This window comes from Shewanella sp. SM74 (assembly GCF_025653725.1).
GTDB lineage: Bacteria > Pseudomonadota > Gammaproteobacteria > Enterobacterales > Shewanellaceae > Shewanella > Shewanella oncorhynchi.
In genome coordinates, this window is the sequence record NZ_JAKKRZ010000028.1 from 1 (window position 1) to 50093 (window position 50093).

Sequence of the window (50093 nt, forward strand, 5' to 3'; positions counted from 1 at the left end):
CCACCACCTAGGTTCATCCAATCGCGGAAGGCCCGAAGGTCCCCTCCTTTCCCCCGTAGGGCGTATGCGGTATTAGCAGTCGTTTCCAACTGTTATCCCCCTCGACTGGGCAGATCCCTAGGCATTACTCACCCGTCCGCCGCTCGCCACCTCAGRAGTAAACTCCCTTGTGCTGCCGCTCGACTTGCATGTGTTAGGCCTGCCGCCAGCGTTCAATCTGAGCCATGATCAAACTCTTCAATTAAAGTTTTGGTGCTTCCGTCTTGCGACTTCAGCGGCTCAATGAATTCTGATTTTTTGTTTCTAACTAAAGAAACAAACTGTACATATTGCTATGAACACTCATTGTTACATTGATTTAAATTTTTGACTGCCAACCCGAAGGTTAAGCAGTTTCGATTAACTCAACACCTGTGAGTGTCCACACAGATTTGCTTGATAAATTGTTAAAGAGCGTTGACCACACACTGAGTTTTCAGCGGGTCAGGGCTGCGTATTCTACGCATTCCCGTTAGTGCGTCAAGTAGTTTTTTCAACTTTCTCAACACTCATCGTTTAGCTTGCTAACCGATGAACTGCATGGCTTTCTTTGCTTAACTTGCGTTACGCTGTCTGCCGTGTCAGTGGATGCGCATTATAGGGAGATTGAGGAGATAAGTAAGGTTTTTTATCTAATAATTGATAATTCACGCTCAATATTTCAGCAATGGTCTAGTGTAAAAGTAAATAATTCATTACCATATACTTGCTGTTAACAGTTATTTATCAATTTCCCATTCATCAGAGAGCATTCTTATGCAAAAGTCATTTCTTATTGTCTTGATTGTCGCCATTATTGGCGCAGTAGCACTATCTCAGTTCGCAACGCCATTATCAGCTATTGCTTTTGTCGCTGGCGCTATCATTGCAAGTCTTGTTTTTAAATTTGTTCCAGAGACTTCATCATCTCATGCTTCAGAAGAACAATATGTTGGCCCTACTATGACCTTATATGTAGGTAACCTGCCTTATCGTGTTCATGAAGGTGAAGTAAAAGTATTATTTGGCGAATTTGGTCCAGTAAACTCTGTGCGTTTAGTCAGAGATCGTAAGACGGGTCGTCGTAAAGGTTTTGGTTTTGTGGAGATGTCAGAATCAGGCGCTCAGAAAGCCATGGTTAAACTGAATGACTATAGTTTCCAAGAAAGAACCTTAAAAGTAAGAGAAGCAAAAACACAAGATTCGGAAGCTGCCGACCGTACAGGGACAGACGAGTAGCATTACCGCTTAAACTGTTTTGCTTTATTTTGTAATTTAGTTGGTTGTGGTGATTCGTTCGATAGTTGAAAAGCCACAATCAATTAATGTTGTTGTTAACCCTTCGCTGATCCCCACCTTAGTATAGAAAGCTTGCATAACTGACTCCCTTACAGCTTCTCTCTCATCTGTTACTCTGTGCTCTTCCACAATAAGATTCTGTTGCGTTAAAAGAGTGACAACTCGCTTAGCAATAGCAGCGCCAGAATCCATTAGTTTTACGCCCGCACCGAGCACTTGTTGTAATTCAGCTTTGATCATAGGGAAATGAGTGCAACCTAGTACGAGAACATCCAATTGTGCGGCAACGACTGGTGCCAGTAACTGTGCCAATCTATGCATATCCAACATTCCAGTCGCCACTTTTTGTTCTGCCATCATCACTAATTCAGAACAACCAAAGAGTTCGACATGGCAATCATCAGCAAATTGGCTGATGAGTTCATGGGTATAATGACGCTTAACTGTGCCAGGTGTAGCCAAGAGTCCAATACGTTTGCTCTTAGACATTAGAGCGGCGGGTTTAATGGCAGGGACAACACCTACGACAGGGACAGTAAGATGTGCACGTAATGCCGGTAATACAACAGTACTTGCAGTATTGCAGGCAACGACCACTATCATTGCATTGGTACGAGCCACGAGATCGCATACTAATTCGACACAGCCAGAAATTAATACCTGCTCTTCCAACTCACCATAGGGCAACCTAGCGTTGTCGAAAAGATAGCAATAGTCGCTATGGGGCAAACTCTTACGGATTTCAGCCAATACAGATAGGCCACCAATCCCAGAATCAAACACTAATATAGGTCGCGACAAGCGAATCTCCAGTTTCGGATATATAAATAAACTATACAGATTGGACGCATTAACGATTCGATGGCTGCTTTACTGGCGGAATCCAGCCAAATACCATAGAACCATATTCAAGTGCGCGGATTTTCCCATAGCTTTGCGAAAACAGCAAAAGCAAGATACTGGACATTCGTGTCACCTAGTATAATATTTGCGCCCCAATTTACAGCAACGGTGAATCAAACAATGAACTTAGCAGCAATGGACCCTCAGACTTATGATGCGCAGTTAGAACACAAGCGTATCAAGCTAGAACAAGCCTTTGCCCAATTTGAAACACCGAGTGTTGAAGTTTTTGCCTCAGAGCCAGCTAACTACCGTATGCGCGCCGAATTCCGCATCTGGCATGATGGTGACGACTTATACTATTACATGTTCGATAAAGTATTGAATGAGAAAGTACGTTGCGATCAATACTTACCAGCTAGCGTGCTCATCAATCAAATGATGTCGGCCTTAATCGCCGAGCTGAAACCGAATCCGAGTCTAAGGCACAAACTGTTCCAAGTGGATTTTTTGTCGACTTTAAGCGGCGAGATCTTAGTGTCTTTGCTTTATCACAGGCAGCTTGATGACCAATGGCGCGCCGATGCGACTGCACTGAAAGCCAAGTTAAGTAGCCAGTTTAACGTCAATATCATCGGCCGTGCCCGTAAGCAAAAAATCGATTTAGATAAAGACTTTGTGGTTGAGTCATTACAAGTAAATGATAAAACCTTCTTATATAAGCAAATCGAAAACAGCTTTACTCAACCCAATGCCAAAGTTTCCGTAAAAATGCTGGAGTGGGCTATCGATGCGACTCAAAACAGTAAGGGAGACTTACTCGAGCTCTACTGTGGTAATGGCAACTTCTCTATCGCACTGGCGCAAAACTTTAATCGCGTATTGGCCACCGAACTCGCTAAGCCTTCAGTCGATGCGGCGCAATACAATATCGAAGTGAATGGTATTGATAATCTGCAGATTATTCGTATGTCAGCCGAAGACTTTAGCGATGCCATGGCGAAGAAACGCAGCTTTAGACGTTTAGAAGGTATCGATCTTGACAGCTACGTTTGCAACACCATTTTTGTCGACCCACCACGCGCGGGGATTGATCCTGATACGCTGGCGTTAGTCCAAGGTTATGAGCGGATTTTGTATATATCCTGCAACCCAGAAACCTTAAAAGATAACCTGCAACAACTGAACGAAACCCATAAGGTGACCCGCTTTGCCTTGTTTGATCAGTTCCCTTACACAGATCACATGGAAACGGGTGTACTGCTAGAGCGCATTAAGTAAGGATTTATTTCATTACAGACACCCGAGAAAATCTCTCTGGGTACGGGAAGAGTTTTTATGCCCCATAAGCTGACTTCTATTGATACGGCTACAGAGCAATGAAGTAGTTTTTAGCAGCTTAAAATAAGTAAAGGGCAGCCAAATGGCTACCCCTTACTTTTAGCTTCGACCTTTTAGCTTCGACAAAAGTATTCTACTGCCAAAGACCATGGAATGCCTTTTAAGGAATTTATTTGAAGTGCCTAGTGGGCCGATAAACAGTCACACTCAGGGTCCTTTGGCTGCCAGGCCTTTAACAGCGCTTTGGTCATTACATTTTTACTCGACATGCTTGTTCCCCTTGCATTATGAGGCGGTGTTACTGCCCAAAATAATCCCGTTTAGATTCAAAGCCTGCGGCTTGGAGCACAGCTATCACCGGCTTGGGTAAGATGTAGAGCATAAAAAAATCCTCGCCAAAGCAAAAAACTTGCTCTGGGAAATGCTGCTCGGCCAAGCGCACAATGTCACGGTAATAGTTGGCGGTATAGCGCTCAGCAGGGTCAATGAGTTGTACCCTGCCTACCCTGTTATCATCGGCATAAAACTCGGCAAAACCACGACGGGTTTTGTAACTGAACCTGAGCTTGGCTAACTCACACAGCTGCTCCAGCGGCGCGGCAAAGTACTCGTAGGGCTCTTCTAAATCATCGTCGGTGTATTCATCGTAGACAAAGGTGCCAAAGCCAACCTCAGCGCTGCTAGGCAGTGCTCGCAGTACTGAGCATAGGTCGCGGTCAGCGTCCTCTGGGCATGTATAACCGAGTGCTGCCAATTGCGAAAGCAGGGCCACAAGCTCCTCGGGCCAAGGCTCTTTCGGCTTAGGCTCGGGCTCCTCCTCGGGATTGGCGGCTTCTTGCTGTGCATCCCATTCATCCAGGGTCACTGGGTCGCGCTCTGCCTCCTGCCACAATGCCTGCCAACTGGGTGACGCCATGGCAAGTTGTTCGCGCCATAATTCGACCCGTTTAAGATCCTCGGGGGAGACTTGGAGCTCGCCCTGTAAAATCCGCTGGGCGTAAACCATAGGGGCACGGCGTGCAACTCGCATTCTGAGAGGATTATCTGCATTTTGTATCCTTTGTGAGAAGAATTCCTCGGTCAAAAAACCGCCCAAATAGGGCAGGTATTGATGGTAAACCCCATGGGTATAGCGGTTTTTGTTCGCTAAATGTGAGGGGAGCTCATATGCATCCCAAGAAAACCACACATAGGCCCCCTGGTAAAGCTTTAGGCCCCTATTGATATAGAATGCCTCCAACAGTGGTGGCAGCGGGGGACAATGGAAAAAGCGAAATAGCTCGGGCTCACGCCCCATAAACAAATTAATGTCGCAGGTGGCCGGGTCGTAACCCTTTTTGTTAAAATAGAACCTAGTGTCCATCTGAAACCAAGCCTCTCCCCAGGCGGCTTTAAGCGCTGACGGACATTCCTCTGGCGGTATCTGGGAAAATATCCCATTAAAATGCTGGCGCCAGAGCGCAAGGTCGTTACTGGGGTGCCAAGCTAACTGTAATGATAAGTCAACCGAAAACCCGTCGTCGTAGCTAAGCTTACCGTCAAAAAAATACGCTTCTAGACGTTTGTATTTGGCCTTATTAAGCCCTTGGAGGTTGAGGTAGTGTTGCAAGCGCTGCCACTGCTGCTTGCGCATGGCCAACCACACAGGGTCCTTCGGCTGCCAGGCCTTTAACAACGCTTTGGTCATTATGTTTTTACTCGACATGCTTCATTCCCTTGCAATATGAGGCGATGTTACTGCCCAAAATAATCCCGTTTGGATTCAAAGCCTGCGGCTTGGAGCACGGCTATCACTGGCTTGGGTAAGATGTAGAGCATAAAAAAATCCTCGCCAAAGCAAAAAACTTGCTCTGGGAAATGCTGCTCGGCCAAGCGCACAATGTCACGGTAATAGTTGGCGGTGTATCGCTCAGCAGGGTCAATGAGTTGTACCCTGCCTACCCTGTTATCATCGGCATAAAACTCAGCAAAACCACGACGGGTTTTGTAACTGAACCTGAGCTTGGCTAACTCACACAGCTGCTCCAGCGGCGCGGCAAAGTACTCGTAGGGCTCTTCTAAATCATCGTCGGTGTATTCATCGTAGACAAAGGTGCCAAAGCCAACCTCGGCGCTGCCGGGCAGTGCGCGCAGTACTGAGCACAGGTCTCGGTCAGTGTCCTCTGGGCAGGCATAACCGAGTGCTGCCAATTGCGAAAGCAGGGCCACAAGCTCCTCGGGCCAAGGCTCTTTCGGCTTAGGCTCGTGCTCCTCCTCGGGATTGGCGGCTTCTTGCTGTGCATCCCATTCACGGAGGGTCACAGGGTCGCGCTCTGCCTCCTGCCACAATGCCTGCCAGCTTGGCGAGCCTTGAGAAAACTGCTCACACCAAAGCAGAATCCTTTGGAAGTCATCAGGGGAGACTTGGCTTTCTCCTTTCAAGACTCGTTGCGCGAAGATTATCGGATCTCGTAATGATAATCGCGTTCTCGTAATATTCCAGCTTTGACTAAAAATCCAAGAATATTTATCCTCTGTCAGCATACCACTTAAATAAGGAAGACCCTGCTGCTTTACGCCATGAGTATAAAATAGACCTTCAACAATGTGCGCAGGCAAATTATAAACATCGCTTTGAAAGGTAAAGTATACGTCTTGGCATAGTGAGTATCGTCGCTTAACATATTCCGCTTCGAGTACATCAGGCATTGGCTTACGGTAGAAGAAATTGAATAACTCAGGTTCCCTTCCCATAAAAAAGCTGGGATCCGCAATCTCTGGATTAAAGCCAACAAAGGTTAATTCAAACTTGCTATCCATTCTACTTATAGCATTATAAATTTCTTCTTTGACTATCCAATCGGCTAGTTGTGAGACTACGTGGTCAAATTGTTTACGCCAGACTTCAGGGTCATTACTTGGGTGCCACCCCAACTGTAGCAATAAATCTACCGAAAGCTCATCATCGTCTACTAATGTTAATTTACCTGTGAAAAAGTATTCCTGTGCACGCTTAAATTCTGCCTTGGTGAACCAGCTCGTGCAATTGATGTAATTTTCAACCCGCTGCCATTTAAGTTGCCTGGCGGCCATCCAGTCAGGATTTTTAGGGTGCCACTCGCTTCGCATTTCTTTCGTCAGTAGATTTTTAGTTGACATTGGCAGCCCCTTCCATAAGTTCTCTAATATCGTCAAAAAGTGCATTATCTTTAAACTCTTTTAATATGGACCATTCGTTATGCAGGGCGGTCACTCCACCATATTCAGCTTCACAAAGTGCCCGAAGCTTGCTATTCGATAAATCACCGGTGTAATCCTGTATTACCCTTTCTGGAGTACCCGTTGGTGTGGCACAAAGCTCATCCTTAACCCCTTTAATAGCGGCAGCGTCCGGGCCTGATTGCGACTTGCCCGCCTCGCCTTTGGCATGCTTGGGCGGGTAGGTTTTAAAGTCCAAAAAGCGCCAGCTTGGGGTCATCGTATATTTATCAATTGCTACTATTCTTTTTTTGCTGTGAATAAAGTCATTAAAATACTCTCGATGCAGATGCTGGCCGGTTTTGGCGGCGGTCTCAAATGTTGAAAGGTTAAACAGGGTTTTATTTAGCCAAGATTATGGCATCTTTCTATATTTTACATAGCGTTAAATATGGATACGCCTTATAAGCCTAAACAGAATGGCATTAACTCAGGTGTAACACATCAGCTAAACAGGTGAATTCGATTAAGCGAGCAATAAGAATGTTTATGAGAGTTGTATAAAAAAATCCGATGACACGAGGTCATCGGATTTTGATCTTTTGAGCAAGAATTTTCGGCATTAGCCTAGGGCGATTTTTTAGTTAAACCATATCCAAACTACCGATGTTCAACTTTATGTTGTAATGCTTCAGCGCCCTTGGCGACCATGCGCAATTGCATGACTAATTGATCGGCAAGAATTTTGCGGTCAGCCCGTTTCATATCTAATGCTGAAGCGCCGGCATTAAACACCAGTGTCACTAACGCTTCAGCCTGTGCACGGGCTAGCAAGGGGGTTCGCCCCGCTTTGGCTTCGGTATAATGAGCCAATTCAGAAATAAAATGCTCAATTTCGCGGGCAACTGCCGCACGGAATGCTGCCGAGGTTCCAGAGCGTTCATGCAATAAAATACGGAATACGTTTGGATTAGAATCAAGTACTTCCATAAATGTATCAACGGAAATACGGATCACACTGCCACCCACTTCAGCTCGCTGACGGCCTTTACGCATCATCTGCCTTAGGGTTAACCCGCCCTCGTCCACCATAGTAAGACCGAGTTCGTTCATATCTTTAAAATGGCGATAAAAAGATGTCGGCGCGATATTAGCTTCCCGAGCAACCTCTCGCAAACTCAGACTTGAGAAACTGCGCTCAGCACTTAGCTGATTAAAGGCCGCATCGACTAAAGCTCTGCGAGTTTTCTCTTTTTGCTGTGCTCGAATACCCATTCTTAAATCCGCTAACTGAATGTAATAACGCGATAATACCGCTTTTAGGCATTAAACACAGCCCCATCGTCCTTGACCAAACAATATAGCTAAGCTAAATTAGCTTACAGATGTACGCTCAAAAGCGAATTTTGGAAACCTATAATGAAAAAACCCCCTATCATCTGGCTTAATGTCAGTCTGTTTGCCATCACTTTCCTCAGTGCGGTAATTTTAGTTCCATGGCGCGGTATTGTTCATGGCTATGGTGCCAGTGAATGGATCGCTTTTATTGTTTTAGCCTTTGCCAGTGGCCTGTCAATCACCGCAGGTTATCACAGACTCTGGTCACACAAGGCCTATAAAGCCCATCCGGCGGTGCGTTTTATATATGCCCTTGGTGGTGCTTTAGCATTACAAAACAGTGCATTGCACTGGGCATCTGATCACAGAGTCCACCACAAGCACGTAGATGATAACGACAAGGACCCTTACTCAGCCAAAATGGGATTCTGGTACAGCCATATCGGTTGGATGCTGCGTGAGTATCAGTCGCAACGCTATCACGATTATCAAAATGTGCGTGATCTGCAAAATGACCGTATTGTCATGTGGCAACACAAACATTACCTCGCACTCGTGTTGCTAATGAACATTGGGCTGCCTGCACTGCTTGGTTGGCTCAATGGTGACGTGCTATCTATGTTATTGATGGCGGGTTTACTGCGTTTAGTGGTGGTGCATCACTGCACTTTCTTTATCAACTCTTTAGCCCACGTGTGGGGCAGCCAGCCTTATACCGATAAGAATACCGCCCGCGATAATGGCTTCTTGGCCATGTTGACCTACGGTGAGGGCTATCATAATTTCCATCATATTTTCGAAAATGACTATCGTAATGGCATTAAATGGTGGCACTACGATCCAACCAAATGGTTGATTAAGTCATTATCTTGGTTGGGATTAGCTAAGGATTTGCGTACGAGTCCACAGGAACGTATCGAGAGCGCACGCTTACAGATGCAGTTATTACGTACCAAGCGGAAGGTTAATAACCTGCCTAATGCCGATGAAATTATTGAAAAAATCCAAGCAGAGTATGAGTTATTAAAGCTGCACTTAATGGATTACTATCAAGCACAGAAAACCTTGCTTGATGCCAAGCGTAAACAACTTGTCGATCAGCAACTATTGCAACAAGTTGAAGAGCTAAAGGCGCGTTTCTTAGTCCAGCAAAAACATTGGCGCAGCCTGACCGCAACTTATAGCTAAGCCACAATTCTGCCCGAAAGTCATACGGCCACCTTGCATGGTGGCCGTATCTGATTATGATGATGCCTTAATCACTTAAATAGGCTGTTGAGATCATGTCAGATTCCCCAGTTACACTCCCAGAATCAATCAAGCTAACAGAATATAGTCATGGCGCAGGTTGTGGCTGCAAAATATCCCCTAAAGTGCTCAGCACTATCTTAGCCTCGCAATTACCTGTATTTACCGATCCAAATCTGCTGGTTGGCAATCAGAGCCGCGACGATGCTGCAGTGTACAAACTCAATGATGACATAGGCATCATTAGCACTACCGATTTTTTTATGCCAATTGTTGACGATCCATTCACCTTCGGTCGTATCGCAGCAACCAATGCGATCAGCGATATTTATGCCATGGGCGGCACGCCTATTATGGCGATTGCAATTTTAGGTTGGCCAATCAATAAACTACCCGCAGAAATCGCACAGCAAGTGGTCGATGGCGGCAGACAAGCCTGCATGGAAGCGGGGATCATGCTAGCCGGTGGTCATAGCATAGACGCACCCGAACCTATTTTTGGCCTCGCGGTTACCGGACAAATTGCCTTAAGTGATTTAAAACAGAATGATACCGCTAAAGCCGGCGATCGTTTATATCTCACTAAACCTATCGGCATTGGTATTTTAACCACAGCGCAAAAACAGAAAAAACTCCGCGATGAAGATAGTCTCATTGCGGTCAATGCTATGTGTCAACTCAATACTATAGGCGCGACCATTGCAAAAATTAGCGGTGTAAATGCCCTGACCGATGTCACAAGTTTTGGACTGGCGGGACACTTACTCGAAATGTGCCAAGGCGCCAACCTCACTGCGAAGCTTAAATTTGATGCAGTGCCATTGTTACCACGCGCCTTAGATTATTTGGCTTTAGGTTGTGTTCCTGGTGGGACTCACCGTAATTACGATAGTTATGGCGAGCATCTCCCTGAACTCAGCGAGCATCAAAAAGCGATACTGTGCGATCCGCAAACCAGTGGTGGCCTGTTAGTTGCCGTCTCGGCCGCAGCTGAAGCGGAATTAATCGCCCTACTCGATGCGAACCACATAACCCCAATCTGCATTGGGTCACTGGAAACACCGACCACTGCAGCGAATGTGGTGTTGTGCTGATGCCAAGCGCTATTGTAGCCGCAGAGCAATATAGGGAGATCTTTCTCAATCAACATCCGATGATGGATGTGCGAGCGCCCATAGAGTTCACTCGGGGCGCGTTTCCCAACTCGACCAACTTACCCTTGATGCTGGATAGTGAAAGGGAAAAAGTCGGTACTTGTTATAAGCAATTTGGTCAGCAAGCCGCGATTGCACTAGGCCACTCACTGGTGAATGGTTCCATCAAGCAACAGAGAATCGAGGCTTGGGCTAGCTATGTTAAAGCCAATCCTAATGCTTACCTTTATTGCTTTCGCGGCGGCCTGCGCTCACAACTCACTCAGCAATGGCTTAAAGAAGCGGGTATCGAAGTCCCTTATATTCAGGGTGGCTATAAGGCCATGCGCCAATATCTGATTGGCGTGATTGAAGCGGCACCGACTCAACAGCCGTTATTGAGTTTGAGCGGGATGACGGGCTGCGGTAAAACCGATTTTCTACTACAGCGTAAAGAAGCGGTTGATCTTGAAGGAATCGCTAATCACAGAGGCTCTAGTTTTGGAAAGAATATCGACCCACAGCCAACGCAGATTAACTTTGAAAATCAACTCGCCATTGCCTTGCTACAGCACCAAACAAGTGGCACGGCGTGTTTACTGCTCGAAGATGAAAGCTTCCTGATTGGGCGTTCGGCGCTGCCGCAGACATTTTACAATGCCATGCAAGCCGCTAATGTTTTAGTGCTAGAAGAGTCGGATGATGCGAGGCTCGAACGCTTACGCTATGAATATGTGCATAAAATGTATAGCGGCTTCTGTGAGCGCCTAGGGCCGGAAGCAGGTTTTGCGGCTTTCAGTGAATATCTATTACAGAGTTTAGTGAGCATTCGCAAACGTCTAGGCGGAAAACAACATCAAGAACTGCAAGATTTGATGCAACAAGCCCTCGATCAACAAATCAACCAGAATGATACTTCGCTGCACTTAGTCTGGATAAACCTGTTATTGCACAAGTATTACGATCCTATGTATCAATACCAATTACAGAAAAAGTCTGAACGTGTACTCTTTAAAGGTTCGCACCAAGCGATGCATGAGTGGCTGGATAGCTATCAAACACGATAAATCGCCACCCTAAAATAAAATAACCGCGAACATTTGCTTCGCGGTTATCACTTCACTTTATTTCATACCTTAACGAATTTATGACTTGCCCAGCAGGCTCGCCACTTGGACTCTCAAAGATTCCTTATTCGCAAGCTTACCATCGACGGCATCCGTTAAATCCACCGACACCCTTGACCAAAAACGCTTGGGCATTTTAGCCAAGGCATGTCCGCCCTTGTGACTAAAGTAAGAACCCCATAATCCGTGCAATGCCATAGGAATGACTGGCACAGGATCTCTGGCCAAAATCTTATCAATTCCGGGACGAAAATCGCCAAGCTCACCGTCAGGTGTGAGTCGACCCTCAGGGAAAATACATACCAACTCGTCATTGGCGAGCGCTTCATGAATCGCCTCGAAGGCACGATTATAGGTCTCTTCACTTTGCTTAGGCGAACAGATAGGGATCACACCTGCATGGCGGAACAAATACTTCAACAGAGGAATTTCGCTGATGGATTTATCCATCACAAAGCGGATTGGCCGTGTCGACGCTCCCATAATAATCAATGCATCCACATAACTCACATGGTTACAGACTATGATGCCAGCCCCTTCCTTTGGAATTTTCTCTCGGCCTGTAACTGTCACTCGATACATAACATGACTGAGTAAGTAACTGATAAATCGTTGTGTAAATTCTGGTACTTGTGAATAAACATAGAGCGCGACTACAGCATTCATCACGGCGAGTAGCAGAAATAGCTGTGGAATAGTCCAACCTGCAACGCCCAGCAACAGCATAGATAACAGTGCCGAAACCACCATAAACAATGAGTTCATAATGTTATTGGCAGCAATCGCCTGAGCACATTCGCCCTTAGGCGAACGAGATTGAATAAACGCATACAGGGGGACGATAAACAAGCCACCGCTAACGCCAATCATAAAGAAATCCAGCATCACCCGATAATGTTGCGACTCGGCAATAAAGGCCTTTAATCCATAGACAAAACCAGCATCCACTGGCGCAGGTGGAATAGCCCAAAGCAAATCGACACCAAAGATAGTTAATCCCAATACCCCAAATGGCAGCAAACCGAGTTCCACATGGCCGTAGGAGAAACGTTCACAAACGAAGGAGCCAACAGCAATCCCGATGGAAAACATGCCTAATAATAATGACACCACAGTCGCACCAGAATGCAAATGCAGCTTAGCAAAGTTAGGAAACTGAGTCAGATAGGTCGCACCTAAAAACCAAAACCAACTGATCGCGAGGATAGCCATCCAGATTGAAGGCGTTTGACGGGCTTTTTTGATGCTACGCCAAGTGCCCGATAACGGCCTGAAACGTATTTTTTCAATGACGCCCTGCGGGGGTAATGCAGGAATCGCTCGGCTCGATAAATATCCTGCAAAGGCTAATACAGCAACAGTAATCGCCGACCAAAGCGTACCGTTTTCATCAGAAACCAAGATCCCCGCACTCAAAGTGCCCACCAGAATAGAGAGAAAAGTGCCCATTTCAACCCAAGCGTTGCCTGTGACTAACTCGTCCTCTTTCAACGCTTGGGGTAACAAGGAATATTTAACAGGACCGAAGTATGCAGACTGACTACCCGTTAAAAATAACAGTAATAACATCATCATGTAGCTCTCGCTCAGAATCGCAATCGCGGCGCTAAACATGATGATGACTTCGAGTAGTTTCAATCGACGAATGAGTTTAGCCTTATCCATATTATCGGCGACAACACCCGCATGGGCCGAAAAGAGGAAAAATGGCAAAATGAACACCCCAGCCGCCAAGTTCACAAACATATCGACACTTATGGGTAGGTCTTTCACTTGGCTAAAGGTCACTAATAACAGCAACACATTTTTATAGATGTTGTCATTCAATGCGCCTAAGCACTGAGTCGCAAAATAGGGTAAAAAACGTTTTGTTAGCAGCATGATAGTTCCTTCTGGTAACCCATTCCTTGTAAATACGCTTGTACGTGACTCTCGAGTAAATCCTGCAGTGATAATGACTCAGCGAAGAGCTTATTATCGAGTGACAGAGAGGTCAGCCCATGAATTCCCCCCCATAATACCCGGCTCATACTGAGATGCTGTGTCTGCGTAACTTCGGGAAATAGTTGCGCCAATTCACACTCAATCAGAGTAAATAACCCCGCTATCAATTGCCCTTGCGATTCAGGCAAGGGTTCAGAATCGAGTAATTGCAGCTCAAAAACCAGCTTGAAAGCTTGGCGCTGCTCATGGGCGAATTGACTATACTCCCACGCCATTGCAATAATTTTACCTAAACTGTCGGCCGCACGAACACACGTCAATCGGTCGTGCAAAGTCCTAAGCGTTGACTCAGAAACCGCCAGTAATAAATAGTTGTAGCTACCGAAAATATTGATCAAGGTACTAGGGACATAACCAATTTGGCTGGCCACTTTGCGTAAGCTGAGCCCTATGGCACCTTGATCTATCAGTAACTCAGTTGCCGCTTGTATTGCCATCGCGCGAATTTCATCATGGCTGTGTTCTTTTCGTCTGGCCATAGGTCTCATCCCCTGTTGAATAGCAAGAGACTAACAGCAGTTAAAATAAAAAACAACGTTCAAAATAAGTTTATTTTACGTACAGAAGAGGGTAAATAATGAAGGATATTATTGAAGATGATGGATAAAGATAGGCACTCGAATTAGACTCCCTCAGCAAGCCGAACTGGATCCGTGGGATGACATCACCTAAAAGAGCATAAAAAACGGCGCGCTCAGTCAGCACACCGTCCATTATTTTGATTTAAAAATCATTCTTAATTCAAAGGTGATTTTTATTTGAGGATAATCTTTGGTTCAAAGATAAGCCCGCGATTTAAGGCCTGCGATAAGTCATCACAACCCTATCTGCGCCATCGCCCAAATAATCGGCCTCAAAAGTTGAATCAATGAAACCTAAATGCTGATATAAGCCATGGGCAGGGTTACTCGGATCAACGGTTAAACACACCCGCTCAACTGACACGGGCAACTCGGCTAAACATTGTTGCATCAAACGCTTGCCGAATCCCTTCCCGCGAGCATTTTCACTCACTGCGACAGATAATATCCACATGCAGTTAGGATCACTACTCTGGGCACTGAGCAAATAGCCTTGTAGCTGATTATCAGCATCCACGGCCACTAAAAATTGCTCTGGCCAACAATCAAATCCCTGACGGAAGAAAAAATCGGGATAGCTGTGCTCGCCAAAAATGGCCTGTTCGAGCTGATAAACTGCTAATAACTCTGACTTTAATACCGGACGTATAGACTGCATTTGAAAATCATTCACCTATTAAAATCTTATCCCACTCTAAGTTGGGTGCGCCAACTACGATGAAGTTAGGGTTCTCTAAGCTCTCGCGCTCATTGTAGGTTAACGGTTGCAGCTCAGTATCCATCAACTGTCCACCCGCTTCCTCGACGATAATTTGCGCAGCTCCCGTGTCCCACTCACCCGTTGGTCCGACTCGTACATAACAATCAGCACGACCTTCCGCGACGAGGCAGCTCTTCAACGCTGCGCCCCCCATAACGACTAACTCGCAGTGTTTGGGATGGTTGAATAGGGTCAACACAGATTGAGGGTCCTGACGGCGACTTACGGCCAATCTTAGGGATACCTTTTCACGGTGCTCAATTTGGCGACTGCTAATACGCACTTCTTGTTTATCCGTGCGTTTGTACGCCCCTAAACCAGCAATAGCGTAATAACACACTTGCGTCATCGGCACATAAACTATACCCATCACGGGACGATTGTGTTCCACCAGCGCAATAATGACTGAAAAATCACCACTGCCGGCGATAAACTCCCCCGTACCATCGAGCGGATCCACCAACCAATAGCGCTTCCAAGATTCACGCACACTCAACGGAATGTCAGCGGCTTCTTCAGATAACACAGGAATATCAGGCGTTAAGGCGGTTAATCGGTCACAAATGATCTTGTTCGCCGCTAAATCTGCGGAAGTGACAGGGGTATTGTCAGACTTCATTTCTCGCTCAAAATTACCTTTGAGATAAATGTCACGGATAGTTATCCCTGCATCGGTCGCAATCGCAATAACTTCGTCGATCAACTCTTCTGGCTTCATAACAACTCCAATCGCCTGCTGAGCGAATGTTTTGCAAGCGTGCAAACTCTGAACGCTTAAAAGGAAAAAGATTATTTAAGTTATATACCCAAGCTACCTGAAGATACGAGTTTCAGAGCGCCTTGGGTGCTTCAATTCAAGGCGCATCAATGACAGAATGTCGGCCACCTTTTAAATTGATGCAACACCGAAGTGGAGTGCCCTAGGCGCTCCGTCCCGGCGGGTTTTAACGCACTTTATGCTGTGTTGGTTATTTTTAACTTAGCCCGCTAGGTCTGCAAATAACCGCCTTGCCTAAAGTGCGTTAAACTCCCGCTGAATCCTGCATCTTCAGGTTGTTTGGGTATAAATATTTTTGCGCCAAAAACAACGCGCTCACACTACGGGATTCAGAAAAATCGACATCATCGAGCAAGGCTTCCCAATCGGCGAGCGCCCAAGGCACCACATCAATTGGCTCAGGCTCATCACCTTCAAGGCGACTCTCATACAGATCTTCTGCAAGAAAAATTTGCATCTTACTAGAGAAATAACCCGGAGCTAGGCTGAGTTCTTTCAGTAAGGTGAGCTTATTCGATCCAAAGCCAATTTCTTCCTGTAATTCACGGTTAGCAGCTTCTATTGCTGTCTCACCGGGATCGATCAAACCTTTTGGGAAACCGAGTTCGTAATTATCAGTTCCTGCAGCATATTCGCGTGCCAGTAGCATTTTCCCTTGATGAATAGGCACTATCATCACAGCGCCACGACTACCGCCTTTCATGCGCTCATATTGGCGCTCTACACCATTGGAGAACTTAAGATGCACTTGCTCAATTTGAAATAATCGGCTTCTCGCGACAACTTCGGTATGCAATATTTCCGGCTTATTCTGCCGTTGCGACATAACTGCCTCTGGATAAAAAAGCGATAAATTAAATAAGGTAAGTGACAATCTTACTATCCTGTCTTTAATCTACAACCTGAATTTATTATATGCTCCTAATGGTAAGCCACAAATCCTTTGCGATATGCATCACAAACCCAGCTCAGCCTTAAGTGAACACCTTCAAAATATTCTCAAATACGATGTTTTATTGGATAGTAAAAAGGGGCGAATGCCCCTTTTGATATGCTAACGCTTAAAATTGATATCGTAGATTGAGCTGGTAACTGAGGAAATCATTAGGCTCGATATCCACATATTGATATCCCAAACCTACAGACCATGACTCACTAAATTGATAGCTAAAACGCACGCCCGCATACCAATCTGTACCATCAAGCTCTGTAGTTAAACGGCTATTGCCCATAGTGCTACTGATATCCGCTTGCCACCTAAACAACCCGATGGGTACTTCAAACCGCCAAGATTCATGTTGGAGTAAAGTGAAACGTAATCCCAGCATGACACCATCGGCCAGAACTGGCGTCACGGCTTTGACCTGCTCATGATATTGCTCAGGGGTGAGACTTGCGCCCTCAATCCTCGCAGTCCCATTACCAAAGTCGGCATAGCCTAATTCGATGGCAAAATAGGGAGTCCATTGATAACCGATACTCACACCCAAAGCAGTATCGTTATCATCAACCGATGTTACAAAGCCTGTCCCCGCTTGTGGCTGTAGATCTCGCCTGCTGCTATCAACCTGAGCTTGCCCGACAAATCCCTCGACATACCAGTTATCAGCCGCATTTGCTTGATTAACGGAGCCTGCGAGCAACAAAGCGCCCAAGACTAATTTATGTAATTCCTTACGGCGAATTAACCCCATTGTAAGAATCAAACCTAATGCCCATAAGGACATACTGCCTCCACCCGACTTGTTATCTATCACCACATCTTGGTATGCCTTAACTGTGATTAACGCTTGCCCAGTTGCTTCGCCGCCCAATCCATCACTAATCTGATAACTCACAGTATCTACTCCATCAAATCCAGTTTTAGGGATATAACGTAGTTTATTAGACTCAACAGAAACCATTCCTTGCTGCGCGGTTGCGCTGACTAAGGTTAAAACGTTGCCATCGGGATCACTGTCATTACTCAACACATCGAGTAACAAGCTCGTTCTGTCATCTATGGCAGCACTATCGTTCACTGTCGTAGGTGCTGTATTGCCATTAACAATCACAGTCAACTCACTACTCGCAGTACCACCTTTACCATCGGTAATACTATACACCAGCACATCTGTACCGATGAAATCGGTTGCTGGCGTGTAACTTAACTGCTGATTAGCCAAGATAACTACAGTTCCGAACTCGCTGGTGACTTGCGTTACCGTCAAGGCATCACCATCGCTATCCGTATCATTGGCGAGCACATCGACATCGAGACTCTGATTCCAAGGTAAAGATGCCGTATCTGAGTTCGCCACAGGTAAATGGTTACCATTGAGTATCACTGACACGCCACTTGGGTCGACAATGGTTCGGTTAGCGACGCCATCGTCATCGTTTGGTCCACCATCTTCTATGGTTAACTGCACACACCAATGGCCTTCAGTTAATCCAGAAGTCCAACGATTATCTCCAGGAGGGGGGCAGAAACCACGTTCGCCTTCACTACTGGCGACACTATTGCGCGCATCAATCACAAAATCCTTCCAACCATTTTGGGCTTGATACTTACGATATACCGCATTGGCAGGAACTGGCGAACGTTGTGGTATCACCAGACTGTAACTCTGCCCTTGTTGCGGTAGCCCTGTAGCAATGAAGTCAAAAACCCCCCCCACATTAGCCGCGATACTGTCTTCAGGAACCAGATTAGGTAATAGTTGAATACCACTTTGCTCTTGCATCAGTGCAATATTACCTAAGCGTAAGCACACGCCCGCTTGCCCCTCTGCCAAGAAGTATACAGGCTGCAACTCATCTTCAGGCATCACGTTACACTCATTGATTGCATCCAAGTAATCTGGAATGCCATCGCGGTCTGTATCGGTAAATCCCTCTTGGTTATCAGGGACCAAATCACCGTCGGTATCAGTCCCAGTCAGAGCCGGCAGAGATGGGCGCACAACAATATAAACTTTCTCTGTGGTAGACAGCGCGGGTAAACCGCTATCCGTCACAGTCAGGCTTACAGGATAAATGCCCGGCAAGACCTCTGTCGGCAAGAAGAACATCCCAGCATCATCGGACTGCAAGTTCAGCGCGCCACTCGACCATACAGATGTCAAAGTATCGTTCATGTTGGCATCGCTAATCTGCGCATGAATATGAACCTCGCCACCATTTTGTGCCACGATCAACTGACGTTCACCCGCTTGAGTCACCTCAAGAGTCACACTCGGGGCAATGTTAGCCTCAGTGATCGACACTTGTGTTTGCTTCTTACTGCCTAAATTCAAACTTGGATCTAGGCTGATCAACACCTCTTCTTCAGCCTCAACTTCCCCATCCTCTATGGTTCTAAAGTGAATATGGGCCAATGTACCTGAAGTAATCTCCACTACCGCATCGACTAAGTCATGATCATTGCTGTCCGCGGAACCTGCAACCGTATAAGGAACTGATATTGGATACTCAGGCGCTACACCGTTTAAGTGAATACTAACAACAACCTCATTACCCTCACCCACGACTTGATCTTTACTCAAGGAAATTAATGGATGCACTTTTACTTTCTGAGCCTTAGTCGCTTTGTTGCCATCACGATCTACGGCTTGCCAGTAAGCAAGATAACTACCAGGGGCAAAGAATAAACGCTTATCGACCAAAGAAACGGGCAGTGGATGACCATTACGATCAACGGCCTTCGCAAACCCTAGATCCACTCGAGTGAACAAGCCTGTTGCATTAACTTCAACATCACTAGGTACAGTAATAACAGGTAAATTGTCAGCCTCCCCACCTTCTACCAGTAAGTTGACTTTTGCACTTGCGCGCCCTTTCTGACCATCACTAATGGTATAACGAAGTGCGACCGGACCAACATAAGCTGCAGGGGCAGTAAATATGAGTCCATCAGCAGTAATCTGCACACTACCTATGTCTGCCGCCGCGCCATCGATAGTCAAAGTATCACCGTCCACATCAACATCATTCTCTAGCGCAGGTAGTGTGTATTTATCATCCGCGGTGCTGGCTAGAGTGTAATTATCATCGACAGCTTGTGGGTCATCATTCACTGGCGTGACATTCATGGTGATAGTTGCAGGCTCAGAACTCAGTTCAGCATCCTTAGCAATAAAGCTTATCTGATCTGCACCGTTGAAATCTTTCTCCGGTGTGTATAACCACACAGTTCCATGCTGCTCCAAAGTGCCCGACTCAGGTTGGCTCACCACTTCATAGGTAAGAGGATCACTATCTGCATCCTCCCCAGTAAGCGTGATCATCACAGAGCTATCTTCCTCTAAGGTCACACTTGCACTCGTCGCAACAGGCGCATCGTTAACGTTAGTCACTGTAATGCTAAAAGACTGCTCAGCCGTTAAGCCATCCGTGTCCGTCACACGTAAGGTGACCGCGTGACTGCCCACATCAGCATTGCCAGGCGTGCCACTGAGTAACCCCGTCACCGCATTGAAACTCAACCAGCTTGGTATCGTCACCGCACTAAATGTCAGTACGTCGTCCACATCCGCATCGCTGGCAGTAAAAGTGTAGCTATAAGCCACAGCCTCAGTCGCTACTGTTATGGCTGTTGAGCTAATCGTCGGTGCATCATTGACGTCCACCACACTTAAATTAAATGCGGGTAAACTCGCAGACAACGTTCCATCTGAAACACTAATGATAATACCGTTTGTCATACCCACATCTTGATTAGACGGTGTACCTGACAGAGTGCCTGTTGTAGCATTAAACGTCGCCCATACTGGTTTATTAAGGATGCTAAAGCTTAGTGTATCTCCGGGGGAATCAGACGCTGTAGGCGTAAACAGATACGAAGCACCTTGGTTAATGGTTAATATGGGTGAGCCTGCAATCGTGGGCACAGAATTGGACGGTTGAGGTGTCACACTGTTTGATGCCGCAGAAACAACACTTGTCCCTACAGCATTAGTTGCTGTAACGGTAAAGGTGTATGCAGTACCATTCGTCAAGCCTGAAAACGTGATAGGCGAAGCAGCTCCACTCACTGTTGCGCCCCCAGGACTCGCTATCACGGCATAGCTCGTAATTGCAGAACCACCGTTAGAAATTGGAGCTGTAAACGAAACAGACGCTGAACTCTCACCCGCGACCGCAGTAACAGCGGTGGGCGAGCCAGGCTGTACAGGATTAACCGCAAAGGTTCTGCTCACCTGTGTAGCAGGTAAATAGCTACTATTACCTGCTTGATCTGCATTAATAGTACAGCTACCTGCCGTCACAAAGGTCAGCGCACCACCGGAGGTAATAGTACAAACGCCCGTAGTGGATGAAGTAAAGACAGGTGTTAAGCCTGAATCTGACGTTGCCGTCAGCGTTGGGCTGGTACCAAAAGTTTGTGCATTCGGATTCGCAAAAGTGATGGTCTGAATGGCAGCCGGAGTAATCGAGTTGGATGCGGCCGATGCAGAGCCAGTACCCGCCACATTATCGGCAGTGACGGTAAAGGTGTAAGCCACACCATTGGTTAAACCTGTCACCACAATCGGAGATGAACCACCGTGTACTGGAACGACATCCGCCGGGTTTACCGTCACGGTATAACCGGTAATCGCCGAGCCACCAATATTCACTGGGGCAACAAAGGCAACACTGGCCTGGGTATCACCGGCGATTGCAGTCCCTATGGTTGGTGCACCGGGAACTACGGGGCTAACGCTGAAAGATTGGCTCACCTGCGGTGCAGCCAGGAAAGACAAATCGCCCGCCTGATCCGCATTGACCGTACAGGTTCCTGTCGTTATAAAGGTCAACACACCGCCACTGGTAATAGTACAAACACTGGTGGTAGATGAGGTGAAAGTGACAACATAACCACCACCTGCCGATGAGCTTGCGGTCAGCGTTGGCGAAGTACCAAAGTTCCGTGTTCCTGGATTAGCAAAGGTAATCGTCTGTGGTGATGCCGGAATGATCGAGTTGGAAGCTGCCGATGCTGCACCCGTCCCCGCCGAGTTGGTCGCGGTCACTGTAAAGGTATAGGCCACTCCGTTAGTCAACCCCGTTACAGTAATCGGCGAACTTGATCCTGTACCAGTTGCACCGCCGGAGTTAGCGGTGACTGTGTAGCCTCCGGCAAGGATCGGTGCGCCGCCAGTGCTTACCGGTGCCGAAAAGGTCACAGTGGCCTGAGTATCACCAGCAGTTGCAGAACCAATCGTTGGGGCACCGGGAACTATCGCATTCACAGTAAAAGTTTCGGTTGCAGTAGTGGCTGCATTGGTAGCCGAGTCACCCGCCTGATCTGCATCAATGGTACAGCTACCCGCTGTTACGAAGGTCAGTGCACCGCCGCTGGTGATAGTACAAACACCAGTGGTGGACGAGCTGAAAGTGACAGTTAAATTATCAGTTCCTGTGGCAGAGTCTGCTGTCGCTGTAAGGGTTGGCGTAGTACCAAAGTTTTGTGCACCGGGGTTAGGAAAAGTAATGGTTTGATTGCCTTTAGGAGTTGCAGAGTTGGAAGCGCCGGAAGCAACGCTGGTGCCCACTCCGTTCGTTGCAGTCACTGTAAAAGTATAAGCAGTGCCGTTATCCAATCCTGTTACTGTTGCAGTACAGGCCGCAGGTCCAGCACAGGTACCAAATGCGCCATCTGGGCTTGCCGTAGCGGTATAGGTGGTAATCGCCGAACCGCCGTTATTAGCCGGAGCGCTAAAGGTTACACTTGCCTGGGCATTACCCGCTGTGGCTGTGCCTATGGTTGGAGCATCGGGAGCAGAAACGGCATTGCTTGCAGTTATACCATTCCCCGTTAAATCCGCCACAACAACGGCAGCATCTGCACCTGCCGCCCAGTCTTCGGCAGCGGCAAGATTATAAGTTGTACCACCGATTGAGCTGGTGCCATTCTTATTCAATAGCAAGTTGATCGCGTTCCGGTCGGTCGCACTGAGTGCCAATGTAAAGCTGGTGCCCGAGGTGATTTCCACATTGCCGGTATCGGTCAGAGTATGAGTGCTTCCACCTTGGCCAGTCAGCGTGAATTTATTGGCAACTATGTCGTTGGTGGCACCATTTGATTTCAACAATCCGGTACTCGTTACCACCAGCGCACCAGTCGATGCGTTGTACGTGGCACTGGTAATGGCGGGTACGGCCACATTGCTCACTGTAATACCATTGCCCGTTGTATCGGCAATCGTAACTGCCGCATCGGCGCCGGCATTCCAATCTTCAGCGGCAGCCAGGTTATAGGTGGATATATCCGTAGAAATGGTGCCATTTTTATTCATAATCAGGTTGGCACCCGCTCTATCTGTAGCACTCAGTATCATTGTAAAACTGGTGCCGGAAGTCACTTCCACATTCGCTGTATCAGTCAGAGTCCAAGTGCTGCCACCTTCGCCAGTCAGCGTAAATTTATTGGCAATAATATCGTTGGTTGCACCACTGCGTGATTTCAGGTTAGTGCCAGTAATGACTAATGTGCCTGTACTGGCATCGTAGGTAGCGGATGTAACTGTGGGTGCAAAAACAGTCGCCGTTATGCCGTTACCTGTTAGATCCGCAGTGGCCGCCGAGTCTGCAATAAAACCCGCCGCACCAGCGAGGTTATACGTAGAACCACCAGTGGAGCTGGTGCCATTTTTATTGACGATTAAATTCGCTGCCGCGCGATCAGTCGCGCTGAGTGTCAGAGTGAAACTGGTAACAGAAGAAATCTCTACATCGGCCGTATCAGTTAGCGTGTAGGTAATGCCTCCTTCGCCGGTGAGGGTAAGTTTGTTGGCAACTACATCATTGGTTGCACCGCCAGTTACGGTGAAATTAGCGCCAGTAACTACCAAAGCGCCAGTGGAGGCGTCGTAGGTGGCAGAGGTGATGGTGGGTGCGGGAATTACTGCTGGACTGAAATCAATATCATCAATATCAATATCTAAATCTGATCCAGAAATACGGACCTCATCAATGTATTCCCAACTGGTATTAGCGGACACATTAAAGGTACCGAAAAAGGTGCCACCCAAATTATACGTAGTGCTAATCACTTCCGAGTTATCACGGTAACCTTTTATAGTGAGATTAGTAGTACCACCAAGGCCAGTAGATACCGCAAAAGTGTTGAGCTTAAACTCATCACCGTCGCTGGTTTTAAAGCCAACAACCGTTGAAGAATTTGGGCCCGAACTCCGGTAACCCAAGGCAAATTCTGCACCAGTGGCAATATCGCCATCATTAACTATCTGAATTTGGGCAACGTCGTTGTTGCTGTAGGTAATCCCATCAATAGTGACGGAGTTGCTTCCCTTGTTACCAACTGATTGGGCATTAAAATTTTGATCTATTGGGGTAACGGCATAAGCACAGGGAATCACCATTGCCAATGCAGCACCAAAAAGCAGTGAGCGCCATTTCAAGAGATTTGTTTTGGCGAAGGCCGCTTTTATTTGTTTTACGCTGTTGGAGGTGATCCACCACATGATATTTCCCCGGTAATCGTTAGAGGTGTTTAAATTTATTAATGATTTATTAGGCACTGAATCCAAATTTCTACCTCAAATGGGGCGCTTCCCTTGCGCGCCCATTTCATTTCGAACTTATGATCTACATCGCTTGGTATTACTCATGCAAAACTAATTACGTGATGGATAAATCCCTTCAAGCGCGATAATAAAATTCATACCCAAATAAGGATTGCGAATTGGAACGGGCAAGTTACTACCTACCGGAGTGACAGTAACAGCCGCTGCAAAAGGTTTGAGCGTTACATCGGGAGTATCCGCAGCGTATAAAGTACCTGCACGTCCCGCAGCCGCCACCGGCCCAAGGTTGAGATTTGCAGCTGGTACACCCACTGCTGCTGTGCTGGCCGCAATGGCAGGGATCGCCACATTCACAGCCACTGTTGGTGCATGGCTAGGTAATTGGCCAGTTGTGAGGGAGACGTTCTCTGTGCCTGACACTTGACCCAATGTGATGTGAGTTAAACCACCACCTGTACCCGTACCTACAGGGCTGCGGCTTTGCAGGTTAGGTAGTGCAAAGGTTGTCACCCCATCACCACCATAATTAGTCCCCAATAATGAGAACAAAGCAGAGTTGCTGGAAATTGCCAGCAACTGGCCATTACAAAAGGCCCAACCACGGGGAGCGAAATTCCCAGCGAACATAGAAATTTGACCGATAAATGGATCTGACATTGTTTTTCTCCTTAAAATAACGATTTTGTCTATTTAACGTTTTTCAACGAAATGATTACTCACGACATTTAATCGACAGCGAGTTCCTTTAGCTGATTGCAACATCATCCACATCACACGATGAGAGGACTATCTAGATAACCATAAACCAAAAATAAAACAAGTTGATTACAATTAAACATACATTAAAAATCAACAAACACAATTGCACAAAAATATATCAGTGTGAATTTTCATTCTCCACTTAACGCCATAACATCGACTCGTAGATGCCAGAACAACTCTCGAGCTCAAACCCATGCTGTAGATAAAGCTTTTTAGCTTGAGTATTTTCGCTCTCCACGGATAAACCAATAAGCAAATGGCGTTTCAGCGCTTCTTGCTTAATGGCCTCTAAAATGACCGAGCCAAAACCTTGTCCTCTCATGCCAGGTATAATAATTAAATCAACAATATGGATTTTATACTCACTGATATCGAGCATCACTTTCCCTACGGCTTGCTGGTGATAAAACAAGATATAAGTGTTGGCATTTGGATATTGTTCCCGATAAGAGGCCTCCTGCAGTCGATATTGTTGATCCAGCATGGTTTCAACGACTTCACTGGGCAAACCAAGTTCATAAAAGAACGTTTTTGTGGAATAAAAAAGCTGCGCCATAAATAGGCTATCGTTTGTATTAGCGGCTTTAACACTCAAGCCTATTGGTAGATTTAACTCACCTAGCATCATGCCTTTTTATCCCAATATAAACGCTGTAAAAGTTGGTTATAGATCATTAATAATTGCTGCCACGATGGGCTTTGAAATTCACGGAGTGGGACGAGCTCATTTGACACAACAGGTGTAAATAGTTGCCCCTGCTGTTTTGCATCAAAACGCCAATGGTGTTGCCAGCGCTCAATCTCACCTTCAGATAATGGCCATCCTAAGATGGTAGAGAATGTTGTGGGTTTAAAATCTTTTAATTGATGATAATCAAGTAGAATAGCTCGAGAAGATTGGTATAAAGCGGCAGATAATTGCGCAAAATGCTGTAAGACGGTGGTACGAAATTCATCTAAACTAGGCTCAGCATCCGTATTTTTCATCTGTTGAGTATGCAGTTCAGTTGGAAGTAAACTTTTCCCTCCAGCCATATGTCTCCCTGCAACTCGTTGATGAGAAAACATAATATCCTTAGGATTGCGTATCAAGCATAACACTCGGCTCTTAGGGTAAAGTTCGAGTAACATGGGCCAGCAGGCCAGATCCCATGCATTCCACTTGATCACTAACTCACGTTCTCCCAGCCTCAATCGCCCCTGTAGTCTTAAGCATAAATCGACGAGCTGAGGTTTTAGTTCCAAAGGCCAATGGTTATCATGCATAACATCGCTGCATAGCATAGGTTCAGAGAGCACTCGGCAAGTTTCTAGCAGAGCAAAGCTGCTCGACACTAGTGTCGAACCACAACGGGACCAGTGAAAAATCATCAAACTTGGATTTACGATAGGCAAACTTTCGCGTTGGGATAATAGGGGTTCGAGCAAAGTTTTAGGTTGGATAAAACTGGCGAGCAAACAACGACGAGCATCACTGATATCGTCCTCTAAGAAGGGTTTAGATAACCTATGAAATGCCGGAACCCAACTCACCGTTTTATGTTGTGAGTGATAACGACAAGGGAACCAGGCTTGACTGAAGCGATCTAAATCTGGAATAAAGCTATCTTGCTGCAAAGCAATAAATGCGAGCATGTGTTCCAAATTAAGCTCTGGCCAAGCAAGAAAATCCATCATCAGCGCAATAAAATGCTCAACATCATTCGCTTGATGCAGTAAAAACAATGACTCTGGTTGATGCAACAATTGCCAATAGCGTTGCTGTTGTTCTTTAAAATCAACCATTAGGAAGCCATAGGGTAAAAGTTAATGTATTGCACCATACGCGGTAACGTCCCACGATTAGGACTGGCGCCGTGGGGCAAGGCATGGTGCCAAATGATTAAATCGCCTGCTTTAGCCGCTATAGGTTTTACTTGCCAGCGATGCCAATCCTGTTGCTGAAGCTCAATATCAGGCTTGCTCTGTTCGAGAAGCCACTCCTCTATCTTGAGATGAAATCCGGGGACACAACAGAATGCGCCTTGTTCCGCACTGGTGTCGGTTAAATAAATTAACCCTTGCGTCGCAAACTTAACGGGTAGCTGTAGTGGCATATCCCAGTGCATATCCGGACCGGGGAAATGCCAAGTTGGCGTTTCAGGTGGATTAAAACTGACTCTATCGGTTGTCATAACTAAATCAGTTCGCTGCCACAACCGTTCAAACACTTGACGGATTTTGGGGACTTGTCGATTCGCGTCCAGTTGCGGATGGCGAAACAGTTGTAGCATGATTTTCTGCATAAACTCATGAGGTTGATACCAAGTGGTGGGATCTTGTTCATTGGCTCCTAACTGCTGCCAAATAAAATCTCGAGTTGCGGCGCATTGCTCTGCCGTGAGTACTTGCGGGATCACTAAGTAGCCTTCACTTTGCCAAAAATTGAGTTGTGACTCACTGAGTACTGCAGCCGGATTTGAGTCTTCTACCTCCGCTAAATTGAAGTCTTCGACTTCTGGTACAGTGACCGATGGCGTTAATCCATGGGAAATAGCGCCTAATTGCTGATTAATCCCAGCAATATCCGCGGCTGTTAGCTTGGCGATTTGCTGAATGTAAGCGACAAAAGCTGACTGATGATCGTTTTGATATAAAGCTCTTAGACCCGGCTCTAGCCCTATTCCACAAAGATCCAGCAAGGTTTTATCTAAGTGCCATTCATTAGCCAGTTCAGTGAATGACACTCCCCGTTTGCGTAGCTGTATCTTTTGCCAAAGCCGCTGCAAATGATAAATGCCTAAGCAGCTCAGATCGTCACTCGACACCAGCACAGGTTTTTGCTCTATAACATCAAACACAAAATCGGGATGAGTACCCTGTTCATATCGGAAAGCAAGGCATGAGAGTGGCTTAAGCCAATGTTCACGTCGATATCGAGGCAGAGTGAGTTGAGATTGGTATTCGTTCAGCGTGGAATTACCATAAACTTGAATGGAAGTCGTGAACTTAAGCGTTACTGCACTCGGGTTGAAATCGGGGAGCAGTAAAGTACCAGCCAAGAAGCTGCGGTCTCCACTGGCAAGTAAGCGCGCAGTTTGCAGGTTGAGTGCAAGCAAAGGCCCTAAATAATGCGTCTCCATAAAATCCTGCACAGTACGACACTCAAGCCAAGCGTCTAACTCAATATTTTGCGGGATGAGCACGCCATCATCTGCAAGATACGCCTGTAAATGGGTAAAAATTTGCACTTGCGGCTCCTGTTGCAACAAGTGCTTCATGGTTTCGGAAAGAATCACATCAAACTTTACGACTGTATTTGGCTGCCAAAGCGTGGCATCCGCACAGACACTCTCCACCACACGATCAGCTAAATCAAAGTGTTCAATAAGCTTAGTGACTTTATCTAACGAGGCTTGATGAATGTCGAGCAAGGTCACTTGAATTTGACTCGCAGAAAATAACGGCAGCAGAGGTAATAATAACCAAGCAAAAGGCCCAGTCCCCGCATATAAGATGTTCACAGTCTGCCCGGGATGAGCCTTTAGACGATCTTGTATTGCTTGATAAATCCCTTGTATAAAGACTCGGCCCCGCTCGGGATCTTCGGCACACTGCGCCGCGGTAGTGAGTGAAACTGCCTTACCAAAAGGCGTATGGCTCGCCTCAGTATCCAAAAAAGACTCGGGGTGTAACTCCACTGCCGCTATTTGGCATAACTGCTTCAGCATGGGATCAATGAGCCGTTTAGACTCCCCTGCTGAGGTTGACAGCAGTAGCGCATTAGCAAACTGAGTTAATACAGCTACATCCAAACTATGCCCTAATTCAAGCTCTGATCTTTGCAGCATCGATTAACTCCCTTAACCAAGTATTGACCTCGCAATCAATCACTAAATTGATCCGCGCATCCTGCCCTTTATTTTCAACCCAATGGACTTGGTCGGCATTGATATACCAAAGCTCTCCGGCCTGCATGGGTACACGTTTATCGTCCACGTAAAAGTTGAGTTGCTCATTCGTTTGCAGTGGCAAATGTAATCTTGCCTCGCCTTGTTCTAGGCAGAGTCCTTGATCTCTATGGGGTTTGATTTCTGCCCCCGCATGTAAGCGCATCAAACGCACGGATTTCACTGGGCAGGTTAAGGATTGCAGAAAATGGCATAACGCAGGGCTCGATTCGAGTTGAGGCAAATCTTGCCAGTGCTGACCAGTAGAAATTGAGAAGGCTTGCAAGATAGGATGAGCACCGCGATACTCTGCAGCACAGCGTAAGACGAGAACATCCCAACCCCCCATATAATCACGCTGATTTACATGGGGTAACCAGTCTTGTTGCAGCAAAGCATTCAACTCTTGCTGTAAACTAAGGGAGTTTGAAACTTGAGCTAATAGGGCAAAAGAACAGATATCCATATCCAACCGCTTAATTTTCAGACTAAAAATAATTAATCATCCAAGACTAGCACAAAGATTTGAGCATACAAGTGACTCGAATCATCGTCATCACTGAGTATTACGCAGTGCAACAATCAATGCTAAGCGTGATTCAGTTTTGCAAAAATAGGAAATACCCATGTTTAACTGGAAGACTATCGATACGGTTCTGCTCGATATGGATGGCACCCTATTGGATTTGCACTTCGACAATCATTTTTGGCTGAATTTAGTACCGCAGGAATTGAGTCGACAGCAAGGTGTGAGCCACAACGAAGCGCAGCAATTAGTTGTGAACGCCTATGAGAAAGTCGTCGGCACGCTCGATTGGTACTGTCTCGATTATTGGCAGGAGCAACTGCAGCTCGACATTATGGGCTTGCACCGCACTTTAGTGGATCGTATTCAACTGCGCCAAGACAGCATGCCATTTTTAACGGCCTTGGCCTCTGCGGGTAAACGGCGCATCTTAGTGACCAATGCGCATCCCAAGAGTCTTGCCCTAAAGCTTGAACATACCGACCTAGCAGCAGGGCTCGATGCCATGATTTCTAGCCACGAGACGGGTTACCCTAAGGAACACCCACAATTCTGGCTGACCTTGTTTAAACAATTCAACCTTGAACCAAGCCGCTGTCTCTTCATCGACGATAGCGAACCCATACTCAAGGCCGCAAAACTTGCCGGTGTGGGTCATCAATTAGGGATTGCTAACCCAGACAGTAAAAAACCAATCAAAGTCTTTCAAGATTTCCCCGCGATTACCGACTATCACTCACTACTGACTGATCTAACGCGATAAAAAGGCTATAAAAAAGGCACCTAAGGTGCCTTCGTTTCTATTCATCGCATTGTTTTATGATCGGACATTTAATCGCAACTCTCGCATTACGGCCTTCACATCTGAGCACTCACATTAAGTTTAAATGCTCATCTAAAACAGCGCTATAACCCAGGGATCCGCCCCTGATATACCACAGGGAAATAACCATCCGCACCACGCTTACCTAAAATATTCAGCGACTCACGCATATCTTCCGGTTGCTCTGCCGTTTCTTTAATCTTAGCCTCAACCTTCACCATATTGCCTTCATCTAACTGTAAGGTACCAACAATACCAAGCTGGTTCTTGGTTTCATCTGTGGCCAATTGCGCTTTGCCTTCGACACAACTCAGTCCGAGTTCAATATTACCTAGAGGATAGTTACCAAACTGATTCTTAACATTGGTTTGATTCAAAAACAGCTTACCAGACAACTGTTCACACCAAGGCTTACCTTGCTCTAGCGTCTCAACCAACAAACTGACTTCACCGGTAATTTCGGTTCTAAAGGGCAGTTTTGCATTGCCGAGTAAAAAACTATCCGGCGCTTCGAAACGTAGCCCCTGCGCACTTAAGCCTCCCATAGACCAAGAAATTAATCCCTTAGCACTGACAGGTGTTGCGCGGCTGCCCACTTGAAAATCAACTTTCACTTTACCTAAAAATAGCGCCCAAGGACTCAGATCCCAACGCACTTGCTCTACCTGACGCTGCGGCATACTTAAGGTTTCTATGCTGCCAGACCAAATACTGCCACTCACACCCGAAACACTGATATTCGCGGGCAATGGGGCTAACGCTATCGCAATCTTAGCGGGGAATAGAACGACTAAAAATATTAAATAAATCAGTACGCCTATGATGACTTTTTTTATCAAACTCACAGCTACACCTTAATTTATTGCGCTAATTGGATACGTCTCACTTTGACATAGCCAGGTACATCGGCCTCAGCCAAATCAACACTTTCGAGTGAAAGTCCTTTCTTCTGTACTAACTCACTCAAATAACCTAACAAGGCATCAAAAGGAACATCGTCCATCCACACTTGGATCTTATCGCCTTGGGGCTGCATGCGAGTAATCACTAACCCATAATTGCCCGCAGTTTGGTTAACCACTGAGCTTAAACTGCCCGACGTAGTTGGCTTAGCACCGTTCTGCTTAAGACTCGCTATTTTATTCGCCGTTTGTTTTACATAGTTCAACGTCTGTTGTTGTGCATTGAGGTTACGTAATGCATCGGCTTCAGCATTGGCAATCGGCGTCCAAACACCCCAATAAAAAATACCAATGACTAAAAATACCGAGCAAAAGCCTACTAACTGCTGCTCGCGCGATGCGAGCCCTTGCCACCAAGTCCGCAAATTATCCATCTTATTTGCTCCTCAAAGTTAAGGTACTGGTGACTTGCTCTTCACCGCTATTCATAGTGCCGCCATCGAGTTGAAAACGACGACCGACAATCTCTTTAAACTTCTCGATCTGCGCGTAATTTTTCGCACTCACTTGCATGCGGATCTCGTTACGAGCGCTTTCGAATCTTAAGCTATTAGGTTTAAGTTCAGGCACTTGCTTAAAGGCATCCTGTAAACCATCGAGCATGGCAAAAAACTCGGCACCACTACCCTGTCCCTGCAATGCACGTAACTGACTTTCCATCTGCGAACGTAGGTTAACAATGCGCGAATTTCCCGGGATCACTTGCTGATAAATGGATTCACTCTGGGCTTTAAGATCGGCAACCTGACCATTGACTTGATGTATAGTCAGCCCTTTATTCACTAAGGCCAGCACACAAGCGATGGCAATAACGATGGCTGCACTTTTCCACATCATCAACTGTTTGCTGTATTCACGCTTCGGCGTGTAAACGCCGCTCAGTAAGTTCACTGGCGCATGCAAAATACCGCGGGCTAACACTAACATAGGTAGCTCGAGTGACTGCGGCTTAAGCTCGACACCCTCGAGTTCCATCTCGGTATAACTGGCGACAGAGACCTCACCTTGCACTGGCTTAAGTTGTTCTAACGCAATTGGCAACCAAGGCAGAGGTAAGCTCTGGCCTGAAGCTAATCCGGTACGCAGCAATAGCTCATTGCCAAAATTCATTGCCGCCCATTGGCACTCTTGCAATGGCAAGGCTAAACAATCAGGCACAATACGCTTCACTTTTAAACCCGCTTCAGTCAAACAACTCAGCCAAGTCTGCATTTGCTCATGGGCCACTGCGACCACACTTAAGGCATCACCATCACGTGGACCAACAGTAAAATGCATGGCATCGACATCATCGGCTAAGGCTTCTTCGAGCATAAAAGGCAAGGCTTTCAAGGCTTGGCGTTGACCTTTTTCGGGCAAATGCACACTAGTGAGCGTCATTGCCGCGGCGGGCACTAACACATCGACGGGACGATTGCCCGCACGCTCAGTTAAGGTCGACAAACCTTGAGCATTGGCGAGCTCGCCAGAGGCGATAATTTCCTGTTCTTGCTCCGACCAAACGAGCCAAGAGCACGCTTGCTCTGCTGTTCTGCCTAAGCGAATAAATAGCCGTTCACTCACAGTTTTTCTCCACCAGTCCCAGTCAAGAAAGCGTGACTGAGCTCGTTGCTATTATTTTTGTCCACCAGATTCTGCCGGGTGAGCACTTCCATTATTTTTGGCCACCAACATCAAACCCTGACGGGTGAGCACTGCCATTATTTTTGTCCACCAAACTGACGGGTGAGCACTTCCATTTTATTGCCGCCGCTCTTTTTGAGCACACTTTCCATTCTAAATACGGCGTTATCAACCTTCGCCCCCGAGGCCAATAAAAAATATTGGCTATCGATGACAAAGCTCGACTTCATGGCACCTTCCCACTTGATCGATCCCATGGATGAGCTTTCATAAAAATCATCTATCTTGGCAAAGCCATCACCGGGGCGTTGGTTGATGATACTTTCTGCTTCGCCTACCGAAATCTGATTTTCGAGCATGCCAGCCAACAGTGCCGCTTGCTCAACTTCCAAGGTATTCACATTCAGTAATTGCCTGTCATTGCCAGGGATAACGCATACATAGGGCAAGAGTTTCAAATAGATATCTTGGGTGTATCCCATCACTGCCCGTAATTCACTGCGATGATTCATCAGCGTATTGGCTGCACGGTAAGGCACATTTCGCGCTTCATATTCCGCATCTTCGGCACCATAAGGGCTAGCAGTGGTGTCTTCGTCGATATAATCTTTTAAGGTCTGGGTCAGACGGTCCGCACTAAAGTCGTCCATCCCTAAACTCACCAACAAGGCCTTATATTGCTTCGCCGCCAGCGGCAGCTTAGGTTGACTGTTTTCCACCTCTTTCGTGGTCACAGACAAGGCATTTAAGTTAAAACAGGCGCGCATATCAGTGATCTTGCCAGCAATTTCACCGTATTCCGCCGGAAAGACTACATCGGCCATGGCCCAATATTGTTGCCTGTGGACCCGACCTTCCGAGTCGTCTAAATCTTGTTTTAAAATCTTCTTCGCCAGTTCTTCAGCAGAAATCGCGTACCAATAGGCTTGATCGTACTGGGCCAAGTTCAACGTTCGACGCATGGATAACTGATTACGGCCTGTGATATTTGTTGCGATGATCACCACCATGGCAACTATCAAGAGCACAACTATCAGTGCGACACCGCGCTGTTTAGACCGAGATTGGGTTCTCATTCGCGGCCCTCATCTTCAGGGTCGCCATCACCTGGATCACCAGAACCATCACCTGGATCGTTCCCCGAGCCATCATCGACTCCATCTTTGTCTTTATCTTTGTTCGTATCGTCCGGATTTTCGTCTTTATTATCGTCATCCTTAGACTTTTCTGGTGCAACAGCACCCAGCGGCAACAAGAACTTACGTTGGATCTTGCCTAAACCTTCAATCTCAATCTCCATGGCGATCGCTTTAGGCAACTTAGTCGCCTCGACTTTACGCTCCCACTTGTCTTCCATGAAGAAGGAATATTCCACCGACAGCACTTTGTCGATAATCACTGTCTTAATCGGCTCGGCGCCAAATTCAGGCTCAGGATAAGGAAAATACCAACGTTCCAGCCGCCCTTCATGCACCACATACGCCACCGACTGTAAGCTGCCTCGCGGTAATAAACCGTCGGGATTTAACCAGCCTAAACGGTAAAACACTAAGGCTTCTGATTCCGAATCTAAGATATCATTGCCCGTTTGGAAGACGGTCGAACCTCGACCACCTTCGAGTAATCTTGGCGTGCGCGCCACCATTTGGGCGAGATCACGCTCAATCGCACCAAAACCTTGCTGTAGAGCTTTAAGCCGAGTTGAAAACGCGCGCGTCACTTCATCGTTAGTCAGCACTGTGCTGAGTACCGCATTAGAAGCCAAACCTATCATGGCGAAAATCGCGATGGCGATCAGCATTTCCAGCAGGGTGAATCCCCGCTGCGCACTAGTTAGTTTTAAGGACATAACTGCTCACTTGTGCGGCAATACGCTGATAGCGTTCGTCTTCACTCACACTTATGCGGATCATACGAAAATTATCGTCCGTCGTTTTCACCACTTCTTTACGCCAATACCAATCCTTTCCTGCGAGCTCAACTTGACCTTCTTTTTTACCGATTTCAGGAAACTGTGGATCAAGTCTGGCATCGACCATCTGATTATCAGCCACCCACTGTGCTAAAGTGCGCGATTCCAGAATCGGCATGTTTGCCATCTGCTCGCCCAAACTTTTAGTGATAGACACGGCCGCAATCGAAAATACGGCAAGGGCCACAATCACTTCGAGTAGGGTCATGCCCTTAACGCGTTTCATCGGGGCGCCCTATGGTTAATCTACCCAGCGCATCACCGACCACTAACGTTTCGGCCTGCTGGCCTTTGTTAGTTTTAGCGATAAACGTCAGCTCAAAAGCGCTCATTTCACCGCTCGGGAATAGCATGACCTGTGGCTCAGGGTGTTTCTTCTTATCATCGGCAGAGGGTTCAATCAGCGGTTCTTCGACCCAAGAATCGTCTTTCTCATCCTCTTGTACCAAAGGTAAACCATCGAGCACTAAGTTCAGTACAACCCCTGGCTTCATTTGCTTTTCAGATAAGAGTCTGTCTTTATCCAAAGGCTCCCACTTACCGTCTTTATAAAAAACAAACTGATAACTGCTTTTCTCAATCACAATACCAATAAACTGGCCACTTAAAACAGTTTCATCAAGCACCATTTCAGTGGCCGCAATAAACTGCCGCGCCGTTCTATCTAAGGCCTGTTGCGGCCCAGAATTGCCGATAGACATAGTCACGGCCGCAGCCGTGAGCCCCATCAACAAAATAACTAGCATCACCTCCATTAAGGTGAAACCAGCGTGACGCAGCTTTAGCATCTTATTGGAAATTCTGTAAATTCCAGTTACCGATGTCATCTTCGGTACCTGGTTGACCATCGGGGCCTGCACTGAAAATATCTAACTTGCCGTTTTCGCCAGGGCTTAACAACAGGTAGTTATTGCGCCATGGATCTTCTGGCAAACGTTTTACATAACCATCTTCACGGTAGTTACGTGGCTCAGGCGAAATCGTAGGCTTTTGCACTAATGCTTCTAAGCCTTGTTCGGTCGATGGATAGACACCGTTATCTAACTTATACATATCTAAGGCATTTTCGAGTGCAACTATGTCAGACACGGCTTTTTGTTGGTCAGCCTTATCTTTGTTACCCATCAAGTTAGGCACAACCATAGAGGCTAAAATCCCTAAAATCACGATAACAACCATCACTTCGAGTAAGGTAAAACCTTGATGTTTCTTGTTCATTTGCATCGACTACTTCTCCTAAAAAAATCTATGCCAATCGACTTGGTCATAATCCATAAATTCAAAAATTAACCGCTAATCAAGTTATTCAAGGCTAAAATTGGCTGCAAAATTGCCATCACGATAAAGAGCACAACACACGCCATACTGACCACCAGCATAGGCTCGAATACACCCAATGCTATGTTGACGTTACCTTCGAATTCCCTGTCTTGGTTATCGGCGGCCCGCTCTAACATCTGCTCAAGTTGACCACTCTTCTCGCCCGACGCAATCATGTATAACATCATAGCCGGAAACAACTTAGTATTAGTCAACGCTGCACCTAAGCTAGTTCCTTCCCGCACGCGTGCGGTCGCATCGTCCACTGCGGCCCGCACTCGCATATTCTGCAACACTTCACTGGCGATACGCATACCATCGAGCAAAGGTACTGAACTGGCAGATAAGATACTTAACGTCCGCGCAAAACGCGCCGTATTTAGCCCCTTACTCACGCGGCCAACAACTGGCATGCTCAATAAAAAATTATCGTACTTCATCCGAAACGCAGGTGACTTTAACATGCGCCGAAAGAGTGCGAACAGCAGCACTAAGGCGATGACCACAAACACACCATAGTTTTGAACAAAGTCAGAGGCCGAGATCAAAAATCGGGTCGAGGCGGGAAGCTCAGCGCCCATGTGCTCAAACTGTCCGACCACTTTAGGCACAACCGCTGCTAGCAGGATTGAAATCACCCCTATCGCTACTGTGGTCAAAACCGCGGGATAAATCATGGCTTGGGTCAGCTTAGATTTAAGCTGTTGGCGTCGCTCGGTATAATCCGCCAGACGATTAAGCACCACTTCTAAGTGACCGGACTTTTCACCCGAGGCCACCATGGCACGGTATAAATCATCGAAAATATGCGGAAATTCAGCCAAGGAATCGGCCAGACTATAACCTTCCACCACCCGAGAACGTACCGCCATAATCATGCTCGCGAGACGATCTTTCTCGCACTGCTGACCAACGGCTTTAAGGGATTCTTCAATCGGTAAACCCGCGGCCACTAAGGTCGCAATTTGGCGGGTGATCAAAGCTAATTCAGCAACTGAAATACCACGTTTGAAAAACGAAAAACTGCTGCTCTTAGCTTTGGCTTCTTTTTCAGTAACAGGCAGTATTTCCAAGGGCATCATGCGCTGATCGCGCAGTTGGCTGCGGGCGTGTCTGGCGGTATCCGCCTCAATCACGCCCTTAAGCTGCTTTCCCTTGGCATCCAGTGCCTTATATTCAAATGCTGGCATAAATTACTCCTCGCGAGTCACACGTAGCACTTCTTCGAGAGTGGTGATGCCCGCGAGCACTTTGCTCATGCCATCGTGACGAATGCTCGGTACAAACTGACGAATATACTTTTCGATGGCTAACTCACCGCGGCCGCCATGGATCAATTCACGCACATTATCGTCAACCAGTAAAAGCTCATGAATACCGGTTCGACCACGGTAGCCATTGTTACCACAGGATTTACAGCCATTGGCACGGAAAATACGTCTGTCGTCATCGGCGGCTATGCCCAGCAACTCACGCTCACGCGCATCGGGCACATGCTCGATTTTACATTTAGGACAAAGGGTTCGGATCAAACGTTGAGCCAACACGCCGAGCAAACTTGAAGACACGAGGAATGGCTCTACGCCCATGTCTTGCAAACGTGTAATCGCGCCAGAGGCTGTGTTGGTATGTAGGGTTGAAATTACCATGTGACCAGTGAGTGACGCTTGTACCGCAATTTGCGCGGTTTCGAGGTCGCGGATCTCGCCTATCATCACGACATCGGGGTCTTGACGCAAAATAGCGCGCAGACCACGGGCGAAGGTCATATCAGCCTTAGTGTTTACTTGGGTCTGACCGATGCCGTCTAACTCGTATTCGATAGGGTCTTCTACTGTGAGTATGTTGGTGTCTTTGGAGTTGATCTCCGTCAAACCCGCATACAAAGTGGTACTTTTACCCGAGCCCGTTGGGCCAGTCACCAAAATGATCCCGTGAGGACGACGAATAAGATCTTCAAACTTAACGCGAATACTGTCTGTCATCCCCAATTGTTCTAAATCGAGGTTGCCAGTATTTTTATCCAGCAGACGCAGTACAACACGTTCACCGTGGCTCGATGGCATGGTCGATACCCGCACATCTACCGCACGACCTGCGATTCGCAGCGAAATACGGCCATCCTGTGGCACACGTTTTTCGGCGATATCGAGGCGAGCCATAACCTTAATCCGCGACACTAACAGCGACGACAGTTTACGGTTTGGCTTGAGGACTTCCTTGAGCACACCATCGATGCGGAAACGCACCACAAGCTGTTTCTCGTAGGTTTCGATATGGATATCCGACGCTTCTTCTTTAATCGCTTCAGATAACAAGGCATTAATCAGTTTGATGATAGGCGCATCATCATCACCTTCAAGTAAGTCTTCGGTCTGCGGCAGCTCTTCGGCAAGGGTGAATAAATCCATCTCGTTGCCTATGTCTTCCATCAACTGCTGCGCTTCAGACGAGTTCGCCTGATATGCTTGAGTGAGTTTGGCCTCAAACTTTGCCACTTCGAGCTTAACCAAAGGCAAATCAACACCCGAATAACGCCGTGCTTCGAGCATAGCCGTTAAGGGTGTTTTACTCGTATAGAACAAGCTTAACGCGCCCGTTTCACCCAGCGCGAGCACCACATCGTGGCGGTGTGCGAAGGCAAAAGGTAAACGCTCTTTACTGCTCGAACGAAATACCTCATCACCTTCAGCTTCAAGGCCTAGCTCATTAGAGACTTGGCTGAGGTCATCGACTTGGGATAGTTGAATTTCACTCATTGGTTTTATCTTTGTTTTTGTTTTCATCGAGCGTTTTGAGCGTTGGATCCGTTTTACGCATCTGAGTATCTAAGCCTTTACCTTCTTTATAACGCTCTAAAATCTCGTTAACTTCAGGAGGTAAATACTCAGACTGATTCCATTCTTCCAACACTGGCACTTGAGTATTTGGCATTAAGTTCACGCCACGCTCTTGCTGCTCAAGCTGTAATGCTCTGAAATAATTATATTTACGCCCAGCAATCCCTTCCATCGTGATGCCATCACGTATGATCGTTGGCTTGATGAAGATCATGAGGTTTTTCTTCGTTTTTTTGCTCGAAGAAGATTTAAACAAATGTCCTAGAATAGGGATATCACCCAAGAATGGTACTTTTTGTATACTTTCTTGTACTTCTTCGTTGATCAAACCACCGAGTACCACAATTTGACCAGAATCCGCCATAACGGTAGTGGTTAAACGACGAGTCGCGAAGGAAATATCCACGCCTGTGTTACCGTTAACCCCAGAAACTTCCTGTTCAATCGTCAGCTTAACAGAGCTGCCTTCGTTGATCTGCGGCACCACTTTCAGTTTAACCCCAACCTCTTTACGCTCAACGGTTTGGAATGGATTGCTGTTGCTCGAGCTGGCGGTAGAACCTGTCAGAATAGGCACTTCGTCACCCACAATAAACGAGGCTTCTTGGTTATCTAAGGTCGTAATAGAAGGCGTTGCCAGTACGTTTGAGTTAGTGTCACTCGACACGGCTTGAATTAAGGCGCCAAAGTCGCCCATGGCCACGCCCCAAGCCATCCCATTTACTTTTCCTAAGGCTTGGGCGAGTAAAGTAACATCGCCTTTAGTGTCAGGGTTATCTGTACAGGTCTGATTATCACCCGAACCTGTACAAGTTTGGGAAGCTTTCACATCCTGCGCCTGCCATACACCCGCGCCAATCTCACCTATGGTTGGGCCTAAGTTATTAAACTGAGTGCCGCCGCCCGCTTTAGCCGCCCATTGCACCCCGAAGCCAACGTTATCGCCCTCAGCCACTTCCACGATAATCGCTTCAACTAACACTTGAGCACGGCGGATGTCGAGTTGATTAATCACGCTCTCGATAGTGCGCATCTGATCGGGTTCAGCACTGATCACTAAGGCGTTGGTTTCAGTATGCGCCATGATATTAATTTCATTACGGCGTTTACCACCTGCAGCCTGAGCGCTCGGATCTTTCTCGCCTTCCAACTTTTGGGCAAAACCGGTCAGCACTTCAACTAAATCTTCTGCTTTGGCATAACGTAGATAACGAACTTTTGTGTTACCTGTGCTGGCTTGTTCGGCATCGAGACGACGGATAAGCTCGACCACACGTTGGCGGCTCTTCTCATCACCGCTCACGACTACGGCATTGATACGTTCGTCAGCAACCACTTTTGGCGCTTGGCCTGGCAATTGGGATTGGTTAGCAGTAGCACGATAAAGGGTATCTATGATTCGTACCATTTCACCCGCGGAGGCAAATTCTAACGGCACCACTTGCACCGAGGTATCGCCTTGCTTATCCACTCGACGGATAATTTCGACTAACTTGTTCACTACCGCAGCACGGCCAGACAACATCAAGACATTGGAGGGATCGTAGTTCACTACGTTGCCGCCACCCGCATTATCATTAAGTTGACGCAATAACGGCGCTAATTGCTTAGCCTCAGTGTTATACAAGGCCACGATACGCGTCACCATTTCGTCACCAAGGCCGGGGTCGTTATCGTTAGCGACTCGAATTGCAGCGGTTTTGGCATCTTTGTCTTTAATGACTTTAATAACGTTATTTTCCATCTCAACGATGGCATAACCGTAAACTTGTAAGACGTTGAGGAAAAACTGGTAATACTGTTCATCGTTCAACAGATCATAACTGCGAACGTTGATTTTGCCGCGAATTGTCGGGTCAACTATGATGGTCTTATTCAGGTTTTTACCAACGATATTGATAAATTCTTGAATATCCGTGCCTTTAAAGTTGGCCGCATACTGTTCAGACCAAGCAAATTGGGAGGAGAACATGGCTGCACCCGCAACAACCCCAGCAATCAGCTTGCGTCGAATCCTTTTGTTATTCATTCTTTTTCTTTCCTCTAACGCGTGTTATTGCGGCAAACTAAACATGATTTCAACCAATTGTCCTTCCCGCTCAACCATAATAGAAACTTCGGTTAACTCGGGTAATTGGCTCATCATTTCTAACGCTTGACTCATTACGGTCAAGTCGTATCCATTAATCGATTTGGCTAAATCGTTAGCTTTAAAACCCGCCTGCTTAAACAAATTGGCGTCTTTCCCTGGATTCAAGCGATATCCCGACACAGCGTCACCCTGTCTGACAGGTGAAATGGCAATATAATCGGTGATCTTACTGGGGTCGGCTAACAATTCGGTGCGGGATTCGGCGAGTTCTTGGGAGATTTCAGCATTTTTACGTTGATCGATACGGCTCACTGCCGAGCCAGTCTTATTAGTCTTAGCTTGTTGTAACTGTTGATTGGCTGGGCTTTGGCTAGTGTAAACTAAGCCATCGAGCATTAATGTCTCGTAACGGCCAGCGTTAGTAATGATAATACGGTCGGCATAGACTTCTTTCAGTGATGCCGAAGTGCCCTTGATTTTATCGCCTAAGCTGTAAGTCTCTTGGCTGCCGTTTGACTCAATGATTGCTAAGCCTTTCTGATCTGCTGTCGATGCAACAACGCCAGTGAGCTGAATAGATAGCGTGGTCTTAGGCGCGTCGGTCACAGTCTCAACAACCTCAGTTTTTGGCTTTTCAGATTTAGCATCTGCCTTACCAAAGAGACCAAGCTGCTGCAAACCCGCAAGATCAACCTGCCCAGCACCTTTACCCGTCAGGTTAACGGGCGTTGGCGACCAAGCACTGGGTGATGAGCTAGTAGGCACTAATTTCCATGTAATTTGCGCGGCTAACAACATGATCACAATAAAACCCAACCAGAAGACTATCCGGCTTAAGGGCTTATGGGGCATGCCAATGGCTTTTGCGATAACTTTATCTAATAAATCCATATTTTATGTGGACCCTCGATACAGGTCTCTGTTCTGATTATAATAATTAGGCGATTACCGTCTCATGCTAACCTAGGCAGCATTTGGCAACAAGCCCATAACAGCATTCAAATTGGCGAAAATAGGCCAATTATGCTAACTTTGCCCGCCATAAAAGGGTGTGAAGCACGCCACCCTTTAACATAATAGAAATGCTCTTGACGCATTTTCTTGCTCGGCATGTGAACTCATCGATCTTTTAGCTGGAGACACTATGACTCAAGGTCAAAGCGATAAAACAGACATTCGACTCGATAAGTGGCTTTGGGCTGCACGTTTTTATAAAACCCGTGCCATCGCCAAAGAAATGATTAACGGCGGCAAAGTACATTACAACGGCCAGCGTGCCAAATCTAGTAGGAATGCCGAGATAGGCGCCGTCCTTAAGATACGCCAAGGATATGACGATAAAGAGATCGTCATAAAAAAATTATCGCAATTACGCCAAAGTGGTTCGATTGCACAAGAATTGTACGAAGAAACCGCGACAAGTCTGGCTAAACGGGCCATTAATGCTGAGCAACGACGCCTCCACATGCTCAATAACCCGATACCCGATCAGAAACCAGATAAAAAGCAACGACGCCAGCTCATGCGCTTTAAAGACCTTTAACAGTGAGATACACGATGAACCAAGATACTTTACACCGCTACTTGTTCGATAATGCCGATGTGCGCGGTGAACTGGTACAGTTACAAGACAGCTATCAACAAGTGATCAGCGCCCAAGAATACCCAGCCGTACTGCAAGTGCTACTGGGTGAATTAATGGCAGCCACCTCACTATTAACCGCTACATTGAAATTTAGCGGTGATATCAGCGTACAGTTACAAGGCAACGGCCCTGTTTCTTTAGCGGTGATCAACGGTAACAATTTACAAGAGTTACGCGGTGTGGCTCGCTGGAATGCTGAACTCGCCGATGATGCTAGCCTCACAGAACTCTTCGGCCAAGGCTATATGGTCATCACCTTAACACCCGACGAAGGTGAACGCTACCAAGGTGTCGTTGCACTAGACAAGCCAACGCTTGCTGCCTGTGTTGAAGAATACTTCAATCAATCTGAGCAGTTACCTACTGGAATTTGGTTATTTGCCGACGGCAAACAAGCGGCGGGCATGTTCCTACAAATTCTGCCAAGCCAGCAAGATCACAACGCCGACTTCGAACACTTGAGCCAACTGACGTCGACCATCAAGGCCGAAGAGCTATTTACTCTTGATGCAGAAAGCGTGTTACATCGCCTCTATCATCAGGAAGAAGTACGCTTATTTGATCCTATCGATGTGAGCTTTAAATGCACTTGTTCCTATGAACGCAGTGCCGGCGCGATCAAGACCTTAGATCAAGCAGAAATCGAAGCCATACTCGCCGAAGATGGCAAGATAGAAATGGGTTGCGAATATTGCCACGCTAAATACACCTTTGATGCCATAGACGTAGCAACCTTATTTGCTAACGGTCAAACATCAACAACCCAGCAGTAAAACGACTCCCGCTAAAAAATGGGCGCCCTATTTGGCGCCCATTTTTTATTCATACCTATAATCCCCTCACACATTGCACTCGGCTTAGGCTACAATCGCCCTCACTTTGTCACCTAGCACGACTCAGGCGATAAATAAAATTAAATCGGCAGACGATCGATATTAAAATAACCTTACAAATCAAATGGAGACCTCACTATGGCGGATGGATTAAACCGCGTTCACTTTAACCCCTCAACAGCACAACTTGTCGAATTTGCCCTGCTACGCGGCGAAGGTGAATTGACAGCCAATGGCGCATTAGTTGCTAAAACAGGCGCTCGCAGCGGTCGCTCACCTGGCGATCGTTTCATTGTAAGAGAACCCAGTTCAGAAGCTGATATCGAATGGGGCCCAGTCAATCAGGCTTTCGATCCAGGTGCTTTTGAAGGTTTATGGGCACGGGTTGAAGCTTACCTAGCCGATAAAGAACTGTTTGTATCTGATCTCGAAGTCGGTGCCGACACTGAACATTACCAACCAGTACGTGTTACTACGCAATACGCTTGGCACCAACTGTTCGCCCGCAATCTATTTATCATTCCTGAAGAATTTAATCGTAAAGACAAACCAGTGTGGCAGATCATCAATGCCCCTGACTTTGTTTGCGTACCAGAACGTGATGGCACTAACTCAGATGCGACCGTGATTTTAAACTTCGCCGAACGTAAAGTGCTGCTCGCTGGCCTGAAATACGCCGGCGAAATGAAAAAGTCTATGTTCTCAGTGCAAAACTTCCTACTGCCAGCCCAAGGCGTGCTACCTATGCACTGTTCGGCCAACGTAGGTAAAAATGGCGACACTACGCTGTTTTTCGGTTTATCTGGCACAGGTAAAACCACACTCTCTGCCGATCCAAAACGCTTCCTGATTGGTGACGATGAACACGGCTGGGCACCTGGCGGCGTATTCAATATTGAAGGCGGTTGCTACGCCAAATGTATCGATTTAAGCCAGAAGAATGAGCCCGTGATTTGGGATGCGATTCGTTTCGGCACTGTACTTGAAAACGTCGTTATGGACGAACACCGCGTACCTAACTACAAAGACAGCAGCCTAACGGAAAATACTCGCGCAGCCTATCCGCTGGAGCACATCGCCCAACGTAAAGAAGACAACTGCGGCGCTGAGCCACATGCGGTTGTATTCTTAACCTGCGACGTATCTGGCGTATTACCACCGGTTTCTATCCTGACCAAAGAACAAGCGGCATACCACTTTTTATCTGGCTATACCGCCAAAGTGGGCTCGACTGAAATCGGCTCAACCTCGGCGATTCAATCCACCTTCTCAACGTGCTTCGGCGCACCTTTCTTCCCTCGCCCTGCTGGCGTGTACGCAGAACTGTTGATGAAGCGCATTGAGTCATTCGGTAGCCAAGTGTACTTAGTCAACACAGGCTGGACTGGCGGTCCACACGGTGTAGGTAAACGTTTTGACATCCCAACCACCCGCGCCATCGTCGATGCGATTGTCAGCGGTGAATTGAAAGATGTGGAAACTGTCCACTTAGACACCTTGAACCTCGCCGTTCCTGTGGCAGTCACAGGCGTAGACAGCAATTTACTCAACCCAATCAACACTTGGGGCGATAAAGCGCTATATGCCGAATACGCCCAGAAGCTGGCCGAAGCTTTCACTAAAAACTTCGCTAAGTATCAAGTGTCAGACGCTATCCGTAACGCTGGCCCAAAGGCATAAGCGCGTAGCGGCTCTGTTCGGTACGATTATTTAGTCAAAATATCGTTTCATAAAAAAGCGCGGGTTCAGTCATGAACCCGCGCTTTTTATTTGCGGCTAAATTGATTTAGTGATGATTAAATCCACCCGCACTAAAGCCACTGCGATAGATTTTTATGTGTTTTATTTCTTATCGATTAGTTAAACCAAGCTTAAATTAATGCTGCGTTTTTATAATCGCCGATAACAATCATCATTTTTAGGAAGCGGCACCCAAATGGAAAATCATAAACCTGTCACTGGATTCCAGCGATTTCTCAATGGCGTCGAAGTCATCGGCAACAAACTGCCCGACCCCGCAGTATTATTTGCGATGTTTCTGGGCTTAGTCTGGTTGATCTCTTGGGGATTATCGGGTGTCAGTTTTGATGAAATCGACCCTCGTACTGGAAACCCGATTCAAGTCGTGAATATGCTCGAAGGCGGCGCACTGACTGCATTTACCTCGAACATAGTCTCCACCTTTGTGACTTTCCCGCCGCTCGGTGTCGTGCTGGTTGCTATGCTGGGGCTTGGCGTTGCTGAGCATACTGGCTTTATTAATACTGGCCTGCGCTCGATTTTATCTGTTACCCCCAAGATGTTACTCACCCCGGTATTGATCGCCGTGGGTATCCTGAGCCATGTCGCGGTTGATGCGGGTTATGTACTCGTTATCCCGCTCGGCGCGGTGATCTTTTATGCCGCTGGTCGCCATCCCTTAGCCGGTATTGCCGCCGCTTTCGCTGGCGTATCCGGCGGTTTTTCTGCAACCGTTGGCGTGCCATCGAGTCTTGATCCTATGTTAGCGGGCTTAACTCAGGCAGCGGCAAGATTATCGGCCGATCCCGCGGCCGCCACATTAACGATTAATCCACTGAATAACATCTTTTTTACTTCGGCTTCTGCCATTTTAATTATCTTAGTTGGCTGGTTCTTAACGGATAAAGTTATCGAGCCGCGCCTAAAAAACACTGCGGTGAATGGCGATCCCAGCACGCTCCCAACCCTAGATGAACTGCAACCCCATGAGCGCCGCGGACTCAAATTCGCCATGGCCGCCATGTTGTTGTGTGCCTTAGGACTGGTGTTTACTGCCTATGGGGACAACTCTGCTTGGCGTAGTACCGATGGCGCCTTAACCAGTGCTTCAGCGCCATTAATGCGCTCCATTGTGGCGATTATTTTTGTGTTCTTCCTCATCCCCGGCATCGTGTATGGCTATGCCGCTGGCACGGCAAACAACCACAGAGCCATTATTCAAGGCATGAGCAAATCCATGAGCGGCATGGGTTATTACATCGTCATGGCCTTCTTCTGCGCCCAGTTTATTTATGCTTTTGGTCAATCCAATTTAGGCGCATTAATGGCCATTAAAGGAGCATTGGCGTTAAAGGAATTAGCCCTTCCTATGGGTGTGACACTGGTAGGCATTGTGTTTCTCACTGCGTTCGTCAATCTATTAGTGGGTTCCGCTTCAGCCAAATGGGCATTAATTGGTGCCATTATGGTGCCCATGTTAATGGAACTAGGTGTGTCACCGGATTTGACTCAAGCCGCTTACCGAGTGGGCGACTCATCCACTAATATCATCACCCCACTGATGCCTTACTTTCCGTTAATTGTGGTGTTTTGCCAAAAATACGTTAAGGAATCAGGCATCGGCACCTTAGTGGCACTGATGTTACCGTTTTCAATCAGTTTTCTTTTACTTTGGAGCGGTTTCTTACTGGCATATTGGGCCTTAGGTTTGCCTCTAGGGATTGGCAGCTCGCTCTCCTTCCCTGCACTATCTTAGTGTGAATATCGCTTGGCTGAGATTTTCGGCTGAGCGATCACAGATAAACAAAAATGGCGCCAACTTAGTTAACTGTGAGCGCCATTTTTATATCTATTGAATCAATCTATTGTGTTTACTTAGTATCCGATCTCAGCACTAACTCTACTCGACGATTCTGTTGTTGCCCCGCCTCATCATTATTGCTGGCAATGGGCGCATGCTCGCCAATACCCACAGCTTCAAGCTGTTGAGCTTTAATACCATGACTTGCGGTAAGCAACTTGACGACTGCAACAGCACGACGTTGTGACAAACCTTGGTTATAAGCTTGATTGCCTTTGTCATCAGTGTGGCCAACCACATAAAATGCGCGGCTTGGGTTAGCGCTTAAATAACTCGCCAGCACTTCCACAACGGGCAGAGCTTCTGGTAATAACTTGTCGCTATCGTACTCAAATAACAGCCCTTCTAGGGTGACATGTCCTTTAGCTTCAATTTGATCAGTCAAAGCCGCAAGGTTGATACCGACACGGTCATCCTTAAGTTGAGTTTCTTCCAATACCCGTAACTCTGTCCATAAGCCGCCAATAAAGCCAATGGTATAAGTACTTACATGCACATTGCCCTCGGCGCGAGTTAAGGTATACCAGCCATAAAACTGGCTCTCTTCATTACCAATATTGACTAAAGAATCAATTGCCTCGACAAATTTTCTTTCAGGGCCACAGGCCTCTCCCTTACACTCAAATTGCGCCTCGAAACCGAGCTTAGTCAGTGCTGCTTTATAGTTGCTAAACACCTCATAACTTGAGTATTCCTTTGGCAACTGATAACCATTCTGAGTCAGCTTACCTGCACGCTCCACCACCACAGGTTTGTTGGTAGCATCCATAGCAGATACGAAAGCTGTGCTAGCAAAACCCTGACGTTTATATTCATGAATCACAGCGCCCTTTAAGCGACTTAGCAACGGATGATCTTCAGCACCTTCAGTGTCCTTTTGTACATTGTCATTAAACTCAATCTGCTTAGGTGCTTGTTGTAAAAATGCCGCATTAGCAGTGACCAAACCTAAAGGTTCAGGCACAACTTCTAAGGTCGTGATATGGATAGTTGCATAAGAATTTGTCGTGCTTGCAGTTTGTATCGCAGTATAAAACTCTTTCTGCTCATGCTTAACTCGAGCGAATAAATAACCATTATCGACACCAATCACGCCATCCAACAAGGCAATATTCTCTTGCAATAGACGAGTATTACCGCACGTTTCAAGACGACACTCGAATAATACTTCACCGCCAAGCTTTTTCAATTGAGCCCGATAATTATCGAGTATATGGTTAGGACTATATTCAGGTGCTAATTCGTATGTTTGCTGCTGTAACTGGCCAAATATTGGCTTAAAGCTAAAGTCCGCTCTACTCTCGCCAACGCTGATAATAAAAGGATACTCAACATAGTGGCGAGTCAGCTCTTCTTTTAACTTTGCCGTAGGAAACAGTGTAAATAATTCCTCATCGGCCGCCTGTAACGGCAACGACGTAAAAGTACCAATCGATAACGCCAATAAACCCACTAAGCAACCTGAACTGAAAACACGCATTAATATTTACCCTCCATAGAAATACTGGTGAGCAAGTTAACACTAAATGCGGTATCAAATAACAAATCAGAAACAAGTTAATACTTTAGCGTGATTGTGATTATGGACTCTAAAAGCAAAAATAACTGACTAAAAAAGCGGCAGACTGGTAATGATGTCAATTACTTAGTCAGTTAGCCAAACCCTGCTTACATCACAAGGACGTTTATTTTGCGACTGCCCCACTTTACCCGTGCTCTATCCTTAATCACCTTTCTAGCTATGCCACTATTCACGCAAGCAACAACGGTTGCTCCCTTAGAAAACCAAGGCACTTGGGCAAACAAAGATGAAGATGGCGATGGCGTGCCCGACGAATTAGATGATTATCCGTTTGATGCAAGCAGAAATAAATATCCAGTATTTATAGAGCAGGAACCGAATGACAACCCATCAGTGGCCACACCAATCGAAATAGATCAAGGAGTCATAGTACGAGGGGTTATAAGCTCTGAATTGGACAAAGGAGATCTGTTTAAGTTTGTAACAACCGAGCTTAAACAATACACAGCTGTCTTCAAAACATCATCAGCTCGATTTAAACCACAAGTGTATATTTCAAATGAAGATGGTCTTGTTATTAATGACATATTTTTATATCAATACGCAAAACCGAATATCTACGTAGTGAACTTTTCAATATATGACCCGGGTACATATCAATTAAGTTTAATTGATGAAAACTTTGCCGGCGGGCCAGATCTTTCCTACGAAATTGTATTTTTTAACGATACTGACGTTGATTCATTTGATGGTATGAAAGAACGAGCAGTGGGTTCTGACCTACTAGAAAATGATATGGACAAGGATAAAATTTTAGATGGACTCGAGTTTATCTTCGGCACTATTAATAAAAATATAGATATTGATAACGACTCTATTCCAAATTGGTTAGATTCTGACTCTAATGGCGATGGATTTAGCGATAAATTTGAGGGAAGTAATGATTTAGATAATGACGCCATTCCAAATTTTTTAGATCGAGATGCTGATGGCAATGGCGTCGAGGATAAGTTAGTAAGTGGTTATAGCACTCTTGGCTAATGCCTTTTTTAAGAAGATGAAATATGAATAATCTAGTTTTAATTAAATCCAAAATTCCCTTATGGATTACTTTTGGAATTATCAAATAAAATCACTATATTAATAAGGAAGTTAAATGCTAAAACCATTGTTGTCTGCCACACTAATGCTGGTATCTAGCCATACTATGGCCTCTGAATATGATTTGGTTGCCCCCCCAGGGCAAGAGCGTGAGTGCTCATTTTTCATTCATGCTTAATCCAGCCAGTAAAACCAGCTCAAGATAGTCTTCATTTATATGGGCTCGGCGCTGTTTACGTGGCACGCTCATCGCTTTACTGGTCTCTGCGCGAAGCATATTGAGCCCAAGATGCCGCATGGCTGCCATGTTGGCGGCGGCATGACCGCGGAAGATTTGGTTATCGTCTTCGTCCATGCTGACATCAAGCACCCAATGTAGTTT

Annotated in this window: 41 protein-coding genes and 1 rRNA gene; 11 read left to right on the forward strand and 31 right to left on the reverse strand. The window is 46.5% G+C overall.

Annotation, left to right across the window (positions count from 1 at the left end; translation table 11 throughout):
- A 16S ribosomal RNA gene (locus L5M49_RS20500) occupies window positions 1–244 on the reverse strand; the annotation flags it as partial.
- A 551-nt stretch (window positions 245–795) separates the two neighbouring features.
- Between L5M49_RS20500 and L5M49_RS20505 the strand changes: the two genes are divergently transcribed.
- Window positions 796–1257, forward strand: coding sequence for an RNA-binding protein (locus L5M49_RS20505; RefSeq protein WP_113941557.1), 462 nt, complete (start codon window positions 796–798; stop codon window positions 1255–1257).
- Between the two features lie 36 nt (window positions 1258–1293).
- On the opposite strand, the gene murI is transcribed toward L5M49_RS20505, so the two are convergent.
- The gene (gene murI, locus L5M49_RS20510; protein WP_263164006.1) at window positions 1294–2118 is read right to left on the reverse strand and encodes a glutamate racemase; all 825 of its coding nucleotides are present in this window, start codon (window positions 2116–2118) and stop codon (window positions 1294–1296) included.
- A 222-nt stretch (window positions 2119–2340) separates the two neighbouring features.
- On the opposite strand from murI, the gene trmA reads away from it, so the two are divergent.
- The gene (gene trmA / locus L5M49_RS20515; RefSeq protein ID WP_263266749.1) at window positions 2341–3441 is read left to right on the forward strand and encodes a tRNA (uridine(54)-C5)-methyltransferase TrmA; all 1101 of its coding nucleotides are present in this window, start codon (window positions 2341–2343) and stop codon (window positions 3439–3441) included.
- Between the two features lie 358 nt (window positions 3442–3799).
- On the opposite strand, the gene L5M49_RS20520 is transcribed toward trmA, so the two are convergent.
- The 4 genes from L5M49_RS20520 to fabR form a co-directional block, all read right to left on the reverse strand.
- On the reverse strand, window positions 3800–5206 hold the full coding sequence (locus L5M49_RS20520) for a hypothetical protein (RefSeq protein ID WP_263266750.1): 1407 nt from the start codon (window positions 5204–5206) through the stop codon (window positions 3800–3802).
- A 29-nt stretch (window positions 5207–5235) separates the two neighbouring features.
- Window positions 5236–6639 carry a hypothetical protein gene (locus L5M49_RS20525; protein WP_263266751.1) on the reverse strand — a complete coding sequence of 468 codons (1404 nt, stop codon included), beginning with the start codon at window positions 6637–6639 and terminating at the stop codon, window positions 5236–5238.
- On the reverse strand, window positions 6629–6937 hold the full coding sequence (locus L5M49_RS20530; RefSeq protein ID WP_263266752.1) for a hypothetical protein: 309 nt from the start codon (window positions 6935–6937) through the stop codon (window positions 6629–6631). Before L5M49_RS20530 ends, L5M49_RS20525 begins: the two co-directional genes overlap by 11 nt.
- Window positions 6938–7338: 401 nt before the next feature.
- Complete coding sequence (gene fabR / locus L5M49_RS20535) at window positions 7339–7953, reverse strand: HTH-type transcriptional repressor FabR (protein WP_105251021.1); 615 nt, start codon at window positions 7951–7953, stop codon at window positions 7339–7341.
- 144 nt (window positions 7954–8097) lie between these two features.
- On the opposite strand from fabR, the gene L5M49_RS20540 reads away from it, so the two are divergent.
- From L5M49_RS20540 to mnmH, 3 genes are all read left to right on the forward strand, one after another.
- Window positions 8098–9204: an acyl-CoA desaturase gene (locus L5M49_RS20540; RefSeq protein ID WP_263266753.1), complete on the forward strand. Its 1107-nt coding sequence runs from the start codon at window positions 8098–8100 to the stop codon at window positions 9202–9204.
- A 95-nt stretch (window positions 9205–9299) separates the two neighbouring features.
- Window positions 9300–10358, forward strand: coding sequence for a selenide, water dikinase SelD (gene selD / locus L5M49_RS20545; protein ID WP_263266754.1), 1059 nt, complete (start codon window positions 9300–9302; stop codon window positions 10356–10358).
- A complete protein-coding gene (gene mnmH / locus L5M49_RS20550; protein ID WP_263266755.1) occupies window positions 10358–11464 on the forward strand; it encodes a tRNA 2-selenouridine(34) synthase MnmH in 1107 nt (368 codons plus the stop codon). Before selD ends, mnmH begins: the two co-directional genes overlap by 1 nt.
- A gap of 78 nt (window positions 11465–11542) precedes the next feature.
- Here mnmH and L5M49_RS20555 read toward each other — a convergent pair whose 3' ends face one another.
- From L5M49_RS20555 to L5M49_RS20605, 11 genes are all read right to left on the reverse strand, one after another.
- Window positions 11543–13405 carry an MFS transporter gene (locus L5M49_RS20555; protein ID WP_263266756.1) on the reverse strand — a complete coding sequence of 621 codons (1863 nt, stop codon included), beginning with the start codon at window positions 13403–13405 and terminating at the stop codon, window positions 11543–11545.
- Window positions 13396–14007, reverse strand: coding sequence for a TetR/AcrR family transcriptional regulator (locus L5M49_RS20560; protein ID WP_263183165.1), 612 nt, complete (start codon window positions 14005–14007; stop codon window positions 13396–13398). Before L5M49_RS20560 ends, L5M49_RS20555 begins: the two co-directional genes overlap by 10 nt.
- 316 nt (window positions 14008–14323) lie before the next feature.
- Window positions 14324–14767, reverse strand: a complete 444-nt coding sequence (locus tag L5M49_RS20565; RefSeq protein ID WP_263266757.1) for a GNAT family N-acetyltransferase — start codon at window positions 14765–14767, stop codon at window positions 14324–14326.
- Between the two features lie 7 nt (window positions 14768–14774).
- Window positions 14775–15587 carry a 3'(2'),5'-bisphosphate nucleotidase CysQ gene (gene cysQ / locus L5M49_RS20570; protein WP_263266758.1) on the reverse strand — a complete coding sequence of 271 codons (813 nt, stop codon included), beginning with the start codon at window positions 15585–15587 and terminating at the stop codon, window positions 14775–14777.
- A gap of 304 nt (window positions 15588–15891) precedes the next feature.
- Window positions 15892–16473 carry an ADP compounds hydrolase NudE gene (gene nudE / locus L5M49_RS20575; protein WP_212601707.1) on the reverse strand — a complete coding sequence of 194 codons (582 nt, stop codon included), beginning with the start codon at window positions 16471–16473 and terminating at the stop codon, window positions 15892–15894.
- 235 nt (window positions 16474–16708) lie between these two features.
- Window positions 16709–24097 (reverse strand): Ig-like domain-containing protein, encoded by a 7389-nt coding sequence (locus tag L5M49_RS20580; RefSeq protein ID WP_263266759.1) that lies wholly within the window; start codon window positions 24095–24097, stop codon window positions 16709–16711.
- Between the two features lie 153 nt (window positions 24098–24250).
- Window positions 24251–24817, reverse strand: coding sequence for a phage tail protein (locus L5M49_RS20585; RefSeq protein WP_263266760.1), 567 nt, complete (start codon window positions 24815–24817; stop codon window positions 24251–24253).
- A gap of 244 nt (window positions 24818–25061) precedes the next feature.
- Window positions 25062–25550 (reverse strand): GNAT family N-acetyltransferase, encoded by a 489-nt coding sequence (locus L5M49_RS20590; protein WP_263266761.1) that lies wholly within the window; start codon window positions 25548–25550, stop codon window positions 25062–25064.
- Complete coding sequence (locus L5M49_RS20595; protein ID WP_263266762.1) at window positions 25547–26707, reverse strand: hypothetical protein; 1161 nt, start codon at window positions 26705–26707, stop codon at window positions 25547–25549. Before L5M49_RS20595 ends, L5M49_RS20590 begins: the two co-directional genes overlap by 4 nt.
- A complete protein-coding gene (locus L5M49_RS20600) occupies window positions 26707–28752 on the reverse strand; it encodes a phytanoyl-CoA dioxygenase family protein (protein WP_263266763.1) in 2046 nt (681 codons plus the stop codon). Before L5M49_RS20600 ends, L5M49_RS20595 begins: the two co-directional genes overlap by 1 nt.
- Window positions 28730–29317: an aspartyl/asparaginyl beta-hydroxylase domain-containing protein gene (locus tag L5M49_RS20605; protein ID WP_263266764.1), complete on the reverse strand. Its 588-nt coding sequence runs from the start codon at window positions 29315–29317 to the stop codon at window positions 28730–28732. The genes L5M49_RS20600 and L5M49_RS20605 overlap by 23 nt, the downstream gene beginning before the upstream one ends.
- A gap of 160 nt (window positions 29318–29477) precedes the next feature.
- Here L5M49_RS20605 and yrfG point away from each other — a divergent pair, with 160 nt between their 5' ends.
- Window positions 29478–30140, forward strand: coding sequence for a GMP/IMP nucleotidase (gene yrfG, locus L5M49_RS20610; RefSeq protein ID WP_263266765.1), 663 nt, complete (start codon window positions 29478–29480; stop codon window positions 30138–30140).
- A gap of 143 nt (window positions 30141–30283) precedes the next feature.
- Here yrfG and L5M49_RS20615 read toward each other — a convergent pair whose 3' ends face one another.
- From L5M49_RS20615 to gspC, 12 genes are all read right to left on the reverse strand, one after another.
- Window positions 30284–31045 (reverse strand): type II secretion system protein N, encoded by a 762-nt coding sequence (locus L5M49_RS20615; protein ID WP_173497004.1) that lies wholly within the window; start codon window positions 31043–31045, stop codon window positions 30284–30286.
- Between the two features lie 14 nt (window positions 31046–31059).
- Window positions 31060–31536: a type II secretion system protein M gene (locus tag L5M49_RS20620; protein ID WP_105251002.1), complete on the reverse strand. Its 477-nt coding sequence runs from the start codon at window positions 31534–31536 to the stop codon at window positions 31060–31062.
- Between the two features lies 1 nt (window position 31537).
- On the reverse strand, window positions 31538–32725 hold the full coding sequence (gspL, locus tag L5M49_RS20625; protein ID WP_212600804.1) for a type II secretion system protein GspL: 1188 nt from the start codon (window positions 32723–32725) through the stop codon (window positions 31538–31540).
- 137 nt (window positions 32726–32862) lie between these two features.
- Complete coding sequence (gene gspK, locus L5M49_RS20630) at window positions 32863–33861, reverse strand: type II secretion system minor pseudopilin GspK (RefSeq protein ID WP_105251000.1); 999 nt, start codon at window positions 33859–33861, stop codon at window positions 32863–32865.
- On the reverse strand, window positions 33858–34634 hold the full coding sequence (gene gspJ, locus L5M49_RS20635) for a type II secretion system minor pseudopilin GspJ (protein WP_131525235.1): 777 nt from the start codon (window positions 34632–34634) through the stop codon (window positions 33858–33860). Before gspJ ends, gspK begins: the two co-directional genes overlap by 4 nt.
- Entirely contained in the window at window positions 34615–34983 is a 369-nt protein-coding gene (gene gspI / locus L5M49_RS20640) for a type II secretion system minor pseudopilin GspI (protein WP_105250998.1), read from the reverse strand. The genes gspJ and gspI overlap by 20 nt, the downstream gene beginning before the upstream one ends.
- Entirely contained in the window at window positions 34970–35545 is a 576-nt protein-coding gene (gene gspH / locus L5M49_RS20645) for a type II secretion system minor pseudopilin GspH (protein WP_263266772.1), read from the reverse strand. Before gspH ends, gspI begins: the two co-directional genes overlap by 14 nt.
- Window position 35546: 1 nt before the next feature.
- Window positions 35547–35981 carry a type II secretion system major pseudopilin GspG gene (gene gspG, locus L5M49_RS20650; RefSeq protein WP_105250996.1) on the reverse strand — a complete coding sequence of 145 codons (435 nt, stop codon included), beginning with the start codon at window positions 35979–35981 and terminating at the stop codon, window positions 35547–35549.
- A gap of 62 nt (window positions 35982–36043) precedes the next feature.
- A complete protein-coding gene (gspF, locus tag L5M49_RS20655) occupies window positions 36044–37267 on the reverse strand; it encodes a type II secretion system inner membrane protein GspF (protein WP_105250995.1) in 1224 nt (407 codons plus the stop codon).
- A 3-nt stretch (window positions 37268–37270) separates the two neighbouring features.
- The gene (gene gspE, locus L5M49_RS20660; RefSeq protein ID WP_212600805.1) at window positions 37271–38836 is read right to left on the reverse strand and encodes a type II secretion system ATPase GspE; all 1566 of its coding nucleotides are present in this window, start codon (window positions 38834–38836) and stop codon (window positions 37271–37273) included.
- A complete protein-coding gene (gspD, locus tag L5M49_RS20665) occupies window positions 38829–40946 on the reverse strand; it encodes a type II secretion system secretin GspD (RefSeq protein WP_263266766.1) in 2118 nt (705 codons plus the stop codon). Before gspD ends, gspE begins: the two co-directional genes overlap by 8 nt.
- A gap of 24 nt (window positions 40947–40970) precedes the next feature.
- Window positions 40971–41900: a type II secretion system protein GspC gene (gene gspC, locus L5M49_RS20670; RefSeq protein ID WP_263266767.1), complete on the reverse strand. Its 930-nt coding sequence runs from the start codon at window positions 41898–41900 to the stop codon at window positions 40971–40973.
- A 253-nt stretch (window positions 41901–42153) separates the two neighbouring features.
- Between gspC and hslR the strand changes: the two genes are divergently transcribed.
- The 4 genes from hslR to L5M49_RS20690 all read left to right on the forward strand — a co-directional run bounded on the left by hslR (window position 42154) and on the right by L5M49_RS20690 (window position 46983).
- Entirely contained in the window at window positions 42154–42552 is a 399-nt protein-coding gene (gene hslR, locus L5M49_RS20675) for a ribosome-associated heat shock protein Hsp15 (protein ID WP_105250991.1), read from the forward strand.
- Window positions 42553–42566: 14 nt separating this feature from the next.
- Window positions 42567–43427, forward strand: coding sequence for an Hsp33 family molecular chaperone HslO (hslO, locus tag L5M49_RS20680; protein ID WP_263164041.1), 861 nt, complete (start codon window positions 42567–42569; stop codon window positions 43425–43427).
- Window positions 43428–43625: 198 nt separating this feature from the next.
- Window positions 43626–45167 (forward strand): phosphoenolpyruvate carboxykinase, encoded by a 1542-nt coding sequence (locus L5M49_RS20685; protein ID WP_263266768.1) that lies wholly within the window; start codon window positions 43626–43628, stop codon window positions 45165–45167.
- Window positions 45168–45423: 256 nt separating this feature from the next.
- Entirely contained in the window at window positions 45424–46983 is a 1560-nt protein-coding gene (locus L5M49_RS20690; protein ID WP_263266769.1) for an AbgT family transporter, read from the forward strand.
- A 115-nt stretch (window positions 46984–47098) separates the two neighbouring features.
- Here L5M49_RS20690 and L5M49_RS20695 read toward each other — a convergent pair whose 3' ends face one another.
- The gene (locus L5M49_RS20695; RefSeq protein ID WP_263266770.1) at window positions 47099–48568 is read right to left on the reverse strand and encodes an OmpA family protein; all 1470 of its coding nucleotides are present in this window, start codon (window positions 48566–48568) and stop codon (window positions 47099–47101) included.
- A 210-nt stretch (window positions 48569–48778) separates the two neighbouring features.
- Between L5M49_RS20695 and L5M49_RS20700 the strand changes: the two genes are divergently transcribed.
- Complete coding sequence (locus L5M49_RS20700) at window positions 48779–49651, forward strand: hypothetical protein (protein ID WP_263266771.1); 873 nt, start codon at window positions 48779–48781, stop codon at window positions 49649–49651.
- 217 nt (window positions 49652–49868) lie between these two features.
- Here the strand turns inward: L5M49_RS20700 and L5M49_RS20705 are convergent.
- Window positions 49869–50093, reverse strand: a 225-nt coding sequence (locus L5M49_RS20705) for a transposase (protein ID WP_411569116.1), incomplete at its 5' end; no start/stop codon positions are given.

What these genes read in the sequence shown, in the direction of transcription:
- L5M49_RS20505 (WP_113941557.1), top strand. Translation starts at nt 796, where the DNA reads ATGCAAAAGTCATTTCTTATTGTCTTGATTGTCGCCATTATTGGCGCA.
- trmA (WP_263266749.1), top strand. Translation starts at nt 2,341, where the DNA reads ATGAACTTAGCAGCAATGGACCCTCAGACTTATGATGCGCAGTTAGAA.
- L5M49_RS20520 (WP_263266750.1), bottom strand. Translation starts at nt 5,206, where the DNA reads ATGTCGAGTAAAAACATAATGACCAAAGCGTTGTTAAAGGCCTGGCAG.
- L5M49_RS20525 (WP_263266751.1), bottom strand. Translation starts at nt 6,639, where the DNA reads ATGTCAACTAAAAATCTACTGACGAAAGAAATGCGAAGCGAGTGGCAC.
- fabR (WP_105251021.1), bottom strand. Translation starts at nt 7,953, where the DNA reads ATGGGTATTCGAGCACAGCAAAAAGAGAAAACTCGCAGAGCTTTAGTC.
- L5M49_RS20540 (WP_263266753.1), top strand. Translation starts at nt 8,098, where the DNA reads ATGAAAAAACCCCCTATCATCTGGCTTAATGTCAGTCTGTTTGCCATC.
- selD (WP_263266754.1), top strand. Translation starts at nt 9,300, where the DNA reads ATGTCAGATTCCCCAGTTACACTCCCAGAATCAATCAAGCTAACAGAA.
- mnmH (WP_263266755.1), top strand. Translation starts at nt 10,358, where the DNA reads ATGCCAAGCGCTATTGTAGCCGCAGAGCAATATAGGGAGATCTTTCTC.
- L5M49_RS20555 (WP_263266756.1), bottom strand. Translation starts at nt 13,405, where the DNA reads ATGCTGCTAACAAAACGTTTTTTACCCTATTTTGCGACTCAGTGCTTA.
- L5M49_RS20560 (WP_263183165.1), bottom strand. Translation starts at nt 14,007, where the DNA reads ATGGCCAGACGAAAAGAACACAGCCATGATGAAATTCGCGCGATGGCA.
- L5M49_RS20565 (WP_263266757.1), bottom strand. Translation starts at nt 14,767, where the DNA reads ATGCAGTCTATACGTCCGGTATTAAAGTCAGAGTTATTAGCAGTTTAT.
- cysQ (WP_263266758.1), bottom strand. Translation starts at nt 15,587, where the DNA reads ATGAAGCCAGAAGAGTTGATCGACGAAGTTATTGCGATTGCGACCGAT.
- nudE (WP_212601707.1), bottom strand. Translation starts at nt 16,473, where the DNA reads ATGTCGCAACGGCAGAATAAGCCGGAAATATTGCATACCGAAGTTGTC.
- L5M49_RS20580 (WP_263266759.1), bottom strand. Translation starts at nt 24,097, where the DNA reads ATGTGGTGGATCACCTCCAACAGCGTAAAACAAATAAAAGCGGCCTTC.
- L5M49_RS20585 (WP_263266760.1), bottom strand. Translation starts at nt 24,817, where the DNA reads ATGTCAGATCCATTTATCGGTCAAATTTCTATGTTCGCTGGGAATTTC.
- L5M49_RS20590 (WP_263266761.1), bottom strand. Translation starts at nt 25,550, where the DNA reads ATGATGCTAGGTGAGTTAAATCTACCAATAGGCTTGAGTGTTAAAGCC.
- L5M49_RS20595 (WP_263266762.1), bottom strand. Translation starts at nt 26,707, where the DNA reads ATGGTTGATTTTAAAGAACAACAGCAACGCTATTGGCAATTGTTGCAT.
- L5M49_RS20600 (WP_263266763.1), bottom strand. Translation starts at nt 28,752, where the DNA reads ATGCTGCAAAGATCAGAGCTTGAATTAGGGCATAGTTTGGATGTAGCT.
- L5M49_RS20605 (WP_263266764.1), bottom strand. Translation starts at nt 29,317, where the DNA reads ATGGATATCTGTTCTTTTGCCCTATTAGCTCAAGTTTCAAACTCCCTT.
- yrfG (WP_263266765.1), top strand. Translation starts at nt 29,478, where the DNA reads ATGTTTAACTGGAAGACTATCGATACGGTTCTGCTCGATATGGATGGC.
- L5M49_RS20620 (WP_105251002.1), bottom strand. Translation starts at nt 31,536, where the DNA reads ATGGATAATTTGCGGACTTGGTGGCAAGGGCTCGCATCGCGCGAGCAG.
- gspK (WP_105251000.1), bottom strand. Translation starts at nt 33,861, where the DNA reads ATGAGAACCCAATCTCGGTCTAAACAGCGCGGTGTCGCACTGATAGTT.
- gspJ (WP_131525235.1), bottom strand. Translation starts at nt 34,634, where the DNA reads ATGTCCTTAAAACTAACTAGTGCGCAGCGGGGATTCACCCTGCTGGAA.
- gspI (WP_105250998.1), bottom strand. Translation starts at nt 34,983, where the DNA reads ATGAAACGCGTTAAGGGCATGACCCTACTCGAAGTGATTGTGGCCCTT.
- gspH (WP_263266772.1), bottom strand. Translation starts at nt 35,545, where the DNA reads ATGCTAAAGCTGCGTCACGCTGGTTTCACCTTAATGGAGGTGATGCTA.
- gspG (WP_105250996.1), bottom strand. Translation starts at nt 35,981, where the DNA reads ATGCAAATGAACAAGAAACATCAAGGTTTTACCTTACTCGAAGTGATG.
- gspF (WP_105250995.1), bottom strand. Translation starts at nt 37,267, where the DNA reads ATGCCAGCATTTGAATATAAGGCACTGGATGCCAAGGGAAAGCAGCTT.
- gspE (WP_212600805.1), bottom strand. Translation starts at nt 38,836, where the DNA reads ATGAGTGAAATTCAACTATCCCAAGTCGATGACCTCAGCCAAGTCTCT.
- gspD (WP_263266766.1), bottom strand. Translation starts at nt 40,946, where the DNA reads ATGAATAACAAAAGGATTCGACGCAAGCTGATTGCTGGGGTTGTTGCG.
- gspC (WP_263266767.1), bottom strand. Translation starts at nt 41,900, where the DNA reads ATGGATTTATTAGATAAAGTTATCGCAAAAGCCATTGGCATGCCCCAT.
- hslR (WP_105250991.1), top strand. Translation starts at nt 42,154, where the DNA reads ATGACTCAAGGTCAAAGCGATAAAACAGACATTCGACTCGATAAGTGG.
- hslO (WP_263164041.1), top strand. Translation starts at nt 42,567, where the DNA reads ATGAACCAAGATACTTTACACCGCTACTTGTTCGATAATGCCGATGTG.
- L5M49_RS20685 (WP_263266768.1), top strand. Translation starts at nt 43,626, where the DNA reads ATGGCGGATGGATTAAACCGCGTTCACTTTAACCCCTCAACAGCACAA.
- L5M49_RS20690 (WP_263266769.1), top strand. Translation starts at nt 45,424, where the DNA reads ATGGAAAATCATAAACCTGTCACTGGATTCCAGCGATTTCTCAATGGC.
- L5M49_RS20695 (WP_263266770.1), bottom strand. Translation starts at nt 48,568, where the DNA reads ATGCGTGTTTTCAGTTCAGGTTGCTTAGTGGGTTTATTGGCGTTATCG.